The organism is Streptomyces sp. NPDC091416, from assembly GCF_044756845.1.
Lineage (GTDB): Bacteria > Actinomycetota > Actinomycetes > Streptomycetales > Streptomycetaceae > Streptomyces.
On sequence record NZ_JBIVTU010000015.1, the window covers coordinates 57,672 to 114,037 of the forward strand.

The 56,366-nt window shown below is 71.2% G+C and carries 47 protein-coding genes, 1 tRNA gene, 3 pseudogenes and 1 riboswitch (1 of these 52 only partly in view); of the genes and pseudogenes, 26 read left to right on the forward strand and 25 right to left on the reverse strand.

Going from position 1 to position 56,366, the window contains the following annotated elements; genetic code table 11:
- Nucleotides 1–235: 235 nt before the first annotated feature.
- On the reverse strand, nt 236–571 hold the full coding sequence (locus ACIQMX_RS34285; protein WP_402484000.1) for a MerR family transcriptional regulator: 336 nt from the start codon (nt 569–571) through the stop codon (nt 236–238).
- A gap of 857 nt (nt 572–1,428) precedes the next feature.
- Between ACIQMX_RS34285 and ACIQMX_RS34290 the strand changes: the two genes are divergently transcribed.
- Together ACIQMX_RS34290 and ACIQMX_RS34295 are read left to right on the forward strand one after the other, a co-directional pair.
- Complete coding sequence (locus ACIQMX_RS34290; RefSeq protein WP_402484002.1) at nt 1,429–2,067, forward strand: hypothetical protein; 639 nt, start codon at nt 1,429–1,431, stop codon at nt 2,065–2,067.
- A 201-nt stretch (nt 2,068–2,268) separates the two neighbouring features.
- A riboswitch (TPP riboswitch) is annotated at nt 2,269–2,365 on the forward strand.
- The gene (locus ACIQMX_RS34295; RefSeq protein ID WP_402484004.1) at nt 2,357–3,766 is read left to right on the forward strand and encodes a purine-cytosine permease family protein; all 1,410 of its coding nucleotides are present in this window, start codon (nt 2,357–2,359) and stop codon (nt 3,764–3,766) included. Its footprint overlaps the riboswitch before it by 9 nt.
- Before the next feature lie 618 nt (nt 3,767–4,384).
- Here ACIQMX_RS34295 and ACIQMX_RS34300 read toward each other — a convergent pair.
- Together ACIQMX_RS34300 and ACIQMX_RS34305 are read right to left on the reverse strand one after the other, a co-directional pair.
- Nucleotides 4,385–4,846, reverse strand: a complete 462-nt coding sequence (locus ACIQMX_RS34300) for a hypothetical protein (protein ID WP_402484006.1) — start codon at nt 4,844–4,846, stop codon at nt 4,385–4,387.
- 107 nt (nt 4,847–4,953) lie between these two features.
- The gene (locus ACIQMX_RS34305) at nt 4,954–5,124 is read right to left on the reverse strand and encodes a hydrophobic protein (RefSeq protein ID WP_363070007.1); all 171 of its coding nucleotides are present in this window, start codon (nt 5,122–5,124) and stop codon (nt 4,954–4,956) included.
- A 302-nt stretch (nt 5,125–5,426) separates the two neighbouring features.
- On the opposite strand from ACIQMX_RS34305, the gene ACIQMX_RS34310 reads away from it, so the two are divergent.
- The 3 genes from ACIQMX_RS34310 (at nt 5,427) to ACIQMX_RS34320 (ending at nt 7,614) form a co-directional block, all read left to right on the forward strand.
- Nucleotides 5,427–5,780, forward strand: a complete 354-nt coding sequence (locus tag ACIQMX_RS34310) for a PRC-barrel domain-containing protein (RefSeq protein ID WP_363070009.1) — start codon at nt 5,427–5,429, stop codon at nt 5,778–5,780.
- 154 nt (nt 5,781–5,934) lie between these two features.
- A complete protein-coding gene (locus tag ACIQMX_RS34315) occupies nt 5,935–6,600 on the forward strand; it encodes a HEAT repeat domain-containing protein (RefSeq protein ID WP_402484009.1) in 666 nt (221 codons plus the stop codon).
- Between the two features lie 9 nt (nt 6,601–6,609).
- The gene (locus ACIQMX_RS34320) at nt 6,610–7,614 is read left to right on the forward strand and encodes a MerR family transcriptional regulator (RefSeq protein ID WP_402484011.1); all 1,005 of its coding nucleotides are present in this window, start codon (nt 6,610–6,612) and stop codon (nt 7,612–7,614) included.
- Nucleotides 7,615–7,796: 182 nt separating this feature from the next.
- On the opposite strand, the gene rph is transcribed toward ACIQMX_RS34320, so the two are convergent.
- Complete coding sequence (rph, locus tag ACIQMX_RS34325; RefSeq protein WP_402484013.1) at nt 7,797–10,403, reverse strand: rifamycin-inactivating phosphotransferase; 2,607 nt, start codon at nt 10,401–10,403, stop codon at nt 7,797–7,799.
- Nucleotides 10,404–11,479: 1,076 nt separating this feature from the next.
- Here rph and ACIQMX_RS34330 point away from each other — a divergent pair.
- The 3 genes from ACIQMX_RS34330 (at nt 11,480) to ACIQMX_RS34340 (ending at nt 15,492) form a co-directional block, all read left to right on the forward strand.
- Nucleotides 11,480–13,096: a phosphodiester glycosidase family protein gene (locus ACIQMX_RS34330; protein ID WP_402484015.1), complete on the forward strand. Its 1,617-nt coding sequence runs from the start codon at nt 11,480–11,482 to the stop codon at nt 13,094–13,096.
- 59 nt (nt 13,097–13,155) lie between these two features.
- The gene (locus tag ACIQMX_RS34335) at nt 13,156–14,160 is read left to right on the forward strand and encodes an alpha/beta hydrolase (RefSeq protein WP_402484017.1); all 1,005 of its coding nucleotides are present in this window, start codon (nt 13,156–13,158) and stop codon (nt 14,158–14,160) included.
- A gap of 126 nt (nt 14,161–14,286) precedes the next feature.
- Nucleotides 14,287–15,492: an MFS transporter gene (locus ACIQMX_RS34340; protein WP_402484174.1), complete on the forward strand. Its 1,206-nt coding sequence runs from the start codon at nt 14,287–14,289 to the stop codon at nt 15,490–15,492.
- A 130-nt stretch (nt 15,493–15,622) separates the two neighbouring features.
- Here ACIQMX_RS34340 and ACIQMX_RS34345 read toward each other — a convergent pair whose 3' ends face one another.
- Nucleotides 15,623–17,164 carry an MFS transporter gene (locus ACIQMX_RS34345; RefSeq protein ID WP_402484019.1) on the reverse strand — a complete coding sequence of 514 codons (1,542 nt, stop codon included), beginning with the start codon at nt 17,162–17,164 and terminating at the stop codon, nt 15,623–15,625.
- Nucleotides 17,165–17,293: 129 nt separating this feature from the next.
- A complete protein-coding gene (locus ACIQMX_RS34350; protein WP_402484021.1) occupies nt 17,294–17,479 on the reverse strand; it encodes a hypothetical protein in 186 nt (61 codons plus the stop codon).
- Nucleotides 17,480–17,594: 115 nt separating this feature from the next.
- Here ACIQMX_RS34350 and ACIQMX_RS34355 point away from each other — a divergent pair, with 115 nt between their 5' ends.
- A complete protein-coding gene (locus ACIQMX_RS34355) occupies nt 17,595–18,209 on the forward strand; it encodes a TetR/AcrR family transcriptional regulator (protein WP_402484023.1) in 615 nt (204 codons plus the stop codon).
- A 34-nt stretch (nt 18,210–18,243) separates the two neighbouring features.
- Nucleotides 18,244–18,909, forward strand: coding sequence for an RNA 2',3'-cyclic phosphodiesterase (thpR, locus tag ACIQMX_RS34360; RefSeq protein WP_402484025.1), 666 nt, complete (start codon nt 18,244–18,246; stop codon nt 18,907–18,909).
- Between the two features lie 36 nt (nt 18,910–18,945).
- On the opposite strand, the gene ACIQMX_RS34365 is transcribed toward thpR, so the two are convergent.
- Complete coding sequence (locus ACIQMX_RS34365) at nt 18,946–19,317, reverse strand: hypothetical protein (protein ID WP_402484027.1); 372 nt, start codon at nt 19,315–19,317, stop codon at nt 18,946–18,948.
- 371 nt (nt 19,318–19,688) lie between these two features.
- Between ACIQMX_RS34365 and ACIQMX_RS34370 the strand changes: the two genes are divergently transcribed.
- Nucleotides 19,689–20,855 (forward strand): alanine--tRNA ligase-related protein, encoded by a 1,167-nt coding sequence (locus ACIQMX_RS34370; protein WP_402484029.1) that lies wholly within the window; start codon nt 19,689–19,691, stop codon nt 20,853–20,855.
- 435 nt (nt 20,856–21,290) lie between these two features.
- Nucleotides 21,291–22,667: a VWA domain-containing protein gene (locus ACIQMX_RS34375; RefSeq protein ID WP_402484031.1), complete on the forward strand. Its 1,377-nt coding sequence runs from the start codon at nt 21,291–21,293 to the stop codon at nt 22,665–22,667.
- 73 nt (nt 22,668–22,740) lie between these two features.
- On the opposite strand, the gene ACIQMX_RS34380 is transcribed toward ACIQMX_RS34375, so the two are convergent.
- Entirely contained in the window at nt 22,741–24,018 is a 1,278-nt protein-coding gene (locus tag ACIQMX_RS34380) for a right-handed parallel beta-helix repeat-containing protein (protein ID WP_402484033.1), read from the reverse strand.
- A gap of 593 nt (nt 24,019–24,611) precedes the next feature.
- Between ACIQMX_RS34380 and ACIQMX_RS34385 the strand changes: the two genes are divergently transcribed.
- Nucleotides 24,612–25,322, forward strand: coding sequence for a hypothetical protein (locus ACIQMX_RS34385; RefSeq protein ID WP_363070035.1), 711 nt, complete (start codon nt 24,612–24,614; stop codon nt 25,320–25,322).
- 171 nt (nt 25,323–25,493) lie between these two features.
- Here ACIQMX_RS34385 and ACIQMX_RS34390 read toward each other — a convergent pair whose 3' ends face one another.
- The 4 genes from ACIQMX_RS34390 to ACIQMX_RS34405 all read right to left on the reverse strand — a co-directional run bounded on the left by ACIQMX_RS34390 (nt 25,494) and on the right by ACIQMX_RS34405 (nt 28,391).
- Complete coding sequence (locus ACIQMX_RS34390; protein WP_363070037.1) at nt 25,494–26,027, reverse strand: hypothetical protein; 534 nt, start codon at nt 26,025–26,027, stop codon at nt 25,494–25,496.
- 164 nt (nt 26,028–26,191) lie between these two features.
- Nucleotides 26,192–26,560 carry a metalloregulator ArsR/SmtB family transcription factor gene (locus ACIQMX_RS34395; protein WP_363070039.1) on the reverse strand — a complete coding sequence of 123 codons (369 nt, stop codon included), beginning with the start codon at nt 26,558–26,560 and terminating at the stop codon, nt 26,192–26,194.
- On the reverse strand, nt 26,557–27,003 hold the full coding sequence (locus ACIQMX_RS34400) for an SRPBCC domain-containing protein (RefSeq protein ID WP_363070041.1): 447 nt from the start codon (nt 27,001–27,003) through the stop codon (nt 26,557–26,559). The genes ACIQMX_RS34395 and ACIQMX_RS34400 overlap by 4 nt, the downstream gene beginning before the upstream one ends.
- A 770-nt stretch (nt 27,004–27,773) precedes the next feature.
- Nucleotides 27,774–28,391, reverse strand: a complete 618-nt coding sequence (locus tag ACIQMX_RS34405) for a TOPRIM nucleotidyl transferase/hydrolase domain-containing protein (RefSeq protein WP_402484036.1) — start codon at nt 28,389–28,391, stop codon at nt 27,774–27,776.
- Nucleotides 28,392–28,540: 149 nt separating this feature from the next.
- On the opposite strand from ACIQMX_RS34405, the gene ACIQMX_RS34410 reads away from it, so the two are divergent.
- Complete coding sequence (locus ACIQMX_RS34410) at nt 28,541–29,101, forward strand: GNAT family N-acetyltransferase (RefSeq protein WP_402484038.1); 561 nt, start codon at nt 28,541–28,543, stop codon at nt 29,099–29,101.
- 119 nt (nt 29,102–29,220) lie between these two features.
- On the opposite strand, the gene ACIQMX_RS34415 is transcribed toward ACIQMX_RS34410, so the two are convergent.
- Nucleotides 29,221–29,865 (reverse strand): chorismate mutase, encoded by a 645-nt coding sequence (locus tag ACIQMX_RS34415; protein ID WP_402484040.1) that lies wholly within the window; start codon nt 29,863–29,865, stop codon nt 29,221–29,223.
- 756 nt (nt 29,866–30,621) lie between these two features.
- Here ACIQMX_RS34415 and ACIQMX_RS34420 point away from each other — a divergent pair.
- Nucleotides 30,622–33,996: a pyruvate carboxylase gene (locus tag ACIQMX_RS34420; protein WP_402484042.1), complete on the forward strand. Its 3,375-nt coding sequence runs from the start codon at nt 30,622–30,624 to the stop codon at nt 33,994–33,996.
- A 47-nt stretch (nt 33,997–34,043) separates the two neighbouring features.
- Here ACIQMX_RS34420 and ACIQMX_RS34425 read toward each other — a convergent pair whose 3' ends face one another.
- The 3 genes from ACIQMX_RS34425 to ACIQMX_RS34435 form a co-directional block, all read right to left on the reverse strand.
- Complete coding sequence (locus tag ACIQMX_RS34425; protein WP_363070049.1) at nt 34,044–35,885, reverse strand: DUF2201 family putative metallopeptidase; 1,842 nt, start codon at nt 35,883–35,885, stop codon at nt 34,044–34,046.
- Complete coding sequence (locus tag ACIQMX_RS34430; protein ID WP_363070051.1) at nt 35,882–36,943, reverse strand: MoxR family ATPase; 1,062 nt, start codon at nt 36,941–36,943, stop codon at nt 35,882–35,884. Before ACIQMX_RS34430 ends, ACIQMX_RS34425 begins: the two co-directional genes overlap by 4 nt.
- Nucleotides 36,944–37,092: 149 nt before the next feature.
- The gene (locus ACIQMX_RS34435; RefSeq protein WP_402484045.1) at nt 37,093–37,533 is read right to left on the reverse strand and encodes a GNAT family N-acetyltransferase; all 441 of its coding nucleotides are present in this window, start codon (nt 37,531–37,533) and stop codon (nt 37,093–37,095) included.
- A gap of 103 nt (nt 37,534–37,636) precedes the next feature.
- On the opposite strand from ACIQMX_RS34435, the pseudogene ACIQMX_RS34440 reads away from it, so the two are divergent.
- A pseudogene (locus ACIQMX_RS34440) lies at nt 37,637–37,997 on the forward strand (transposase); the annotation flags it as partial.
- Here ACIQMX_RS34440 and ACIQMX_RS34445 read toward each other — a convergent pair.
- Nucleotides 37,996–38,931, reverse strand: coding sequence for an oxidoreductase (locus tag ACIQMX_RS34445; RefSeq protein WP_363070055.1), 936 nt, complete (start codon nt 38,929–38,931; stop codon nt 37,996–37,998). The pseudogene ACIQMX_RS34440 and the gene ACIQMX_RS34445 overlap by 2 nt on opposite strands.
- Before the next feature lie 104 nt (nt 38,932–39,035).
- Between ACIQMX_RS34445 and ACIQMX_RS34450 the strand changes: the two genes are divergently transcribed.
- Together ACIQMX_RS34450 and ACIQMX_RS34455 are read left to right on the forward strand one after the other, a co-directional pair.
- Nucleotides 39,036–39,620: a TetR family transcriptional regulator gene (locus ACIQMX_RS34450; protein WP_363070257.1), complete on the forward strand. Its 585-nt coding sequence runs from the start codon at nt 39,036–39,038 to the stop codon at nt 39,618–39,620.
- A gap of 121 nt (nt 39,621–39,741) precedes the next feature.
- The gene (locus ACIQMX_RS34455; protein WP_402484047.1) at nt 39,742–40,314 is read left to right on the forward strand and encodes a GNAT family N-acetyltransferase; all 573 of its coding nucleotides are present in this window, start codon (nt 39,742–39,744) and stop codon (nt 40,312–40,314) included.
- A 30-nt stretch (nt 40,315–40,344) separates the two neighbouring features.
- On the opposite strand, the gene ACIQMX_RS34460 is transcribed toward ACIQMX_RS34455, so the two are convergent.
- Nucleotides 40,345–41,661, reverse strand: a complete 1,317-nt coding sequence (locus ACIQMX_RS34460) for a lipase (RefSeq protein WP_402484049.1) — start codon at nt 41,659–41,661, stop codon at nt 40,345–40,347.
- Between the two features lie 181 nt (nt 41,662–41,842).
- Between ACIQMX_RS34460 and ACIQMX_RS34465 the strand changes: the two are divergent.
- The 3 genes and pseudogenes from ACIQMX_RS34465 to ACIQMX_RS34475 all read left to right on the forward strand — a co-directional run bounded on the left by ACIQMX_RS34465 (nt 41,843) and on the right by ACIQMX_RS34475 (nt 45,225).
- A pseudogene (locus ACIQMX_RS34465) lies at nt 41,843–43,359 on the forward strand (hypothetical protein).
- A gap of 100 nt (nt 43,360–43,459) precedes the next feature.
- The gene (locus tag ACIQMX_RS34470) at nt 43,460–44,581 is read left to right on the forward strand and encodes an NADAR family protein (RefSeq protein WP_402484051.1); all 1,122 of its coding nucleotides are present in this window, start codon (nt 43,460–43,462) and stop codon (nt 44,579–44,581) included.
- 170 nt (nt 44,582–44,751) lie between these two features.
- Nucleotides 44,752–45,225, forward strand: coding sequence for a carboxymuconolactone decarboxylase family protein (locus ACIQMX_RS34475; protein ID WP_402484053.1), 474 nt, complete (start codon nt 44,752–44,754; stop codon nt 45,223–45,225).
- 156 nt (nt 45,226–45,381) lie between these two features.
- Here ACIQMX_RS34475 and ACIQMX_RS34480 read toward each other — a convergent pair whose 3' ends face one another.
- On the reverse strand, nt 45,382–46,056 hold the full coding sequence (locus ACIQMX_RS34480; RefSeq protein WP_402484055.1) for a DNA-binding response regulator: 675 nt from the start codon (nt 46,054–46,056) through the stop codon (nt 45,382–45,384).
- A 68-nt stretch (nt 46,057–46,124) separates the two neighbouring features.
- Here ACIQMX_RS34480 and ACIQMX_RS34485 point away from each other — a divergent pair, with 68 nt between their 5' ends.
- Complete coding sequence (locus ACIQMX_RS34485) at nt 46,125–46,967, forward strand: oxidoreductase (protein ID WP_402484057.1); 843 nt, start codon at nt 46,125–46,127, stop codon at nt 46,965–46,967.
- Between the two features lie 101 nt (nt 46,968–47,068).
- A complete protein-coding gene (locus tag ACIQMX_RS34490; RefSeq protein ID WP_402484059.1) occupies nt 47,069–47,785 on the forward strand; it encodes a class I SAM-dependent methyltransferase in 717 nt (238 codons plus the stop codon).
- 46 nt (nt 47,786–47,831) lie between these two features.
- Here the strand turns inward: ACIQMX_RS34490 and ACIQMX_RS34495 are convergent.
- Nucleotides 47,832–47,905, reverse strand: a tRNA-Met gene (locus ACIQMX_RS34495).
- A gap of 177 nt (nt 47,906–48,082) precedes the next feature.
- Between ACIQMX_RS34495 and ACIQMX_RS34500 the strand changes: the two genes are divergently transcribed.
- Entirely contained in the window at nt 48,083–49,012 is a 930-nt protein-coding gene (locus tag ACIQMX_RS34500; protein WP_402484061.1) for an LLM class F420-dependent oxidoreductase, read from the forward strand.
- Nucleotides 49,013–49,116: 104 nt separating this feature from the next.
- Nucleotides 49,117–49,995, forward strand: coding sequence for a sigma-70 family RNA polymerase sigma factor (locus ACIQMX_RS34505; RefSeq protein ID WP_402484063.1), 879 nt, complete (start codon nt 49,117–49,119; stop codon nt 49,993–49,995).
- Nucleotides 49,996–50,163: 168 nt separating this feature from the next.
- Here the strand turns inward: ACIQMX_RS34505 and ACIQMX_RS34510 are convergent, their stop codons facing one another.
- Nucleotides 50,164–50,451, reverse strand: coding sequence for a DUF2087 domain-containing protein (locus ACIQMX_RS34510; protein ID WP_363070075.1), 288 nt, complete (start codon nt 50,449–50,451; stop codon nt 50,164–50,166).
- 165 nt (nt 50,452–50,616) lie between these two features.
- Here ACIQMX_RS34510 and ACIQMX_RS34515 point away from each other — a divergent pair.
- Nucleotides 50,617–51,060, forward strand: a pseudogene (locus tag ACIQMX_RS34515) (GNAT family N-acetyltransferase); the annotation flags it as partial.
- Nucleotides 51,061–51,244: 184 nt separating this feature from the next.
- Here the strand turns inward: ACIQMX_RS34515 and ACIQMX_RS34520 are convergent.
- From ACIQMX_RS34520 to mmsB, 4 genes are all read right to left on the reverse strand, one after another.
- Nucleotides 51,245–52,411 (reverse strand): S1 family peptidase, encoded by a 1,167-nt coding sequence (locus ACIQMX_RS34520; RefSeq protein WP_363070077.1) that lies wholly within the window; start codon nt 52,409–52,411, stop codon nt 51,245–51,247.
- 243 nt (nt 52,412–52,654) lie between these two features.
- The gene (locus ACIQMX_RS34525) at nt 52,655–54,160 is read right to left on the reverse strand and encodes a carboxylesterase/lipase family protein (protein ID WP_402484176.1); all 1,506 of its coding nucleotides are present in this window, start codon (nt 54,158–54,160) and stop codon (nt 52,655–52,657) included.
- 130 nt (nt 54,161–54,290) lie between these two features.
- Entirely contained in the window at nt 54,291–55,448 is a 1,158-nt protein-coding gene (locus ACIQMX_RS34530; RefSeq protein ID WP_402484065.1) for an aldose epimerase family protein, read from the reverse strand.
- A gap of 25 nt (nt 55,449–55,473) precedes the next feature.
- Nucleotides 55,474–56,366, reverse strand: the 3' portion of a protein-coding gene (gene mmsB, locus ACIQMX_RS34535) for a multiple monosaccharide ABC transporter permease (protein ID WP_363070081.1). The gene runs 343 nt beyond the window's last position; only the last 893 of its 1,236 coding nucleotides appear in the window; the start codon falls outside the window, past its right edge; its stop codon occupies nt 55,474–55,476.

The following is a 56,366-nucleotide window of genomic DNA, read 5'->3' on the forward strand; positions in this document are numbered from 1 at the left end:
GACGACGAACGTGTCGCACTCGCCGTCCGTCGCCCCACCGAGGCCAGCGGGGCCGCCCACGCGATGACCAGCCGGTTCATGGGCTCCGGCGATCACAGTGCCGGGGCCTTCGTGCGCGCCTGCGTCAAGCGATCGGGCCATCGGCGTGCCTCCTCTCCTGCCTGCAGGAAACGCGGCAGGAAGCGCGGCAGTGGACGCCGGGCGCAGACGTGCCGATTGGCAGGCAGGTCGCCGATCAGGTCTCCGCCGCGCCGGACTGCCTGACGCCCTCGCGGTATTCGGCGTTGATGCGCTGTGCCTCTTCGAGCTGGTCCTCAAGGATGACGATGCGGCAGGCGGCCTCGATGGGGGTGCCCTGGTCGACGAGTTCCCGGGCGCGCGCGGCGATGCGCAGCTGGTAGCGGGAGTAGCGACGGTGGCCGCCGGCGGAGCGGAGCGGGGTGATCAGGCGAGCTTCGCCGATGGCACGGAGGAAGCCCTGGGTGGTACCGAGCATCTCCGCGGCCCGGCCCATGGTGTACGCGGGGTAGTCGTCGTCATCGAGACGGCCGAACGTGTCATCTGCTGTCATTTGCACCTCTCTGCGGAACGCGTGGAGGGGCCCTGGTGCCGTACGGCACCAGGGCCCCGAAGGAACTGCTACACCATCTGCCGGCCCTTAATGCTCTGCCGGCCTTCTGTTTCCGCATGTCCCGACGTGATGCTGCCGGGTCTGCGGGGATCGCGGTTGCTTGACCGGAGACCACCTCACTATCGATGTCCTGCGGTACCCGGGCTCTGTCATTCCACCCGGGCGATCCCGATGGCGCCTGGCTCCTCCGTTCTTCCCTCTGAGACCGATCACTTACTGACGCTGTACTGCTCGGTGGCCTGTGACAGCGCCTCGCCTCGCCCGCCGGCTCCGTCGCCCGTCCTGCTCCGGCTTGGAACCCACTGACGAACCCGGTGCGCGCGTCCGCAGCCGACGCCTTCACCGAGGTTGCTGCTCACTGACTTGACCGCTGGTTCTGCGCACGCTCTTACGGGTACCGCTGCAGGGCCGCCCCTGATCACTGCGGGCCACCCGGTCCGGTCGCCAGCCCCGTCGCCGTCCTGCAACCACCCTGGCTTCGGAACTCCGCCACCGAACCGTCCTGCGAACTGCAACCACCCGCACCGCACGTACTGCTGCCCGGCAGTTCATCTCTGCCAGGCCCCCGCGGCCTTTCCGGCTACGAGAGAAACCATAATCACGCCGCCATCCAATGTCTACTGTCGCCGACATAGATTTTCGCGTGGCGACTTGTGAGGTAATCCCCCTCGGACGCCGAGCCCGCGTGGCCGGTGGGGGTCCCGGAGTGCCACACCCCGGGCGGCCGGTGCGCCGCCGCGTTCGTGTCCGGGGCGACGGTCCCGGTGTGTCCGGGCGGGGCGGGCCAGACTGTCGCCATGGCACAGGAACGGTTGCACTTCGACGGATGGATCGGGGCCGTCGGCACGGTCTCGGGGACGCGGCTCGTGTGGGGGCATTGGCCACGGTCCCCGTTCGGGGCGTTCAGCGATGTCATGATCGAGCACCCGGACGGCGAGCGCGGTCTGCTCGCCCCCTCCCGCCGGATCGCCGAATTCGTCGCGGACACCTACGTGTTCGAGCGCGTGGAGGTGGTGCCGGTGGAGGTCAGGCGTGACGGGAACCGCTGGCACGTCGGTGCGGGGCCGCTGGTGCTGGACCTCGTCACCGGTTCCCGGACCGCCCTGGGCAGGCTGCTGCGCGTGGTGCCCGCGCCCCTGGCCCGCAGCCGCACCTGGGCCGCCGTCTGCGACATTCCGGCCCGCCTGCTGCCGGGTGTCCGCACGTTGGGCCGCGCGGGTCCGGACCGTCGTGAGTGGTACGGAGCGCGGGACCTGCACCGCGTCCGTGCGGCAACAGCGATGCTGGACGGGCGGGATCTCGGCGGGCTCGCTCCCGTCGACCCCCCGGTCACCTTCGGGTTCGGTTCGGCGCCCCGGTCCCCGTCGGTCGTCCGGGTCACCTCCACCGTGGAGATCGCCGGGGCCCCGCGCCACCGGCCCACCTCCACGGGCTGACAGTCCGTGCCCGCGGGACGGCGCGCCGCCGGAGCCGCTTGCGGGCTCCTCTCCGGCGGCCTCCCCCTGTCACCGGGGATGCCTCCGCAAAGATCGCGCCCCGCTCAACGAGGCGCATGAGCAAGCCGGGACGCGGGCTCTCGGCCGAGCGGCCGGAGCCCTGTCATCGGGGCCCGAACACGTGGGTTAGCCTTGCCGACGCAATCCGACACGGGGTGCCCCGACCAGCGGGGCTGAGATCACACCCGTCGAACCTGAACCAGTTAGCACTGGCGGAGGGATGTCATCCATGTCATTTCCCCATGCTCCGAGCGGTCCGGCGGACGCCGGCTGCCGGCCCGTTCCCGACGGGCGGACGTCCTCCGCCGGCGGTGATCTGCGCATCGAGACCCGCGGGATCGCCCCGGTCCCCGAGTCGCACCGCTACGGCGCTCCCGGGCGGCTGTTCACCGTGTGGTTCGCCCCCAACCTCACCATGACAGGCGTCTTCACCGGCACGATCGGCATCGTCCTCGGGCTGGACTTCACCACCGCGCTGGTGGCTGTGGTGCTCGGCACGCTCGTCGGTGCCGTGCCCACCGCGTACCTCGGGACCTGGGGCAGCCTCACAGGGACAGGTCAACTGCCGCTCGCGCGGCTCGCATTCGGCCGGGCCGTTGCCGTTCCCGGCGTACTGCAGTGGCTGTCGTCGGTCGCGTGGGACGCGCTCATCGGCCTGTTCGGCGGGGACGCGCTGGCCCGGCTGTGCGGATGGCCGTTCTGGCTGGGCGTACTCGTCATGATGGTGGGGCAGGGCCTCCTCGGTGTCTTCGGCTACGAGGCGATCCACCGGCTCCAGAAGATCATGACCTTCGTACTGGCCGCGGCCTTCGTCGCGCTGGCCGTCAAGCTCCTCGACGGCGTCCACCCCACCACCACCGGGTCGGTGCACGGCGCCGACCGCGCCGGCGCATTCGTGCTCACCAGCACCATCGCACTCAGCCTCGCGCTCTCCTGGGCCCCGTACGCCAGCGACTTCAGCCGGTATCTGCCGCGGTCCGCCTCCCGCCCCCGCATGTTCTGGTACACGCTTCTCGGGATCTCGGTCTCCTTCGTAGCCGTGCAGGCGCTCGGCCTGTGGGGAGCCTCCGCCTTCACCGACCAGACCGCGAGGGGCGTCGATGAACTGCTGGGAGGCGGCGCGCTCGGCGCGTTCGGGCTGCTGGCCGTCGCGCTGGCGGCCCTGTGCAGCAACGCGATGAACGACTACAGCGGCTCTCTGGCCCTTCAGACCGTCGGAGTACCCATCCCGCGGCCGCTGGCGGCGGCCCTCGCTGCCGTACTCGGCTTCCCGCTGGTGCTGTGGATGCACGCCGCGGACACCACGGCCCGCTTCCAGAACGTGTTGCTGTTCGTCGGCTACTGGATCCCCGGATTCGTGGCGGTCGTAGCCGTCGACTGGTTCGCGCGCGCCGGGGAGAGGGGCGGAGCTCCCTTCGAGCCGGCTGCCGAGAGCGACCGCCCGCAGCCGTGGTGGCCCGCTCTCGCGGCGTTCGTCGTCGCCTTCGGCGCGGCGGTTCCGTTCATGGACACGAGCCTGTACGTAGGACCGGTGGCCGCGGCACTCCACGGTGCGGACCTTGCCTACTACGTCGCGTTCGTCGCGGCGCTCGCCGTTTACGCACCCCTGCGGCTGCGCCGCCGGGCGGCCGGCCGCTGACCTGCTGGCGTCGCGGGGCGGTATGCACCGCCGCTTCCGGGCCTCCGCCGCCACCGCTGCCACCGCGGCGACCGGCAGATCCGAGCCCTGCGGGAGGGCCCCCGGGCCCGCCGCCCGCCGCCCGCCGCCCGCCGCCCGGCAGATCCGAGGCGGGCGGGCCCGGATGCGTGGGCGGCGTGGCGCAGCACCGGGGGACGGAGGCCGCGGTCCCCGGACACGGTCCATGCCTGTTCGGGCTCCGTGAGCTGGGTGACCTCCGGCGGTTCGCACCCCTCGGGCTCACCGAAGGGCTCCGGCGGCACCTCGTCCGGGGCCGCCGCGGGCCGGACCGGCAGCGTGAGGGAGCTGCCGGCCTCATGAACGCTCGGCCGCGCAGGCGAGGGCGCCGGCCGGACGAGCGGCCAGTACGAGGTGGAGAGCCCGGGAGTCGCACGCGATGTACGGCGGGGACCACCTGGGGCGACCCCGTTGAGCGGGATCCGGATGTGAGAGATCCGGCCCGGTTCAGGGGGCTCGAGAGCGCCATCACCCGATCCGTGCGCAAGGTTGAGCGCCCCGTAGGCCACCCGGGCCGCACGGCCGTCGGGCGCGACGGAACTTCGTCATGTCCGATACGGCTTAGGCGATTTCCGAGGAATGGGCGAGTGCGGGCTTGAGCCACATGAGAAAGGCCACGCCGTCGCGTCCGGGGGGGGCCGCGCATTGCAGGCCCACCCGCCCGAAGTTCGGGTATGCATCGATAACCTTCCGCTGTTCCATCCCGCTCAAGTACTTGTGCGCGCATTTGACGACGGATTCCAGGCTGGTGGTGCGTGTGCTGTACTCCCGGCCCAGCATCGGAATGAGTGTGCTGACCGGGAAGTCGCCGTGGACGACGATCGCGTCGATGCTGCCGTCATGCGCGTCGGAGACCGCACGGGCCCGGCTCATCGGATCGGAGGCCGAGACCTCGCCCTCCGGTAACTCCTGGATGCCGAGCAGCGGATGGAACCTGTACGTGCCGGCATCCGGTACGGCGTTCAGCGTCGGCAGGTCGGCTTCGTCGAGGCCGAGCACGAGGATGTTCCGCTGGTGGGACACGGCTTGTCCTTTCGTGAGGTCCACGACGCGTACCCGTCCCACGCGCTCCGACCGGCGCCCCGGATCTGACCGGCCCGAGTCCCGCACCTTCTTGCCGTCGCCGAGGACTACCAGCGGTACCAGCGGCCACGGTGGCCGCCCGCTCCGACGGAACGCATGACAAAGCCGAGCAGCCAGACGGCCAGCACGATCACTGCCACGATCCACAAAGCCTTCAACGCGAATCCGGCACCGAAGAGAACGAGGGCGAGCAGAAGAACGAGAATCAGGGGAACCATAGTTATCAACCTCCAGGACCTCGAATGCCCCGACCACCCTCTCCCATGCATTCGAAACCGCAGGTTTGTTCGACGTGACCAGGGGAAAGAGATGCCGCTCGGCCCTGGGTGGCCACCTCTCTCCGTCACCCGTTTCCGCCCTCCCCACAAACTCTCAGAGATACATCCGAGGCACAGACGCATAGGGGCGGAGAGGAAGGGCAGGCGGCTCTCCGAGAGGGCGTCACCGCTTTCACAGGGACGCCGGCACCTTCCGCTGTCGCACCGCGGAAGGTGAAGAATCTCTATCAAGGAGTCAATTCATGAGTGACAACATCTGGGGCTACCAGCCGGCCGCCAACCACACCGCGGGCACCGACCTGATCGGATACAAGGTCGAAGCCACCGACGGAAGCATCGGCAAGGTCGACAAGCACTCGGACGAAGTCAACTCCTCGTACCTCGTGGTGGACACCGGTCTCTGGATCTTCGGGAAGCACGTCCTGCTCCCGGCCGGCACGGTCATCAACGTCGACCCGGACGATCAGCGGATCTTCGTCGACCTGACGAAGGACCAGATCAAGCACTCCCCCGAGTTCGACAAGGACAAGCACGTCGGAGACGCCGGATATCACGGGCAGGTCGGCGACTACTACCGCAGTCACCGCCGCACCTGATTCCCGCGCGACGGCAGTGGGCAGGGGCCCGACCGGCATCTCCGGTCGGGCCCCTGCCGGCATCTCGGCCATCACGCCGGCGACCGCGCAGCAGCTGCTGTTTGACCTTGACACGGTGACAGGCCTTTCACTGCTTGCCGAGGAGGTGGTCGAGATGACGGCCATGAGACAGGACACGGATGCGTCGCGGGCGCTCCAGGGGCTGGAGGACGGTCGTTCCTCCGTTCGGCTGCGGGCGGCTCTGGCGATCGGCTCGGCGCCCGACCCGGGCTTCGTCGACAAGCTGGTCCGTCAGTGCGGGATCGAACCCGATTTCTTCGTCCGCGACATGCTGACCTGGGCGCTCACCCGCCACCCGGTGTCCACGACACTCCCCCGGCTGGTCCGTGAGCTCCGTTCGGAGCGTGCGCAGGCCCGGAGCCAGGCACTGCACACCCTGTCCAAGATCGGGGACCCGCGCGCCTGGCCGGCCCTCACACGGGCGCTGCTGTCCGACGCCGACCCCGAGGTAGCACGGGCCGCATGGAGAACCGCGGTCGTGCTCGTACCGGAGGACGAAAAGTCCGCCCTGGCCGTGGTGCTCGCGACGCAGCTCGGGCATGGGAACCGGGAGACACGGCTGAGCCTGAGCCGTGCTCTGGTTGCGCTGGGTGAGGTCATCGTGCCGGCTCTGCACGGACCGGCGAGGGCTGCCGACCCGCAGGTCCGCGTACACGCACTCGCGACGCGGCGGCTGCTGCACGACCCGGAATCCGGATTCGAGTACGCACTCGAGGAGGCGAAGCGCGTCGTGGCCCTCGGCGGATACGTCCAAGGGTGACAATAGGACGTGTTGATCGGTGAGGTGGCGCAACGGTCCGGGGTCAGTGCCCGGATGCTCCGGCATTACGAATCGCTCGGCCTTGTACGGCCTTCCGGTCGTACGGGTTCCGGCTACCGGGAGTACTCCGGGGAGGACATCCGGCGCATCTTCCACATCGAGAGCCTGCGGTCGCTGGGGCTGTCGCTGCGTGAGGTCAAACGTGCGCTCGACGATCCCGGCTTCACGCCCACGGAGCTCGTCGGCGATCTCATCCGTCAGACGCGCGAACGCATCGCGGCCGAGAGCGACCTGCTCACGCGGCTGCGCCGGATCGATGCGGCCGACCCCGCCGGCTGGGAAGGCGTCCTCCACGTCGTCGCGCTTCTCCAGGCCCTGGGGTCGAACAGCCCCGACGCGCGCCAACGCGCGGCCCTCGCCTCGGGCGACGAGGTTCCGGTACCGGTGGAGGCCCTGGTCGAGGCGGCGTTGAGCGAGGCGGACACGAACGTGGCCGGGGCCCTGCGATGGGCCCTGGCCCGTTCGGGCGCCGACGCTCCCGCGCTGCTGGCTCGGGGCCTCGGCTCGCCGGCGGCCGCGGTACGCGAGCGCGCTGTCCGGTCACTCGCGGAGATGCCGGGTGAGGAGGCGACCGCGGAGCTTCGGCACGCCCTTTCGAACGCCGACCTCGTGGTCCGTGGCTACGCGGCGCTGGCCCTCGGCACACGTGGCGAGGCAGATGCGGTCCCGGTCCTCATCGGCATGATCGTGGACGGACGGAACGACACCGATGCGGCCGACGCCCTGAGCGTGCTGGCGAGCGACGCCGCGAGGGCGGACCGGATCGCGACCGGACTCGTCGGCCGCCTGGCTCACGACGCCACCGGAGCGCCTGCCCGGGGACGGCTGACGCAGGCGCTGGCCGCCGTTCCTGGGCCGGCTGCGTCATCCGCCCTCGTGGAGCTGTCGCGTGACGGGGACCGTGCCGTCGCGCTGACCGCGACCTACCTTCTGCGGCTGCGCGACACCTCTTGACCTCCGGTTGAACCGCCCGGCACCGCGGCCCCGTTCGTACGGGCCCGGGCGCGCCCCGGCCGGCCGCCCGCAGACCGTCGGCCGCCGGGAAGGCCGGCGGACGGGAGCCCGCCTGCTCAACCGTCCCGACGTCGTCACGGCGGAGACCGGTTCCCGGGCCGCCCGCGGGTCCTCGGGGCCGGTCAGGGCAGGATCTCGACGTACCCGTCCGTTCCGTGCACACGGATCCGCTGCCCGTCCCGGATCAGCCGGGTGGCCCGCTCCACGCCCACGACAGCGGGCAGGCCGTACTCCCGCGCGATCACCGCGCCATGGGTCATCACGCCGCCCACCTCCGTCACCAGGCCCGCGATCCCGACGAACAGCGGCGACCAGCTGGGGTCCGTGAAGGACGTGACCAGGATGTCGCCCGCTTCGAGGTCTGCCTCCGACATGTCAAGGATGACGCGGGCCCGTCCCTCGACGGTCCCGGCGGAGACGGGGACACCGACAAGAGCACCGGCCGGCACGTCGTCGCGTCGGTACGCCCCCGTGAGGGCCTCTCCGTCCGACGTGAGAACGCGGGGCGGTGTCAGCGCGTGGTACGACTTGAACGCGTCCTTGCGCCGCTGGATCAGCCCGTCGTCCAGCCGGTTCGAGCGCACGACGTCGTGGAACTCCTCGAACGTGAGGTAGAAGACGTCCTCCTTCTCGCGGAGCACATCGTCCTCGACGAGGCGCTCGGCCTCCCGCAGCAGGGCCTGCTTGTAGACGAAGGTGCGGCTGACGATGCCGTACTTCGGGTACTCCCGGTAGCCGATGAACGTCCTGACCCGGTCGATCATCCGCTTGGTCTCGTCGGCCTTCCGATCCCCGTCGGGCAGAACCCGCAGGCGTGACAGCACGTCCTGTTCCTTCTTCTGCGCCCGCTGCCGCCCTTCCTCGAAACGCCGCCCGGCAGCGCCTCGCTCGAAGTTCCTGACGTTGTCGAGGATCACGGGCACCAGCGTGGTGGGGCGTTCGCGCCAGCGGGGCCTCGTGATGTCGATCTCGCCGACGCAGCGCATGCCGTACAGGTCGAGGTAGGCCTCAATGGCGTCGCGCGCTTCGGGCCCGCCCTCGACTTTCGCCAGTTCGTCCAGGAAGGCGTCGTCCTGGACGTGTTCGACGCCCCGGAGGAAGTCGACGACCTCAGGCCTCGGGCGGATCACGTCCGCGACATCGAGGAGTGCCAGTCCCATCTCCGACGTGACGTTGTCAGGAGCGGACAGCGTGAGCGTGTCGGCCGCGTTCTTCTCGCCCAGCCACTCCTCCAGTCTGTCGTTGAGCCACCATGTGGCCTCCATCCCGGCCATGATCACCTGCATGCTCGTCCGGTCGCCGAGGACTCGTTTGTGCTCCTCGAAGGCCTCCAGCAGGAAGTCGAACAGCTCCGTTCCGGTCTTCGTCCGGATGTCGCGCTCCAGGGCGGCGACGGATGCCCGGCTGACCTCGATCAGCTCGGTGACGACGGCCGGATCGGTCTCGACCGGGGCGGGCGCACCGCCGGCCGGCGGCTTCCCGGGGTCCGGGTCCGGGAGCGAAGGGACGAAGTCATCGCGGGCGAGGACGGTCTCCAGAGCGTCCCTGACCAGCGGATCGCCCTTCCCCATGACCTCCAGGAGCGCGGCGCGGCTCGCGGGCGAGGCCAGGCGCCGGGTGACGTCGACGAACAGCCTTCCGCCGGCCTCGTGCATCGCGACCATGGCCGTCCGCTGCCACATGGAGAACCCCAGCGGCTTCATGGGGTCGGTCATCATCTGCTGATGTCCGACGGAGACGTAGAGGTGGTTGTCCTGGTCGTCGGTCTCGGGGACGGGGAACAGTGTGGTGACCGGCCGGCTCTGAACGATCTGGAAGCCGTCGTCGGCCAGGCACCATTCGATGTCCTGCGGGCGGCCGAAATGGGCTTCGATCTTCCGCCCGAGCCGCACGAGCCGCAGCACCTGCTCGTCCGTCAGCGCCGGCTGCTCCTGGTGCTGCGCGTCGATCGCCACTTCCTGGGTGCCGCCGTCCGGCAGGGCGTGCACGGCACGCTCCTTGGCAGCGATGGTCCTGGCGACGACTTCGCCGTCCCGCACCTTGAAGACGTCGGGGTTCACCAGACCGGAGACAAGCGCCTCGCCGAGGCCGAAGCCGGCGTCCACGGTGGCGACCTTGCGGTTGCCCGTGACGGGATCGGCCGTGAACAGGATGCCGGACGCCTTCGGGAAGGCCATCTGCTGCACGACCACGGCCATGTGGACCGTACGGTGATCGATGCCGTTCCGCTGACGGTAGGTCACTGCCCGTTCGGTGAACAGCGAGGCCCAGCACCTGCTGATGTGCCGGAGGACCGCCGTCGGCCCCAGAACGTTCAGGTACGTGTCCTGCTGGCCGGCGAACGAGGCCGTCGGCAGGTCTTCCGCCGTCGCGCTCGACCGGACCGCGTAGGCGGTCCGGTCGCCGAGCCGGGTGAGCGCGCGGGTGATCGCCGCTGCGACATCGCCCGGGACGGCGATTCCTTCGATGGTCCGGCGGATCTGCGCACTGAGCGTACGGATCGCCTCACGGTCGCCGGGGTCCGCACGGCACAGCTGGTCGAGGCTGTCGTCGATCGACGTCGCTTCCGCCATGACGCGCCGGAAGGCGTCCGTCGTCACACAGAAGCCGGGCGGCACCCGGACCCCGTCGATCCGCGACAGTGCGCCCAGGTGCGCGCCCTTGCCGCCGACGACCTCGGCCTGCGTCTCGTCAGCCTCCCGGAGATCCCACACGTACTGCTCGATCATCGCGACACCTCCGAGGCAGTCGTGTCCCATTGCCCTGCACCGGCCGATCGAATCACAGGCGCCTCCCCATACGTCGTACCTCTTGCCCGCCATGTCGTGGTCATCGGCCGTCCTCGATCCGGCGACCGGGGCGGCTCGCATACCCGCACCACCGTCCCGGGCAACCCCGCCCCCGCACTGCTCGCCCCCACCGCTTCCCCGACGTCACCGCGTCCCCCGTACATCGACACCTCACACACGTCGTGCTCCCATTTCCGCAGGCTGTGGCCTCGGCCGACGATTCTGCGGCACCACCCGGGCCTTGCCGCAAGCCCCCCGGTGCGCTATACGTTGGGAGTGGCAAGGAGAGCGATCTCCTTGCCTTTGCTGTTGTGGCGTCGTCCGCGCAATCTGCACCTCCCCGAATCTCGCGGCACACCGACGGACCACTTCCGAGGGATCCTCGGCGAGCTTCGTGCCTTCACGGGACAGCCCTTGGGCTCCGGCCATGTCCGCTTCGGCGTCCGGTCCTCGCTTCCAGTCCCTGCTCCGCACGCTTGGCCGGGGAGCCGGGCGAGGATGACCACGAAGTCGGCCGCATCCTGCGGCACGAAGCCCGGTCCCGTGAGGACTGTGCGCGCGGAAGGGTGCGACGGAGCAGATGTGCTGGTGCTCGTACGTCAGCACCACCCCGGTGCCCCGTTGGCCGACTTCGACCGCTTCCGAAGGGTGCTCGACGGGGTCCCGCGTCAGGGTCGGCTTCTGCACGGGTTTCGTCCGCATTCCCGAGCCTCCGAGACGCGGGAAGGCCGCGTCACGGTGTCCTTGAAGGCCTTGATGCCGGACCCTCGTGCGGCGTTCGCCGAGAAGGAGGGGCGGGTCCTCTCCGGGACGGTCACGAAGTCCGTCCCGTTAGGCCTGTTGCCCTTCGAGCGGCGTGAATCGCCCGGCCGGTCCGGGCCGGAGCCGTCGCTCCGGTTCGCTGTGCGTTCGACGGGCGTTGCGCCAATGGACCACGAGAGTTGACGTGCACACGCCTTGACTGGTGGCTGCCCGCACACGCACCGTTGCTGGGCGGATCTTTCCCAGGGGGGTACATGAACAGCAAGGTCCTCGGCACGGCTACGGTCCTGGCACTGATTGCCCTGGTCGGCGCCTCGCCCGCGCCCGCTTCCTCCGAACCGCGCCCCGGGCCGGCGCGTGCCCTGCCACTGGGTGCGGTGGGTCTGACGGAGACGCGGAGCACGCGGACGCTCCAGCCCGGTGTCACCCTCACGCGGATCGTGCGCGGTGCCGACGCTCCGGCGCTTGCGTGGACCGTCGAGGTGTCCATCCCGGGCGGCGCCACCTCGCCCGATCCCGACGCGCCACCGACGGCGCTCAAGGACCGGGCCAGTGCCGATGAACTGACGGCGGACATCGCGGGGGATGGTTTCGACGCCCGGGCCGAGCAGGTCACGACGCCGTCCGTCGCCGACTTCGCCGGCGGACCGCTCGGATGGCGGGTCCGGGTCGGGCGGTTCGACACGCAGCCCGCAGCGGCGGCCGAGCTCACCCGCCTGAGACAGGCCGGCTACGCCGGGTCCGCCGTGTACACCGGCTGGGACGGCGACCCGACGGACCGCGGTCCGTGGCGGATCGACGTGCTCACCATCGACCCGGACCGGTTCCGCGGCGGGCTCGACGCGTCGTACGGCCCCGATCTGGAGAACCGTGAGACGACCAGTGAGCTGGCGGCCGCGGCGGGTGCGACTGCGGGGATCAATGCCGGGTTCTTCGTACTCGATCCGAAGGCCGGCGCACCGGGTGATCCGGCCGGTGTCGGTGTCTACGACGGCCGGGTACTGAGCGAGCCGGTCAACGGAAGGCCCGGCCTGGTGATCCACGACAACGGCCGGCACAGCGCGGTGGCCCGGCTGACCTGGGAGGGGCGCGTTGTCGGCCGCGGTGCGTCGCAGTCCCTGGACGGAATCGACCGTGTTCCCGGCCTGATCCGGAACTGCGGCGGCACCGCGGACGACACGCCGACCTCGCTGCCCCTGCACGACGTCACCTGCTCCGACGCCGACGAGCTCGTCGCCTTCACGCCGGACTACGGACGGCAGACGCCGGTCGGCGAGGGCGTCGAGGCCGTACTGGACTCCCGCGGCCGCGTCCTGGAGCTGCGGTCGCCGCGCGGCGGGCCGCTGCCGGAAGGCGGCAGCTCCGTTCAGGCGACCGGCACCCGCGCCGCCCGGCTGACCGCCCTCGCTCAGGTCGGCCGGCCCCTGCGCGTCGAGAAGACGCTGCGGGACGGTGACGGCCGCAAGGTGTCGCCGTCACGGACGACCAGCATCCTCAACGGAGGTCCCGAACTGGTCCGTGACGGGCGCCTGCACGTCACGCCCGCCGCCGACGGGATGGTGCAGTCCGGCAATCCGAGCTTCTACTACGGCTGGATGCACAAGCGCAATCCGCGCACGCTGGCCGGTGTGGACGCCGCGGGACGGACCGTACTGGTCACGGCCGACGGGCGCAGCACCGGCGCACTCGGGCTGAGCATCCCCGAGAGCGCCGCCGTCGCCCGGGCGCTCGGCCTGCGCGACGCGGTCAATCTCGACGGCGGCGGATCGACCACGATGGTGGCCGACGGAGTCATGATCAACGATCCGTCCGACGCGGCGGGTGAACGCCCCGTCGGCGACGCACTGCTGATACTGCCCGCCCGGAGCTGACCGGCCCGGGCAGGGAGACCCGGCTCGCGACCGCCCACAGTCCATCGACAGGAGTAGCCATGACCGCCGTTCCGATCCGAAGAGCCCGCCTTCTGCTCATCGTTGGGGCACTGCTGTTCACGCTGATGTCGAACACGCCCGTGTCGGCCGCCGCGGAGCCGAGCGGGACCGCCTCGTCCCGGGGCGCCGAGGTCGTCGCCGTCACCCAGGTCGCCGACCGGCAGGTCGACCTGTCGGTTCGCTCACCCGCGCTCGGCGGCCGGACCGTGAACGTGCGCCTGCTCACGCCGGAAGGCTGGGATCCGGGCGACCGGAGCCGGCACTGGCCGACCCTCTGGCTGCTGCACGGCTGCTGCGGGGACTACACGTCGTGGACCAGCAAGACCGATGTCGCGCAGACCGAGAGCCTGCGCGACGTCCTCGTGGTCATGCCGGAGGCCGGCTGGAACGGCTGGTACAGCGACTGGTGGAACTACGGCCAGGGCAGTGACCCGGCGTGGGAGACCTTCCACACCAAGGAGCTGCGGATCCTGCTCGAACACGGCTGGGGTGCGAGCGGCAACCGGGTCGTGGCGGGACTGTCGATGGGCGGTCAGGGCGCCCTGATGTACGCGGCCCGGCACCCCGGCATGTTCAAGGCGGCCGCCTCGTACTCCGGCTCCGCGCATCCGCTGCTCGACGACGAGTCGGTGAACCGCATCATGGGGTACTTCGCCGGTCAGGGCGACGACCCGCTGAAGGTCTGGGGCGACCCGGTCGCGCAACGCGATGTCTGGGCGGCCCACGACCCGTTCCACCTCGCCAAGCGCCTCAGGTCGATCCCGGTCTTCCTGTCCTGCGGTGACGGCACCGCAGGCCCGCTGGACCCGCCCGGCGCCACGAACGCCCTGGAGGCGGACTTCAACCGGCAGAACCACGCCCTGGCGAGCGAGCTCGAACGCGTCGGCGCACGGCACGTGGTCACCCGTTTCTACGGGCCGGGCACTCATCGCTGGGCCTACTGGGAGCGCGAGTTGCACGCCTCGCTGCCGATGCTGCTCCAGGCCCTGCGGACCGGCCGCTGAGCCTGTGCGGACGCCGGCGGCCGCCCTCGTGGCCGCCGGCGCCTCGCCGCGGGCCACGACTCGCCCGGACGTGCCTCGCGCCCTGCACGGTCCGGGCGGGTGCCCGATCGTAGGGTGACGCGGGTGATCGTTCGCGAGGGTGCGGTGAGAACGGGCGGTGGCCGGCGTCCCGGTTACGTGGCTGCGGCTGTGGTGTTCGCCATCGGAATGGCCGGGACCACGCTGCCCACTCCCCTGTACGGGCTCTATCAGCGGGAGATCGGCTTCTCCGAGCTGATCGTGACGGTCGTGTTCGCCGTGTACGCGCTGTCGGTGATCGCCGTGCTGATGCTGGTGGGCAACTACTCCGACAAGGCCGGCCGCAGACCCGTGCTGCTGTGCGCCATGGCGCTGTCGGCAGCGAGCGCGGGATGCTTCCTGCTGGAGAGCGGGCTGCCGCTGCTTTTCGCGGGACGTCTGCTGTCCGGCGGCGCGGCCGGCCTGCTGAGCGGCGCGGCGACCGCGGCGATTCTGGAACTTGCCTGCCCGGGACAGAAGGCGCGGGCCGGATTCGCCGCCACCGCCGCGAACATGGGAGGGCTGGGTTGCGGGCCGCTGCTGTCCGGCGTGCTCGCCGAGTACACACCGTGGCCGTTGACGCTGCCGTTCTGGGTTCACCTGGGTCTGGTGGTCCTCGCGTGCGGAATCATCCGGCGTCTGCCGGAGACCGTGGCGCATCCCCGGCGGTGGCCGCGGCCGGCGCCTCAGGGCGTGGCGGTTCCGCCGGAGGTGAAGGGGGTGTTCGCCCGCGCCTCGATGGCGGCGTTCGCCGGATTCGCCCTGCTCGGGCTGTTCACCGCGGTCGCGCCGAGCTTCGCCACGCAGACGCTGGGCGTGGACAACCTGGCGGTCACCGGGGCCATCGTGTTCTCCGTGTTCCTGGCTTCGACCGCCGGACAGTCGCTGAGCGGTCGCATCGGCGCGCGCCTCGCGTTGCCGCTCGGTTGCGGGGCGCTCGTCGTCGGCCTGCTGCTGGTGGCGTCCTCGCTGATCGCGGAGTCATTGCCGCTGCTCGTCCTCGGAGCCCTGTGCGGCGGAACCGGCCAGGGCCTGTCCTTTCGGGCGGCGCTCACGCTCGTCAGCGACGCCGCTCCGGCGACGCACCGGGGCGGCACCATCTCGGCGTTCTTCGTCGTCGCGTACACCGGTATCTCGGTGCCGGTGGTCGGTGTCGGTGCGCTGGCCACGTGGCTGGGTCTGCGCGAGGCCGGGCTGATCTTCACGGGCTGCGTGATGCTGCTGGCGGCAGGCGCGGGGGCCTACTCGGCCCTCAGGCCGCCGGCACGCTCTTGAGGGATCCGGTTCGCAGGAGGTGCGCAGCGGTGTCCGGGGCGGTCAAAAGGGGTGGCCGGAAGGGCGGAGCGGGTGGAAGGGGGCGGTCGGCGTCGTGACCGCCCCCTTCCGTCCGTGGGGGCGGCGGCGGTCAGTGCGCGACGGCGGGAATCCTCGCCTCCTCCTGAGCTCCCTCCGCGGCGCGCGAGGTGGCCGTGGGGCCGCCCTGGTGACCGGCCGTGATCATGGTCAGGGCGATGCCCGCGGCCACAACCAGGATCCCGACCGCCCACCAGGTGGCGCTGGAGTATCCGTGCACCATGGCCTGTGCCTCAACCAGCTTCTGCGCGGCCGGAGTCGTCGCGCCTGCCGCGTGCGCGGCGAGGTACGCGGTCGTGGCCGAGGCCGCGATGGTGTTGAGGAGCGCGGTGCCGATGGCGCCGCCCACCTGCTGCGAGGTGTTGACCATCGCGGAGGCGACCCCGGCGTCACGCGGCTCGACGCCGTGGGTGGCGAGCGACATCGCGGGCATGAACGCCGTGCCCATGCCGAGTCCGAGCAGCAGCAGGCCGGGCAGCACCAGTCCGGCGTACGAGCTGCCGATGTCCATCCGGGTCAGGAACAGCATTCCGGTCGCGGCGACCAGGAAGCCCGGGCCCATGAGCAGTCGCGGGGGAACCCTCGTCATCAGCCGGGCACCGATCTGGGTGGAGCCCGTGATCATGCCGGCGACCATCGGCAGGAACGCCAGACCGGTCCTGATCGGCGAGTAGCCCTGGACGATCTGCAGGTAGTAGGTCAGGAACAGGAAGGTGCCGAACATCGCGATGACCGCGAGGCCGAGCGAGAGGTAGACACCGCCGCGGTTGCGGTCGGCCGGCACGCGCAGCGGAAGCAGCGGCGCCTTGACCCTGGCCTCGGTGACCAGGAACGCGCCGAGCAGCACGGCGGAGGCCACGAGCATGCCGATCGTCAGGGCGTCGGACCATCCCGCGGACTCCGCTCGCGTGAATCCGTACACCAGGGAGACCAGTCCCAGGCTGGAGAGGACGACGCCGGGGATGTCGAGCGGCGAGCGGTTACGGCCTCCGGCCGGCTCACGGATCACGAGGTACGCGCCCAGGGCCGCGACGATCGCGAAGGGTACGTTGACGAAGAAGGTCCAGCGCCAGTTCAGGTACTCGGTGAGGGTGCCTCCGAGGATGAAGCCCACGGCTCCGCCCCCACCGGCGATCGCGCCGTAGATACCGAACGCCTTGGCGCGTTCCCTGGCTTCGGTGAACGTCACCGCGAGCAGCGAGAGCGCCGCAGGCGCGAGCAGCGCGCCGAAGACACCCTGCAGCGCACGGGCGCCGAGCATCATCGCCTCGCCCTGGGCGGCGCCGCCGAGCACGGAGGCGGTGGCGAAGCCGGTCAGGCCGACGAGAAAGGCCCGCTTGCGGCCCCAGAGGTCGGCGATGCGGCCGCCGAAGAGCAGCAGACCGCCGAAGGCCAGGGCGTAGGCGGTGATGACCCACTGCCGGTTGCCGTCCGAGATCCCCAGGTCCTGCTGGGCGGAGGGCAGCGCGATGTTCACGATGGTCGCGTCGAGCACGACCATCAGCTGCGCCAGGGCTATGAAGATGAGCGCCTTCCAGCGCCTCGGGTCGGGGCCGGTGTCGGCTTTTCCGGCGGACGGAGTTGTTTCGGACATGGGGGTACCCACTTCGGGACTCAATTCGGGACTCGGTTTCGGGACTGCGGGGTCAGGAAGGAAGAAGGCTTGGGGGTGAGGGCGGGGACGCGCCGAGCCGGGTTCGGGTGCGCTCGTCGGTCGCGTCGGTCAGGCCGCGTCGCGGGTGATCGTGGGCCGGCGGTGCCGGGTGGTGTCGGCGCCCGCTTCCGGCGCCGCGTGGATGGCGGAGGCACAGCCGTCACGGTCCGGGCTGCCGTGGGCGCCGGACATCATGGCGCCCGGGCGGCAGGGGCCGGCTTCGATGCCGGTCCCGCCCGGTGTGCGGTACCGCATGCGTCCCCTCCCTCCCCTGGGCTGCCGGTCACGCGTCCGGATAGAATGAAACCGGAACACCGTTCAGCAATCACAATACGGAACATCGTTCCGGAGCGCAAAGGGAATCCATTCCATGTCTGATCGCCCCACCGAGGAGCCGGTCGCCCGCCGTGTGCGGCCCGACGTCCAACGCAACCTGGACGCCCTGCTGACCGCAGCTGCCGCCGTGTTCGCGTCGGACGGCGTGGACGCCCCCGTGCGGCGGATCACCGCCCGCGCCGGAGTGGGTGCGGGCACGCTCTACCGCCATTTCCCGCAGCGCTCCGACCTCATCACCGCCGTCTTCCGCCATGAGGTCGACGCCTGTGCCGAGGCTGCCCCCGTCCTCGCGGAGCAGCACGAGCCGGTCGAGGCCCTCACGCTGTGGCTGCAGCGCTTCGCGCAGTTCGTCGCGGCCAAACGCGGTCTCAAGACGGCTCTGCACTCGGGCGACCCCGCCTACGAAAGCCTGCCCGCCTACTTTCAGCAGCGCTTCCTCCCCGTGGTGACGGAGCTGCTGGACAGCGCCGCCGCATCCGGCGGGCTCCGCGCCGACATTCCCCCCTACGACCTGCTGCGTGCCGTCAGCGATCTCGTCTCGCCGGACGACCAGGGCTACACGGAGCGCATGATCACGCTGCTCGTCAACGGCCTCCGTTACGGCACGGACGGCAGCGTTGCCCCGGCCACGGACGGCGAGCGCGGCTGACGGGCCGGACGACCGGATACGGACCGCGTCCGACGTGAAGGAACAGCCGCAGCCCGCGACCATCCGCGTGTTCATCGCCCTCGCCCCGCCCGACCCCGCGAAGGAAGAACTGGTGCGGGAACTTCGGCCCGCCTACGGCTCGCATCCGCGGATGCGGTGGAATCGGGTCGAGGACTGGCACATCACCCTGGCGTTTCTCGGAGAGCTGCCGGTCGAAACGGTCCCGCTCCTGCGTCCGCCGCTCGCCGGCGTCGCAGCGGCCCATCCCTCACCGCGCCTTGCGCTGCGGGGCGGCGGGGACTTCGACGACCGGGTGGTGTGGACCGGAGTCGACGGAGACCTGGACGCGTTGCACGAGCTGGCCGCCGGCGTGCGTACGGCGGTCGGGGACTGCGGAGTCGTACCGGCGGACCGGCCCCTGCGACCGCATCTGACGCTGGCCCGCGCACGCCGGGGCGACCGGTCCTCGGCAGCGGAGATCGCGGCCGGGCTCGCCGGATTCACCGGCCGCCCATGGGCGGCCGAACGGTTGCATCTGGTCGGCAGCAACGTCGCACGGAGCAGCGGGCCGATCCACTATCGCGACATCACCGCGTGGCGTCTCGGCTCCGGGGACCGTGGTGACGGCTCCTCGGCGTCTGCGCCGGCTGCGATCCGGCAGGACTCGGCCCAAACGGCCGCGGACTCCGCCGACGGTTGACGGATGAACGGGCAGGAGGAGCCGGGCCGCCTTCCCTCAAGGGGACTCGTCGCCCCGGCGGAACTCGTGGACCACCTGGATCTCCCCGACGATGTGGGAGTTGAAGTCGTCCAGCTCCTCGGCCGGAACCCAGAGTTCGAGGATCGTCCGCCCGCCGGCCTGCTGCACGGGATACCGGCGCAGGAACTCCGACTCGACCTCGAACCGGGTCACGAAGCCTGCGCCGTCGTGCTTCACGTTCCAGTCGCGGGCGATCCTCACCGCGTAGTCCTCGTTGAGAACCGGGTAGAAGATCGGCTGCTCGGGCAGCCTGGGCGGCCAGGCCCGCCAGTTCAGCTCCCGGACCAGATCCAGCTCCACGGGTCCGGTCGGGCGCCAGAGGGTCGTCGTCGCTTGCCGCCCGGTCATCCGCATCGCTCTCCGCACAGGGGCCCCACTCGGTGTGCCGGGCCGAAAGCCGGACCCTACCGTCTGCACGGACTCACCGGCCACGTGCGCGCCCCGGCCCTCTCCGCGACGGACCGTCGAGCCGGCGGCCGGAAAATCCGTGTGCCCGGTTGAGCGGGCCGCGATAAAGTCGTTCCCATGAACGTCACCGGCTCACACACCACCGCGACCGCGCGAGCGACCAGCTCGCCGGTTGCCGCCGTCTGACATTCCCTCCCCCGGCGACCGGAAACGGTCCGTCGGCAGTGCCGTGGAGCCTCTCGCCCCGGCCGGGTGACTGAACGGTCCCGTTCTCCGGTGCCTCCCCCGCTGTGACGCGAAGGAGCCATCCCATGCATACGGACCAGCTGGTCAGCACGTTCGTCGAGTACTTCCGGGAGCGCGGTCATCACCGGATCGTCGGCTCGACGCTGCTGCCCCCGCCCGGCGACCCCGTCCTGTTCACCACCTCCGGCATGCACCCCCTCACTCCGTACCTGGAGGGCCGCCCCCATCCGCTGGGCAGGCGGCTGGTCAACGTACAGCGCTGTCTGCGCACCACGGACCTGGAGGAGATCGGCGACGCCACTCACCTGACCGTCTTCGAGATGCTCGGCACCTGGTCACTCGGCGACTACGAAGGCCCGCTCAGCCTCGGCTGGGGGTACGGGCTGCTCACCGAAGCCCTGGGCGTCGATCCCGGCCTGCTGCACGCCACCGTCCACGCCGGCGACAGCCAGTGCGAACGGGACACCCCGTCCCTTCAGCTGTGGCAGGACCTCGGGGTCCCCGTCGAGCTCACGGTGGAGGACAACTGGTGGTCCAACGGGACCGTCGGACCGTGCGGCCCCGACTCGGAGATCTTCCTGTGGAACGGTGACGGCCCGCCCCGGTCGACGCCCACCCGGGACGACCGATGGGTGGAGGTGTGGAATCACGTGATGATGAGGCACCGCCGGCTCGACGACGGGTCCCTCGTACCCCTTCCCCAGCGGAACATCGACACCGGGCTCGGCCTGGAACGGCTGGCTGCCCTGCTCCAGGGCAAGTCGTCCGTGTTCGAGTCCGACCTGTTCGAGCCGTGGCGTCGCCTCGTCCCGCCGCTGTGGCAGCTGGACGAACCCTCGCTGCGCCTGGTCCTCGACCATCTGCGCTCGGCCGTCGTGGTGCTGGGCGACGGTGTACGTCCGGCCAACACCGGGCGGGGGTACGTGCTGCGCCGCCTGGTACGACGGGTCCTCACCGCTCTGTGGCGGAAGGATCCGTCGTACGGTCTCGCCGACCTGCCGGACGACCTGGTCCGGCACACCCTGGACCACTTCCGGCAGGAACTGCCGCCGTCCGACGTACGTCAGGTGCTGCTCGACGAGGAGCGCAGGTTCAGGCTGCTCATGGACCGGGGCCGGCAGGTCCTCGCCCGGCCGCGCTTCCGGGGCCGGCTCACCGAGGACGACCTGCACTACCTCCATGACACCCATGGCCTGCCTCGTGACCTGGTCACGAGCCTGCGCCAGGGCTGAGGCGCCACGCACCGGCGGGGGACGGCATCCAGGCCGCCGTCCCCCGCCCGCGGGCCGCGGCAGACGTTGGGAGCGGCCCTGAGGCGGCGTGGCGCACGGACGGTCCGTTCCCGTCCCGCCTGCGCCACCCGCTGTTCCCGACGGGCCCCGGGTTCCCCGAGCCGCGCCCGCGCCGCTGCACCGGCCGGACGTCGAGCGGTGAGACGGGGACGCCACGGACCGAAACCCCGGCCGGGCACTGGCCGCCGGCACGATGAACTCCGGTCCGCACGACCTGCACCGGTGGGCCAGGACCGTCGCCGCCGGAAGCTGCTGCCCCGCCGGGCGGGCGCAGCGGCCCAGGACACGTCCTACGGACATCCCCGGCTTCAGTTCGTCGTACGTGCCTCGCACCTCGGGGGTCACGTCCTTGGGGCCGGCAGGCAGACTGTCCTGGTGACGACAGTGAGCAAGGGCGCCAACATGCCGGTGACGGCCTCCACCGTGAAAGCCGTCCTGGGCTGGTCGCCGGGGTCCGGCGTGCCGGATGTGGATGCCTCCGCGCTGCTTCTGACCAGCGGCGGACGGGTCCGGTCCGACGACGACTTCGTCTTCTACAACCAGCCGCGGCACGCGTCCGGAGCCGTACGCCACCTCGGCAAGCAGCCAGGGGCCGACTCGCTCGAGATCGACCTCCACGGGCTGGGACCGGACATCGAGCGGGTGGCTCTGTGCGCTTCGGCCGACGGGGGGACCTTCGGGCAGGTGCCCGGTCTTCATCTGCGTCTGTTCGATGCCGCGTCCGGTGCCGAGTTGGCCCGCTTCGACATGGACGCGGGCGCCGAGACCGCGTATGTGAGCGGCGAGCTCTACCGGCGCGCCGGCGGCTGGAAGTTCCGCGCCGCCGGCCAGGGATACACCAACGGGCTGGCCGGGCTGGCGACCGACTTCGGAATCAGCGTCGACGAGGAACGGCCCTCCCGCGCCCCGGCGCCACCGCTCCCCGCTCATGCGCCGCCCCCGTCCCCCGCACCGTCCCCGGCCGGACGCCAGGAGTCTTCGATCCGGCTCACCAAGGGCGAGGAGAATCTGCCGGTCGACATGCGCAAGCGCCTGTCGCTGCGCAAACAGCAGATCGCCGTCAGCCTGACCAAGCACGGCCTGCCCCGACTGACAGCACGCGTCATCCTCGTCCTCGACGCGTCCGGATCGATGGGCGGCCTGTACTCACGCGGCACCATGGCCGGTGTCACCGAGCGGATGGCGGCTGTCGCGGCCCAGCTCGACGACGACGGGGAGATGCAGGCGTGGACGTTCGCCAGCAATCCCGCGCGCCTTCCCGATCTCGTGGTCGGTGAACTGCCGGACTGGCTCGCTCTGCACGTGCGCGTCGGCCAGGTCAGCCTCTTCGGCCGCAGGAAGCCGCCGAAGGGTCTGCGGCCGGGGCAGGTCGACATGCGCGCGGTCGGGATCCAGAACGAGGAGCAGAAGGTCATCGCCGAGGTGCGCGCCTTCGTGCGTGACCATCCGGTGCCCGACCCGACCCTGGTCCTGTTCTTCTCGGACGGGGGCGTGTACCGCAACGACGAGATCGAGCGGGAGTTGCGTGCGGCGGTGGAGGAGCCGGTCTTCTGGCAGTTCATCGGCCTCGGCCGGTCGCAGTACGGGGTGCTGGAACGCTTCGACACGTTGCCCGGCCGACGGGTCGACAACGTCGGCTTCTTCGCCGCGGACGACATCGAGACGGTCCCCGACGCGGAGCTGTACGACCGGCTCCTGTCAGAGTTCCCGTCCTGGCTGAGGGCGGTCCGTCAGCTCGGCATCCTGCGCTGACCGTCCGCTGGAGTCCGCTCGCGCCCGGTGAAGGGCGGGGCCGCGGCCCCGCCCTTCACCGGGCACCGGACGCCTACGGCGTGACGACGGTGCCGCCGAAGGTCACGACGAGGCGGCCGTCCGCGGCGAACGACCAGTCCATGGCCCCGTCGTACGAGGAGCAGCGGGAACCGTTCGAGCCGGTCCAGAACTGGTTCGAACTGTCGGCGTCGCCGACCGTCTTGTCGTTGGAGCCGCTGCCGCTCCGGCAGGAGGTGTTGTCGCGGTAGACGGAAGTGCCCTTGTCGAAGGAGAAGTTGCGCTCCTCGTTGTCGATGGCGACGTTGTCGGACACCGTCATCGAACCGGGGTTGCTGTTGTACGTGAATCCGTGATGGCCGTTGTCGTAGGCGATGTTGCGTCGCACGACGTGGTCGACCTCGATGCCGTCGCCGCCGAGCTTGAAGCCGTTGCGGTCACCGTCGGCGTTCACTGTCCCGTCCGACAGGGTGCCGTTGCTGTACGAGAGGGAGTCCTCGATGGTCACCGGGCCGATGGGGCCGGTCTCGTTCTTCGTGTAGAGGTCCCAGCCGTCGTCGATGTTGTTGTGGGACACCGTGTAGCGGAAGACGTTCCCGGGCCCGGACGTGAGCTTGGAGGCGAAGCCGTCGGCATCCTCACCGTCGGAGTCGGCGTTGTCGTGCGACTCCGAGCTCAGGATGAGGTTGTTGGCGGGCCACTCGTCGTCCGGCGTGGTCGAGGCGATCCGTGAGATCTGCAGACCCGAGTCGTGGTTGAACCGTGTCACGACGCGTTCGACGATGTTGTTGCTGCCTCCGACGAAGATCCCGTTGTCACCGGCGTGCTCGACGACGATGCCGTTGATGTGCCAGAAGTCCCCGTTCACGGCGAGCCCGCGGTTGGCCGGGTCCTCACTCATCTCCGCGAAGTTCAGCACCGGGCTCTCGCCCGGGTAGGCGGCCAGGGTGGTGCGGGCGCTGGACGAACCGTCGTTGCCCGGCGGAATGGTGACCGTCTGTCCGTAGTGGTACGTGCCGCCGCGCAGGTAGATCGTGCCGCCGGAGTCGACGCGGCTGATGGCCGAGGCCAGAGTCGTCGGGTCGGCTTCCGTTCCGGCCGCGTCGTCGGTGCCGTCCGGCGCCACGTAGAGGGCGGTGGCGGCCAGCGGCACGGAGGCTGCCGACGCGTCGCCGCCGAGCCCGGGCAGGCAGCCCGCGCCGGGGCCGGCGCAGACCGCGGCCGACTCTCCGGCCCGGAGCGGAGCGGGCGCTGCCTGAGCGGTCGCGCCGCTCACGGCGGCCAGCGAGCCGGCCAGCAGGCTGACGCATGCGATGACGGGTTTGATCTGCATCGTTCGACTCCAGGTGGGGTTGGTTCGTTCGACGAGTTGGTGTGGCGGGTTCGTGCCGTCGCGGGGTCCGCCTCTGGGTGGGGCGGCGGACCGGGCAACCGCGCTGCCGGCATGGCGATGTCTGTCGGTACGGGCGCGACCGCACCCACGCCAGGAGGAGAAGCGTGAGCGCCCCTTCTGCCGAGGCTTCAGTCATGGCACCGTGATTGCATGTTCGAGTCCGTGAACGGGGTCTCACGGAGAGGAACGTTCATCGCGGTGTGCAAGCGCTTTCCATGGACCCTAAGTGTCAATCATGTTCACGTCAATGGACATGTATCTGAAACATAATCATGCTCGTGAACCGATGGTGTATCACCCGTCGCCGGTGGAGCGCGACAGCCGCACCGGCCGGTCACGTCGGCGGCCGCGCGTCATGAGCCCTCAGCCGCTTCACGTTCACCGCCACCCGGCGATGCCGCTTGCCCCCGCCGTACCGCCCGGCCGCACACGAGGTCACCGGCCTTCTCCGCATTCCCTCGCGCGCCGAGTCCCATCTGCCGTATTCCTATGGGTGATCCATCAAGTACCCAGTCTTCAGACCGGAGTGAGGCGTGCCGACAATGAACCGGAACCGGATCCCCCTGACCGCAGCGGGGGTCGCAGCCGCGACGCTCGTGCTGGCCGGATGCGGCACCGACGTGCCGACGCTGGAGTTCGGATCGGCGAAGCCGTCCGGCGCCCGGCTCGACGCGCAGCCGCCTCAGGGAAGTTCGCTTCCTGTGGCGCAGTGGCCGGACGCGTGCGAGGCCCTGAGCGATGAGGAGATCCGCGCGATCCTGCCCCAGGCGGAGGACTTCGAGCGCGAGCCCATCAAGGTCACCGTCCTCAACTTCAACCCGCTCGCGGAGTCGGACCCGGGGACCACGGGGGACGTCCCGAAGGGGGGCTGCAAGACCGAGTTCGGCCTGCCCGCCGAGTACGAGAGCGAGCACAACAGCAATGTGCGCCTCGTGTTCCAGACCGTCGCCGATCCCGCGCTCGTGGCGAAGGGGTACGCGAAGGACCAGGCGTACGAGATGAAGAACGGCGGCCGGGACCCCGAGAAGTACCGGGACCTGGGCGCCTCGCTCGGTCCGACGGGGTGCTTCCAGAAGGACGACGCCCAACTGGTCTGCCATCAGGGGCCGTACGAGTTCGAAGTGAGCGGGTCCTCGACCGCGGACGGCGTCGGGGAGTACCCGGAGGCCGACAAGAACTGGCGGGAGAAGGTCCTGACCGAGGTGGTACGGACTCTGAGTGCCCGTATGGCCGGACGGGCATGACGACGGACGGACGGGCGCCCCGCTCCCGCCTGGCACACGGCCTGGCCGGACCGGCATGACGACGGACAGGCGTCCCGCTCCCGCCGGCGGGGCGCCCGTCCGTCGCGCCTGTCCCGGGCAGGGCGCGCCGACGGCGGACAGCAGGGCCGCTCCAGGCGGCCGCGCCCTCCGTCAGGGAGCCTCCACGGTCTTCACCCGGGTGCAGGTGACCACCCGGATCCGGCCGTCCGCGCGTTCATCGGGAAACGTCAGCACCACCTTCCCCTTCGTCCGGCTGACCCTCATCCGGCGATAGCCCGCGTCCTGCCCGTCGGTCAGTCCGCCCGAAACGGTGTAGGCGCCGGCCAGCGCCTGCTCGACGTCGTCGGGCACGTCCTGGACGACATGCGGCCGGCGCGAACGCATCGTCACCGAGAGGCGGCCGGAGTCCAGCGCCCACGCGCCTTCCTCCGACCAAGGGCTGTCCGCGCCGCCGCCCGTCATGAGCCAGTCCCCCTCCTTCGACACCGCGATGCGGGCGCCGGCCCCGTTCTCCGCCTCGAACTCCCAGCTGCCCTTGAGGAACGCCCCCAACGTCCGGAACCGGACGTCGGTCGAACCGCCGTCACGCGAGCAGGCGGAGACCGCGGCGGCCACGAGTCCCGCCATCGTGTACCGCAGTACGGCCCGGCGCCCCATCAGGCGCATGATGTCCCCGGTCTCCACAGACTCGTCCCCTCCCCTGCCCGACGCCGTGCCACCCGACGCGACGTGTACGAGTCACACCATCGCGGCAGCGCGAGCGCCGGGCCAGGAGAACGGCACGCCATGGCCGGATCCCGCCCGCCGGGCCGGAGGGAACGGCCACCGGGCCGGGCCCGTATTCCACTTCACCCGGGCCGCCGGGTCCCCGCGTCCCGCTCCGCCGCCTCGGCGACGCGTTTGATGCGTGCCAGCCGACGGTCCCAGTCCGCTGCCAGCGACGACATCCACCGCGCCGTCGCGTCGAGCGCCGCGGGCCGTACCGCGTACCGCACCTCGCGTCCGACCCGGGTACCGGACACCAGTTCCGCGGCATCCAGGACCGCGAGGTGCTTGACCACGGCCTGCCGCGAGACGGGAAGCCGTTCGGCCAGTGCCGTCGCGCTGGCCTCGCCCTGCGCCGCGAGCAGATCGAGCAACTGACGACGCGTCGGGTCGGCGAGCGCGCCGAGGACCTGGCCGACGGCCTCGGCTTCGCCGGTGCGTTCTTCGGTCATGCGGCGGGCTGTTCGGCGCGCACCCTGAGCGCGTCGAGCTCCAGCGGCCAGCCCCCGGTGTGGTCCTTCAGATTCTGACTGCGCAGCTCCTCGGACCCCGCCAGCGCCGCGAACCCGCTCTCGACGACGCGCAGCCGCGTCCGGTCGCCCTCCTGGGTCAGGGTGAACTCCACGAGGGTGCTGTTGTCCTCGCGCAGTTCCTCTCCCGGGAACGCACTGGTCCAGCGGTACGCCAGGTACGCAGGCGGCCGGACCTTCTCCACACGTACCGGGAAGTCTCCGTGCTCGGGGTGCTTCGCCACCATCAAATCCCCTTCCTTCGCGACGGTGCCCGGCAGGCTCGCCTTGTCGGCCACCCAGAAGCCGGGCTGGGCCACCAGCGACCAGACCCGCTCCAGGGATGCCTCGATCAGGGTTTCGCGTTCGATCCGGTCCTCGCTCATGAGCTGACTCCGCTTCTTGTCGCCATTGGACTTGCAACTTCAGGGTTGCACATCACGACATCACGCGCAACCTGAAGGTTGCGCGATGGCGCGCCGCGATCCGATCGGAAACCCCCGCGTGCGGATCCGCGAGGCAGAGGTGCTGTCCTGCGACCGGTACGTCCTGCGCAGAACGGCCCTTGGCTACGAGCACACCGGCGGACACGTCAGCCGGGAGCGGCGGGAGACGTACGACCACGGTGACGGGGTGACGTCCCTGCTCCACAGCACCGGCCATGGGACCGTGCTGCCGACCCGTCGGTTCCGTCTGCCCGCCTACGTCAACGGACACCCCGACGGCATGCTCCTGGAAGCCGCGGCGGCACTCCGCGACGGCGACGGCCCGCACACGACGATCCGCCGCGAGGCCGCCGAGGAGACCGGAGACGTCATCGGCGCTCCTGAGCACGTCTTCGCCGTCTGCACGAGCCCGGGATCCGTCGCCGGACGCCTGCTTTCCACGCCGCCCGGTACGACCCGGTGGGCGATCCGGCCGGGCCGACGGGGGGCGCGGCCGAGGGCGAGGTCATCACCACCGTCGAGCTCAGGTTCGCCGAGGCGCAGGCCGTGGCACGCGCCGGTCCGATCGTCGGCGCGACCACCGTCACGCTGCTCCAACGGGCCTGCGTGGAAGGCCTGTTCCACCACCCGGCCCCCATCCCCACACCGTCTGACGGTGTGCGCCGCCGCGGCGTCGGCCTCATGCCGCCGGCAGCCGACGCACCCGGCTGTCAGAGGCCCGCGAGCAGCCCTTCGAGCGGGGCGGGTACGCGCCCGGGGTCGAGTGCCTCGACCAGGACGCGGCCGTAGTGGATCTTGCGCCCCTTCTTCGTGCCGAGGAAGCGCCGCACACGCTGCTGCGGGGTACGGCTGCGCTGGGCGGGCTGGTGCAGGAAGGTACGGAAGGCGCGTCCGTCGCCCTCGGCCTGGATGAGTTCCTCCACGCGCGGCACACCGAGGGCGCGGATGAGTTCGTCCTCCAGATCCGCGGCGCAGACGAAGAACTCGTCCTGCGCGGCTTCCGCCCGCTCCAGACCGCGCGTGTAGTAGGGCCGTTCGGCCTCGTCGCACAGTCCCGTGAGCCGAAGCCCCAGTCCTGGCGGCCCGAGCAGGCGGGCGAAGCGTCCGACACTCATGGCACCGCCCATCGGCAGGACGCAGATCCCTTCGGCCGCCAGGTTCCGGCCGCGGCTCGCGGCCAGGGCGTTCACCGCCGCGGAGTCGCTCGGCCCCTCCAGCAGGACGGCCGCGCGGACGGGCAGCCGCGCGGCGATTTCGCGCGCGGGCTCACCGGGGCCGCCGGCCGCCCACGCGATGACGGTCTCCCGGAACAGTTGCATGTCGGCCACGGAACAAGTCTCCGCCCTCCTCCGCTCCCGCGGTAGTGAATTACTGCCGGCCTCTGCTCGAAGCCGGCTCCCCCGGGCTCCGCGACCGCCACGGATTCGGGTGCCGAACCACAGCAACGGGGGGGGCCGCTGGTGAAAGATGGGCGACCATGACCCACGTGATCGGAGTTCCGGCCCCCGACGACGCCCCGGCGCTGGGCTCCTTGCAGTTGACGGTCTGGCTGGAGACCTATCCCAACGCGGAGGCGGGCATCGATGAGGCCTGGATACGCGAGCACCGCGGCTCCTGCGCGACCACGGAGGGCATAGCCCGGTGGCGGGATTTCATCGAAGCGGCCGGACAACGGCCGGACCTGCTCTTCTGCCGCGTGGTCCGCTCCGGGACGGAGATCGTCGGCTTCCTGTGCGGTCGGCGGGAGGAGGTGGTGACGCTCGGCCCGATGTACCTGCTGGAGCGGGTCCGGGGCCGCGGCGCCGGGGACCTGCTGATGGGCGAGTTCCTCGCCTGGGCCGAGGACGAGCCCGTCTTCCTGTGGGTCACCGAGTACAACGACCGGGCGGTCCGGTTCTACGAGAGGTACGGCTTCGAGGCCACCGGCGAGCGCGAGCTCTGGCGGGGCCGCCTGCCGAACGCACGCATGGCCCGCTCCGGCGCGCCGAGCGCCGGACTGGACCGCACCCCCGGTCACGGCGGATCATCCGCTACCTGACCGTGCCGCTCCGGACTGCGGCCCGGCAGGCGCCGCCACCGGCCGTCGCACATCCGGACGCGGGTCGGCACGCTCGCGGAAGATCCGCTCGGTGCCGGAGGGCGGCCTCGTCCGCCTGCTCACCCCCCGCTCTCCATCGCATCACCCTCGCCGGGCGTGCAGACAGTGCGCAGAGCGTACGTCAACGCCGTCGCGTGGAGGCGATCGAGGTGTCGACGGTGACGTACGTCCGCCTCGGCGGCAGTCAGTGTGCCCGCGCAGGAAGGAGCCGCTCGTACGGCGGCCGAGGCGGCGATCGCGCGCACCGTCTCGGCGTTGATGCGATTGATCTCCTCGCGCACCCGGGCGAGATCCGTTCGGGATGCCGGCGCCTCGGCGGGATCGGCGTTCCAGCGCAGGTGCATCGCGCGCTGAACCTGCTTGTTCGCCTCGATCTGGTCCTGGAAGATCCGTACGGTCTCCCGCGGGTCGGCCCCTTCTTCGCGCGCCAGCCGGGTCACGGTGTCGAGGACCTGCTGCTCGCGGGCCGGATCGTCGACAGGAGCACCGGTCCCCCACTTGGCGGAGGCGACGAGGTCCGCCGTGGCCAGGCGGCGGGCCGCCGGATCGACGAGCCGGTGGAGCCGGTCGTATCCGCTGCGGCCCGCTCCGGCAGCGGGCGGCGGCTGCGAGGGCGCGGCCGTCGCGTTCGGCCCCGGGAGGAGCAGGACGGCGGCGACGGCGCCGGCGGTGAGCAGGCGCTGGGGGCGAACGGGCGGTTGCATGGAGTGATCGTACGGTCACTCGCCGAGCCGCGCGGTGCACGTGCCGCACGTCATCCGGCTGAACGCCTCTGCCCCTCAGTGTCTGCCGTCGGCGGACCGACGCTCGCTCAGGACCGTGCTCGGGGTGGCCGGTTCGCGGCCGATCAGACCTGCCGGAGTCGGGCCAACAGCTGCTGACTCGCCCGCTCGAGCGGCCCCGGACATGCCCAGGACCCGGTCGGCAGCCTCGGCGGGCGCTCCGTCGCCCCGCAGCCGTCCGGGGCACGGGTCACCCGATGCTGCGGCCCTCGTGACGGTGCGGCCCGTGGCAGCGGTGGCGACGCCGGGGTGCCCCGGACGTCTCCTTCCGCCGGGCGTCCGCACTGCCCGCGCGGACGCCTCGTCCTCCTCGTCCGCACCAGACCGAAAGGCACCCGGCCGCTCCGGCCGACAGGCCGCCCGACGCGTGTTTCCGCCCGGGTGCGCAGGCCTTCTGATGCCGGGTCGGGAGCCGACGTCCACCGCGGCTGTGCGCTGCCGCGGCGCTTGGATCCGCTGCTCGTGGGGGCCGGCGGGCCGGAATCGCGGCACGTGACGCACGCCATCCTTTGCGCCCGCGATCTCTGGGAAGGTCTCCGGTACGGTGTCGAACGCTCCGGGCCCGAGAACCACGGAGCGCTTCGCCACCGCCACGTGACCACCGGATGCCGATTGGCGTATCCCGTGCGTCATCGCCTGCCCTGAGGCCACGCGCCCGTGACACGAATGGGGAGTTTGATGTTCGACAAGGTATTGGTCGCCAACCGCGGGGAGATCGCGATCCGGGCGTTCCGCGCGGCGTTCGAGCTCGGGATCTCCACCGTGGCCGTGTACCCGCACGAGGACCGCAATTCCCTCCACCGTGCCAAGGCCGACGAGGCCTACCGGATCGGCGAGCCGGGACATCCCGTACGGGCCTACCTCTCGGTGGAAGAGGTGATCAGAGCAGCCCGGAAGGCGGGCGCGGACGCGATCTACCCGGGCTACGGATTCCTGTCGGAGAATCCGGACCTCGCGGCTGCCTGCGCCGACGCCGGGATCACGTTCGTCGGACCGCCGGCAGCGGTGCTGAATCTGACGGGAAACAAGTCCCGGGCGGTCGCGGCCGCCCGCGAGGCCGGCGTCCCGGTGCTGAAGTCTTCCGAGCCGTCACAGGACGTGGACGAGCTCGTCGCGGCCTCCGAGGACATCGGCTTCCCCGTCTTCGTGAAGGCCGTCGCGGGTGGCGGCGGGCGCGGAATGCGCCGGGTGGCGGAGCCGGGTGAACTGCGCGAGGCGATCGACGCGGCCATGCGTGAGGCCGGGTCCGCGTTCGGCGACGCGACGGTCTTCCTGGAGCAGGCCGTGATCAACCCCCGGCACATCGAGGTGCAGATCCTCGCCGACGCCGAGGGCAATGTCGTCCATCTCTACGAGCGTGACTGCTCGTTGCAGCGCCGCCACCAGAAGGTCGTCGAGATCGCGCCCGCCCCCAATCTGGACCCGGCCCTGCGGGACCGGATCTGTGCCGACGCGGTCGCCTTCGCGCGTCACATCGGATACGTGAACGCGGGCACCGTCGAGTTCCTCGTCGACGAGCGCGGCAACCATGTGTTCATCGAGATGAACCCCCGGATCCAGGTCGAGCACACCGTCACCGAACAGGTCACCGGACGCGACCTGGTGATCGCGCAGCTGCGCATCGCCTCCGGCATGACGCTGCCCGGTCTCCATCTCACGCAGGACGACATCACCCTCAACGGCACGGCGCTGCAGTGCCGCATCACGACGGAGGACCCGGCCAACGGGTTCCGGCCGGACACCGGCACCATCTCCGCGTACCGCTCGCCGGGCGGACCCGGCGTACGGCTGGACGGCGGCACCGTGCACACCGGCGCCGAGGTGTCGGCCCACTTCGACTCGATGCTGGTCAAACTGACGTGTCACGGGCACGACTTCACCAACGCGGCCCGTCGTGCACGCCGGGCGATCGCGGAGTTCCGCATCCGCGGTGTGGCCACGAACCTGCCGTTCCTGGGGGCCGTGCTGGATCAGCCCGACTTCCGGGCGGGGCGCGTCACGACCAGCTTCATCGAGGAGCATCCGGAGCTGATCCGGGCCCGCCCGTCGGCCGACCGGGGCAGCCGCATGCTCGGCTACCTCGCCGAGACCACCGTCAACCGGCCGTACGGCCCCAGGCCCTCCGTCATCGAGCCCGCCGACAAGCTGCCCGCACTGCCGGCCGGCACGCCGCCGGCCGGGTCCCGGCAGCGCCTCGCGGCCATCGGTCCCGAGGCCTTCGCCGCGGAGCTGCGCGCCCAGGCGGCCGTCGCCGTCACCGACACCACGTTCCGGGACGCCCACCAGTCGCTGCTGGCCACCCGGGTCCGTACCCGTGATCTGCTCGCCGTCGCCCCGCACGTCGCGCGGACCGTGCCGCAGCTGCTGAGCATCGAGTGCTGGGGCGGCGCCACCTACGACGTGGCGCTGCGCTTCCTGGCGGAGGACCCGTGGGAGCGGCTGGCCAAGCTCCGGGAGGCCGTGCCGAACATCTGTACGCAGATGCTGCTGCGCGGGCGCAACACGGTGGGCTACACGCCCTACCCCACGGAAGTCACCGAGGCGTTCGTCGCCGAGGCCGCGGCCACCGGGATGGACATCTTCCGCATCTTCGACGCCCTCAACGACGTGTCCCAGATGCGTCCGGCGATCGACGCCGTCCGCGCCACCGGCACTTCGGTCGCCGAAGTGGCGCTCTGCTACACGGCGGACCTCTCCGACCCGGGCGAGACCCTGTACACGCTGGACTACTACCTGCGTCTCGCCGAGCAGATCGTGAAAGCCGGCGCCCATGTGCTCGCCATCAAGGACATGGCCGGGCTGCTGCGTCCGCCCGCGGCCCGCACCCTCGTCACGGCGCTGCGCGAACGGTTCGACCTGCCGGTCCATCTGCACACCCATGACACCGCCGGTGGGCAGCTGGGCACGCTGATCGCCGCGATCGACGCCGGCGTGGACGCGGTGGACGCGGCGGTCGCCTCCATGGCGGGAACGACCAGCCAGCCCCCCATGTCGGCGCTGGTGGCCGCCACGGACCACACGGAGCGCGCGACGGGCCTTTCCCTCCAGGCGGTCGGTGACCTGGAGCCCTACTGGGAGGCGACCCGCAAGGTGTACGCCCCGTTCGAGTCCGGGCTGGCCTCGCCGACCGGCCGGATCTACCACCACGAGATCCCCGGCGGGCAGCTGTCCAACCTGCGCCAGCAGGCCATCGCCCTCGGGCTGGGCGACCGCTTCGAGCTCATCGAGGACTGCTACGCCGCGGCCGACCGCATGCTCGGCCGGCTGGTGAAGGTGACGCCCTCGTCGAAGGTGGTCGGCGACCTGGCGCTGCATCTGGTGGGTGCGGGGGTCGAGGCGTCGGACTTCGAGTCCGACCCCGGCAAGTTCGACGTGCCGGACTCCGTGATCGGGTTCCTGCGGGGCGAGCTGGGCGACCCGCCCGGTGGCTGGCCGGAGCCGTTCCGTACCCGCGCGCTGCAGGGCCGTCCGGCGAAGGAGCAGACACCGCAGCTGTCGGACGAAGACCTCGAAGCGCTGCGCGAGTCACCGCGCGCGACGCTGAACCGGCTGCTGTTCCCCGGCCCGACCAAGGAGTTCAACGCGCACCGCGAGGCGTACGGGGACACCTCCGTACTGCCGACGCAGGACTTCCTGTACGGCCTGGAGACGGAGACCGAGCACACGGTCACCCTCGACCCCGGTGTCACCCTGCTGATCGAGCTGGAGGCGATCTCCGAGGCGGACGAGCGTGGTTTCCGGAGCGTACTGGCCACTCTCAACGGGCAGTTGCGGCCCGTCTCGGTGCGGGACAAGTCCGTCGCGACCGATGTGAAGGCGGCGGAGAAGGCGGACCGGGGCAACGAGGGCCATGTCGCCGCGCCGTTCGCCGGCGTCGTGACGCTGCAGGTCGAGGAGGGCGCTTCGGTGTCGGCCGGCCAGACGGTCGCCACCATCGAGGCGATGAAGATGGAGGCCTCGATCACGGCACAGGCCGCGGGTGTGGTGCGCCGCCTGGCGATCGGCAGGGTCCAGCAGGTCGAGGCCGGTGATCTCCTCATCGAGGTCGGCTGACGTTCCCGGCCCGTCCGGATACCGGCGGACGGACCCGCCGCGCGGTCTCAGCTCAGACGGAACACCGGGCCGCGCGGTGTGAACGGCAACGAGGCGCCCTGCGGGATCAGGAAGGCGTGTTCGCGCCGGATCCGCAGGGTGTCACACCATCCGTCCGTGATGACGAGCACCGGGGCCGTCGGCGGGAAGTCGTCGGCCCGCCGCAGCAGTTCGATGCCGGGCTGGAGTTCGGTCCCGCCGCGGCCGCGCACCCGCACCCGCCCGGCGATCTCGGCCGGTGGCAGGTAGCCGGCGTCGTACGCTGCCGCGTCGCAGAAGACCACGCGCGCCGCGGGTACGTCACGTGCCTCCGCGTACGACGCGATGGCACCGAGCGCCTTGCCCAGGAGGCCTCTGTCCATCGAGCCGGAGGTGTCCAGGACGACGCCGAAGGTGCAGCGCGCCGTCTCCTGCGGAGGGAAGCGGCGGCCCGCGCGCGGGATGTCCGGGGTCGACGCCTGTCTGCGTGCCGGGCGCGCGTAGGACCGTACGGCCTCGGGCCGCGGGACGTACTCGTCGAACCAGCGGGCGAGCCTCGCGTCCCACGGCACGGGCGGGTGGGCCAGCGCCCGGATCTCCTCGACGAGTCCGGAGGGCAGAAGGCCGCGCTCCCCGTGCCGGTGCAGGTCGAAGCCCTGGACCAGCCCGCGCCGGTAGAACTCGTCCAGGTCGGTGCAGGCGCGGGCCTCGGCGTGCGGCAGCGCCTCGCCGAGGATGTCACCTGCGCCTCTGCCCCGCAGCGTGGCGAGGCGCCGCTGCCGGCGCAGGCCGGTCGCGATCCGGTCGTACACCTCCTCGGCGGACAGCCCGCGCAGGCCGGGGTCGTACAGCAGCCCTTCGGGCATGTCGCCGACACGCATCTGGACGAGCCAGTCGTTGACGACGTAGTCCGCGGCGACGTTGAACAGGAACGGGTCGCGCCCACCGCCGCGTTCACCGTGGCGCAGAGCGGCGTGCAGCATCTCGTGGGCGAGGACGAACCGCCACTCCTCTTCGCTCAGCGCCCGCAGCGGGTTGACGTAGATCTCGCCCGCCACGGAACTCACCGCGGCGATGGAGATGCCCTGCGACCGGGCGAGTTCGGCGTCGGCGACGACCGTGAGACCGGCGGCGAGCCCGCCCAGCAACGGATAGGAGGAGACGAACCAGTTCAGGGCCCGGTCCCAGGGGCGCAGCGGTGCGCGTACGCCGGTGACGCTGTCCCGGCGGCCACCCGCCACGTCCATCGCGGCGGAGACGCTGCGGGTGAGGGCGCGCGCGAAGGACGTCTCCCAGTCGGGGACGGCGGAGTTGTTCCAGGTCCTCCAGGTGGTGAGGACCTGGTCGGGTTGTCCGCCCGCGGTTCCGCAGGCCTCGTACAGGGCGGGAATGCCGTCCCGGCGCCAACGGGCGGCAAGCTGCTCCTCGTCACCGCCGGGATAGGAATCCGGCAGGTCGACGGGGGGACGGCCGGTCGGATGGGTGAGCAGGAAGCGGTTGACGACCACGCAGCGTGCCGCGAGGTCGAACCGGTCGGGCTGCTCGCGCCGGTCGTCCGCGGCGGCCGGCACATGGCCGAAACCCAGATGCAGCAGGCAGTGGGCCAGGGTCCAGGCCCACTCGGCCGGATCGGCCCGCTTCGTGGGGTGGACATGGACGGTGCCGTTGGAAGTGACGACGGCCAGTCCGCCGGCCGGAGTCAGGACGCAGTCGGGCGCTCTGCACACGGACGCCTCGACGGCGGCGAAAGCCGGGTTCCGCCTGGCCATCGCGAGCCCGGCGGCGAACGCCTCGGCGGCCGGGTCGGACACCGCGCCCTTGCCTGCCTTCCGGCCCCTGGCACCGGCCCGGTGGCCGGCGGTCGCCTTCATCGCCGGGCCTCGACCAGCCTGGGCATGTCGCGTGCGGCTTCGACGAGGAACCAGGCGGGCAGCACCGGCTGACCGTCGGTGTCGTCCGCGATGACGGTCTGGGCGACCTCGACGGAGATCTCGGCGAGGTGCACGAGCAGCGACTTGGCCCGGTGGGCGGTCTGCCGCATCGATGCCGAGACGTGCTCCCTGCGCCGGGGAAGCTCCTTCACGAGCCGTCCGCGGAACGCCTCGGCCAGGTAGTACAGCAGGTCGCGGTCCTCGATCCGGGCGGGCCAGGAGGCATCGCCCTTCAGGATGGCCTCGATGCCGAAGGAGTGGCGGACGATCTTGGCGTACCCGCAGAAGGAGACGGCGTGGGCGGGGGTGAGCGTGCCGTGCACGATGACCTTGAGCGTCTCCTCGCCGATGTCCGGCCCGAAGGAGTGCAGCGCGTCGGAGAGCATGTGCCAGGACCGGGGCGTGGAGAAGGCTTCCTCGGTCTTGGGCGGCTGGGACCAGAGGTGGTCGGGGCGGTCGGCGAGGTAGTCCGTCACCCACGGATGGACCCCGTTCTCCCCCGCCCACACCAGCCAGTCCGCCGACGAGGCCCGCAGATGGACGTGGGTGAGACGGTTGACCAGCGCGGACGCGATGGGCCTCGCCAGCGCGTTGTCCGTGGCACGGTTGCCGGCGCCGATGACGACCGAACCGGCAGGCAGCTCGTACGATCCGATCCTCCGGTCCAGGATGAGTGAGTAGAACGCCTTCTGGACGTCGGGCGTGGCGGCGTTGAGCTCGTCGAGGAAGAGGCAGTAGGGCTCGTCGCGGGCGATGGCCTCCGGCGGGCAGAACACGGAGCGGCCGTCACGGATCTGCGGCACGCCGATCAGGTCCTCCGGTGCGAGCTGCGTGCCGAGAAGGCTGACGCACTCCATTCCCAGCGAGTCGGCGAACTTCCGTACGAGCGACGACTTCCCGATGCCGGGCGCTCCCCACAGGAACACGGGCCGTACGGTGGCGAGCCCCAGCAGCAGTTCGGGGATCTGGGCGGGAGTGACGGTGACGGCAGCCTGCACGCTGGTGAGTTCCTCAGGGCTCGGGAGTCGAAGCCCGCTCAGTATGCGGAGGCCGGGTGATGCGCGCAGCCGAATTTCGCCGCGCCGTCCGGTGCCGTCCCGGGTCGCGTCGTCCGATGCCGTCCCGGGTCTCGTCACCCGGTGCGGCTTCAGGAAACGTAGCGGCGGAAGCCCTGGGCCGCGGCCCTGAAGCCGCACGCTTCGTAGAAGGTGTGGACGTACGCGTCATCGGCGGCCAGCAGCTGCACTTTGTAGCAGCCCTCCGTCGCGGCGAGGTGGAAGGCCGCGTCCATCAGCAGGCGGCCGACGCCGCGCCGCTGAGCGGCGCCCGCCACCACGACGTTCTCCACGAACAGGATGGCCCGGCCGCCCCGGGTGAGGTTCGGCATGACCAGGCAGTCGGCCGTGCCGACGAGGGTGCCGGCGGCGTCGGCCACCAGGACGGTGCGTCCGCGCTGCCGCGAGATCCGCTCCCACACGTCGTGCGCGGACGCCTGGGGCAGCGGGGCATCGTCCGGGTTCAGTTCGCCGTAGAGGGCCAGCAGCGCCGGCAGGTCGCTCTCGTCCGCCTGCCGCACGGTGATCTTCATGGGCCGAGCTTAGAGGTCGCGCGGATAGGCGCGGTGGTGGTACCTGGCAGCAGGACAGGTACAGATCCTGGTGATCATGGAGTTGCGACGCTCTGTGATCACCGGGGAAGAGGGTCTGAAACGCTCGGGCATGACGGACGGGTAGGGCATTCCACTGGGCCGCGTCCTGGCTGGGCCGACCGACACGACTCCCCACTGCTCGCGCCGGCCCTGGACCGCTGGACGACCTCCGACCGCTGCCCGACGACATCACCGTCCGCCTGGACGCCGGCTACGACTCCGACAGGACTCGCGCCCTGCTCGACGAGCGTGGCCTGCGGGGCCGGATCGCGCACAAGGGCGAGAAGGCGCCCCTCCAGGCAAGCCAGAGGTGGCAGGTGGAGCGCACCCATGCCTGGCAGAACGCCTTCCATCGCCTCGCCCGCTGCTACGAGCGCCGGGCCATCGTCATCGACGCCTTCTTCAGGAAGTTGCCGGAGACAGGAACCGCACGTCGGTGAGTTGTTCCGACAGTTCCCACAGGCGGCGGCCGGTCCGGGCATCGGCTGCCGCGGTGGACAACTCCACCTGCGTCGGGCCGCCTCGCAGCTCGGCGAAGCCGTCCGGCCCGATGAACTCACCGCCCTTCACGACCGGGGCGGTGGCCGCGTACAGCTGGGGCAGTACACCCTGCTCCGAGGGCTGGGCGAGCGGGGCGAGGATGCGGCCGTACAGCACCTTCACCATGCCGACCGGCGCGCTGGTTTGGAGGTTGGTGGAGGTGAAGCCGGGGTGGGCGAGCAGGCTGCGGACCGAGCTGTCTGCCGCGGTCAGCCTCCGGTGGAGTTCCCGTCCGAAGACGGCGTTGGCGAACTTCGACTGGTTGTAGAACCCCATGGGCGAGTACTTGCGCTCGCCGGAAAGGTCGTCGAAGTAGAGGTGCCCCTGCCGGTGGTTGATCGAACTCACCGTGACCACGCGGGGGTCGTTGCCGACGGTCAGCAGGTCGAGCAGCAGACCAGTGAGCGCGAAGTGGCCGAGGTGGTTGCAGGCGAACTGCAACTCGTGGCCCTGAGCGCTCAGTGAGCGGGGCGGCGCCATCACGCCGGCGTTGTTGACGAGCACGTCCAGCCGCGGATGATCGGCGCGCAACCGATCGGCGAACGCCCGGACCGAATCGAGATCGGCCAGGTCGAGGCGGCGCACCTCAAGGTCGGCGCCAGGCTGCTCAGCTGTGATCTCCGCGGCGGCCCGGTGGCCTCTGGCCTCGTCGCGTACCGCGAGGATCACGTGCCCGCCCTTGCGGGCGAGTGCCCGGGTGGTCGCCAGGCCGAGGCCGCTGTTGGCTCCGGTCACGACAAACACTCGCTCGGCCTGGTCCGGGATCTGATCGGCGGTCCAGCGCTGATTCTTCGTCATGCGACACACGCTGCCTTCGCTGGCACTTGGTGTCAAGCAGTTACCGAGTGCCATGTATGGCATGGCGGTAGGATTGCCCGGTGAACTCCCGACCTGAAGTCACCATGGCCCAGCGCAAACGCCAGCTCGTCTCCAACGAGCTGAGCGAAGCGGCGCTGCAGCTACTGGCACTGAAGGGGTTCGACGCGGTCACCATCGACGAGATCGCGGCCACCGCCGGCGTGTCCAAGCGGACATTCTTCCGGTACTTCGCCTCCAAGGAGGACGTGGTCGTCCAGTTCCTGGCCGACATGGGCATCGGCATGCGCGCGGCGCTGGCGTCTCGCCCCATCGAGGAGCAGCCCTCCGCGTCCCTGCAGCACACCGTCTGGGTCTCCATGGCTGCCTGCGCCGACCATTCCGACAGGGCACTGCGCGTGGTTCAGCTGATTCTGCGCACTCCCGCCCTGCGCGCACGTTTTCTGGAACGCCAGGACCAGTGGCGCGACGACCTGGCAGCAGAGTTGGCGCAGCGCCTGCGCCTCGACCCCGACACCGATCTGTACCCGCAGCTAGCCGCCGGGATGGCGCTCACCGCCTTCGACGCCGTGCTGCAACGGTGGAGCGGTAGCGAAGGTGGTGAGGACCCCGCCGAACTGACCGGCCGGGCCTTCGCCACCATTGCCCCGGCGTTGGACTCTGTCGAGTGAGCTGACTTGCAGCCGGCGAGAGATGTGCGCTCAGGAGTTGCAGGAGCTTGTCGAAGATGATCAGGTCGCTGATCAGGCGTGGGTCCCGCCCGCCGCCCCGGCGTCATGTCAGTGTGGGGCCATGGCCTTGGACGTTCGCCCGGCATCGGACTTCGAGGACGTCCGCGCGCTCCTCGGCCCGAAGTCGTCCGGCGCCAACGTGTGCTGGTGCCTGAGCCACCGGATCCCGTCCGCGCTCAACAGCGAGCTGCGCGGCCCGGCGCGCGGTGAGTTCGTCGCCGGGCTGTGCCGGGCGAAGCCCCCGCCCGGAGTCCTCGCCCACGACGGCGACGAGCCGGTCGGCTGGGCCGCCGTGGCGCCGCGCTCCGAGACCTCGTTCGCACGCAGCCGCCGGATTCCGCACGTCGACGACCTGCCCGTCTGGTCGCTGTGGTGCATCCGGGTGCGCCCCGGGCACCGGAAGCAGGGGATCTCGCACGCCCTCATCGCCGGTGCCGTCGAGTTCGCCCGCGCCAACGGTGCGCCGGCGATCGAGGCCTACCCGGTCGACAACGGTGACGCCAAGGTCGACCTGACGATGGCGTACGCCGGGATCCGGAAGAACTTCGAGCGCGCCGGGTTCATCCATGCCGCCGACACCACGTCCGTACTGGCCGGGCATCCCCGGGTCCTGATGCGCCTCGACCTGCGCTGAGGCACGGCCCGGCCGGCACGAAACGTGCGGTCACCGCCGGCGCAGCTCGCCGAACCACTTCACGATCGCCGTCGTGGCCGCGACGTTGGATCCCAGGTGGCGCGACTCCTTGTGGTCGACCTCCCCGAGATCGACGACCGGGACATCCGGCCCCCTGCGGGCCAGAGCGGCCCGGCAGTGCTCCGTGTTCTCCGTGGTGGCCTGCTCGTCCCCCGTCGCCATGTAGAGCCGGACCGGAGCGCGGGGCGTCCAGTCGGTGCACACGGCGTCCGTGGTGCGCAGGGCCGCCGCCAGCGCTCCGGTCGGATGCGTGAGCAGGGCGAGGCCGTGATCCGTCAGCAGCGCGTCCAGGGAGTCCGGGATCCCCTGCATCAGTTCCAGCCCCGTGTGTGCCCCGTCGAAGAGCTCCTCGACCGTCTGCGCGTACGTGCCCCGGAAGACCTCGGCGGGCCGCTCGTAGATGGGGTGCAGCCGGTTGAACGCCACCAGCGTGTACGCCGCGTACACCGCGCTGGACTTGGGATCGAGCCTGCCCGCGACCAGTGCGGGCAGCTCCGCGCCGCCGAAGTCGTACGCCCCGCTGACCGGGGCCAGCGCGCCCAGCCGGAACCAGCGGTCCTGGCCCGCCTCCAGAGCCCTGCCCAGCCCGAGGGCGGCCGAGGCCCCCTGCGAGAAGCCGGTGACCAGGACCTCACGGTCCAGGATGTGTCCGGTTCGGGGCGCGAAGGCGCGGGCGGCCCGCAGCATGTCCAGCGAGGCCGTGGTCTCGGAGGCGATGTCCATCCACGGGTGCAGCCCGGGGCCCTTGCCCAGCCCCAGGTAGTCGGGCGCGACCGCCGCGGCGCCGGCCGCCGCGTGTGCGATCACGGGCGCCGAGTGGAACACGGCTCGCCTCATGGACGGGGAGTCGTCCTTGTGTGAGCCGGTGCCGTGCGCGAAGGAGACTGCCCGCAGGCGGGTCCCGGTGCCGAGCGGCACCGCGAACAGACCGCTGGCCGTGGTGGGGTGTCCCTTCGCGTCGACCGTACGGTAGATCAGCCGGTACGCGACCACTCCGTGGCGGACGGTGTCGTCCCCGAACCCGGCGGTGCGCAGTTCGGCCGCCGCGGCTTCCGGGCCGGCGAGCGTGTACAGCTTCTCGGCGGAGACCAGCGTCCCGCGGCCGGACTCCTCGTGCTGCGTACCCTCCTGGGCTGCGGCGGGCACTGCGGCGACCGCCGGAGCGACTGCGCCGGCCAGGACCGGACCGGCCAGCAGCACGCCGCAGCAGACCGCCGCCACAGGTGCTCTCAGGCGGACTCGGTGACGGGTCGCGCCGAGCGGCGCGGTGGCGGGCGAGTTGACCATGGATTCCTCCAAGTGCGTTGCCGATGCGGTCACTTCACCCTCACGTGTCTCGCACGTGAGCACACTGGTGCGGTCCCCCGGGCATCTCCTGACGCCATCCCCCGTTCGCCTCGGGCGTGCGGCGCGTCCGCAGGCCGGAATCCGCAGGTCCTGGGCGGAGGGTCCGGGCAGGATGACGGTCGTGAATCATGTGCTCTGCGGCCTCGCCCGCAATACCGCCCTGCCGGCGGAACTGGTCGATCGGCTGGTCTCGGTCGCGGACGAGGATGTTGCCGCGAGTCTCGCCGGTCGTGCCGACCTCAGCCGTGCGCAGGCGGCGGCTCTGTCGGCGCGCGTTGCGCAGAGCACGGTCCAACTGGTCCGTGAAGGCCGGCTGACCGCCCTGGACGTCGATCCGCGGGCCCGGCCGGATGCCGCCCTCGCCCTGCTCGACGAGGGTTCGGGCAAGCCGGAATGGGCGCGCAGGTTCGCGACGGATCCGGTCGTCGAACACCGGGAGGAACGTGCGGCCTGCCCCGGCCTCCCCCTGGACGTGGTGCGGTTGCCGGCCGGGGACGCGGACGTGCGCGTGGTCGCCGAGCTCGCGCTGTGGGCCACGCCGGAGGTCGCTGCCGGACTCGCGGGGCATCCGCGCGCCGAGGTGCGCCGCGCGTTGGCGCACAACGAGGACACGCCACCGGCCGTGCTGGCCGCGCTGGTCACCGGTGAGGGGTTGCCGCCCGCCCGGCGGTGCCTGGTCTGCGACAGGGAGGAGACACCGTTCGTCCATGACCGGCAGTGCGAGCAGCCCGGCTGCGATCTGCTGCCGGGCGCCTCGTGCGACGGTTCCCACGAGTCCACCGTGTTCGACATGCGCCTGGCGGCACTCCACAACCCGGCCACGCCCACCGATGTCGTCACCGGCTTTGCCCGGCATCCTTCGACGCTGCTGCGCTGGGCCCTCGCCGCCCGCCCCGGACTGCCGCCGGAGGTGAGCAGACGGCTTGCGGAGGATCCGGTTCCGGGGGTACGGGCGGACCTTGCCGAGAACGCCGCGATCGACGACTCCGTGATGCGCACCCTGGCGGGCGACCCCGACGACAGCGTACGCCGCAGCCTCGCCCGCAACCCGAACGTGCCTCTCGACATGCTCATCGGCCTGGCGCGCACCACCCGGATCGGCCCCGCCCTGCTGCCGCGGATCGCCTGCGCTTCCCTACCGAAGTCGCCGAAATGGCCACGTCACCGGTCCCTGCCGCAAGGATGCTCCTGGCCCTGCGCCGCGATCTGCCTGCGGGGATCCGCGACGCGCTCGCTGCCGACCCCGATGCGAAGGTGGTCAAGGCCATCGCGCCCCACCCCGGCCTCTCCGACGCACAGCTGCGGGACATGACCCGGCGTCACGCGACCCGGATCGCGGCCGGGGTGGCGGCCAACCCGGAGGCGACACCGGAGCTGCTGGACGGTCAGGCCCGGCACGGTCCACCGGCGCGCAAGGCCCTCCGCACCATCGCACGGCACCCGCACGCGCCCGCTGCGGCGCTCCTCGTCTGCCTGTCCGACGACAGGGCGCGGGAGGCGGCCGCCGCGCATCCGGCTCTGCCGGAGCACGTCGTGGTCGCGCTGCTCGCCGGCCCGGACCCGCACGTGGCGGAAGCCGCGGCCACCAACCCGTCGCTGCCGTCCGCCGTGATGTGGGATCTGGTGTCCCGCCTGTGAACCGGCGAGGAGGCACACGTCACGGCGCTGTCTCCCCGCGGGACTTCGACCGTGCGGAAATTCCCCGACCGCTCAAGGGCGGCTGCGACACAATCGCCGGATGATCGGCAACAAGACCACTCATCGCACTGCGGACGGTGTTCGGATACCCGGCACCTGGCGCCACGCCTTCATCCGCAACGGCGGCACGCACTACCTCACCGACCTGTTCATCTACGCCGACGGGCTCATCGACTGCTGGGAACTGGTCACCCTCGAGGAGTTCCAGGACAAGCTCCGCAGCGGCTGGGTTGCCACCACCCTGCCGGAGGGCGCTGAGGCATCCGCGTTCCAGCTGGCCGGCTGGACCTTCAGCGAGCCCCGCAGCTACCTCACTCCGGACCTGTTGGTCGCCGAGATCCGGGACACCATCGACCAGCTCAACGGGCGCCCGGATTCGACGGGCCGATGCCTCGCCGCCGTCGACACATTCCTCTCCGACCGGACCGAGGAGAACCGCGCCGCAGCCCGCAACGCCTTCCTGGCCATCCCGGTCTCGCAGCGCCGCTACGCGCTGGGCGACATGGACAGCGAAGACTGGCCGCTGCGGGTGCTGGTGGCGGGACCCGGCGGCGAAACCTACGTCCCGGTCGATGGGCCGATCACGCAGGAGGCCTACGACAGGGCCGTCGCCTACTTCGAGGAACGGGCGCGATGGGCCGCTGAACGGGCCGCACGCGTCCCGGCGGACGGACCGGTGACCTCCTTCGCCCCGGCGATCAAACTGGACCACACGTATCCGAGCAAACCGGTCGATGCCCCGGGATTCCGGGGCTTGCGCAATGACTACCCGGCCCCGATCGTCGTCGGCGAGGTCAGCTACCCCTCTGCCGCCCACGCCTACTGGGCGCTGTCAGTGGCTGCTCCCGAGGCCCGAACCGCGATCGCCACGGCAGAGACCCATGCCGCCGCACGCGAGTCCGCGACCGCGGCAGCCCAGCGTGAGGGCTGGCAGCATGCACGCACCGCGGTGATGACGGCCCTGCTGCGCGCGAAGTACGACCAGCACCCCGACCTGGCCGAGATCCTGCTGGCCACGGACGACGCCACCGTGATCTACGACGACGCCGACTCGGACTTCTGGGGTGACAACGCCGGCCGCGGCCGCAACTGGGCAGGCCGCCTCCTGGAACTCGTCCGCTCGGAGCTGCAGGCGCAGCGGGCCGGTTTCGCAGGGCTGTAGAGGGCCGCCCGCTGCCGGGAGCCAGCGGCCGCCCCGCCGAGGTCGGTAGCCGGGACGTCGAACCAGGTGACCGGAATGCGGAGGACAGGGCCGTCACGAGTGGCCCTGTCACATTCTCCCGCGCAGGCCCGTCACAGAGGTGTACCCGTCATCACCTCTAGGAGTTCACCATGGAAGCGCGCCTGAACCTGTTCGCCAACCCGCTGGCGGCCAAGTCCCTGAAGCACCTGGTCGCCGCGGGCAGGGCCTTCGCGGAGTCGACGCTGCCGGCCTCGACGGCGGAGCTGGTGAAGCTCCGCGCAAGTCAGATCAACGGCTGCGGTGTCTGCACCGACATGCACACGAAGGACGCCGCCGCAGCCGGCGAGACCGCGACCCGCCTGCATCTCGTGGCCGCCTGGCGGGAGGCGACGGTGTTCACCGACGCCGAGCGCGCCGCGCTGGAGCTGGCGGAGCAGGGCACCCGCATCGCGGACGCGGCGGGAGGCGTCACGGACGAGGCCTGGTCGAACGCTGCCAAGCACTTCGACGAGGACCAGCTCGTCGCGCTCGTGGCGGTCATCGCGTTCATCAACACCTTCAACCGGCTGAACCTCATCGTCCGGCAGCCAGCGGGCGACTACCGGCCCGGCCAGTTCGCATAGCCCGGGCCTTCGGGACAACGAAACCCGTCCCGGGGCGTCCCGTGTCATCGGGTGGCCCCGGGGAGCCGGCTCGTGCGCGTGGTCCGCAGGCGTGACCGCCGGTCGTCCCGCGGGCCCACACCACCTGGGCTCCCGGGACGACCGGGGCGCGGGCGGTCACTCCGTCCGCCGGGGCAGCCCCAGCTCGCCCGCTCTCAGCCCGGCCTGGAAACGTGAGCCGGCGTCGAGCGTCGTCATGAGCTGCGCCACGCGTCGCCGATAGGTGCGCAGCGAGACGCCGAGCCGTCTGGCCGCCGAGGTGTCGGTGAGCCCCGAACCCAGCGCGTCGATGATCGTGCGGTCGTCCGCGTCGAGATGCGGTACGTCCTGCCTCAGGTAGGCGTCGAGCTCGACGGAGTTGTCCCAGATGGCGGAGAACAGCGCGTGCACGCCGTCGACGACGGTGGTGGAGGTCGTCACGGTGTACTGGCGGCCGGCGGGCGTCTCCCGGCCCGCGAGGATCGTCACCCGCCGGTCGATGATGATCGTCTCGTGCGGAAGCGGAGAGCCGCTGATCCGGACGAGGGCGCCCTGACTCTGTACCAGTCGCAGGTGCCTGCGCGTCGCCTCGTCGGCGAGCGCCATCGGGCTGAGCAGTTTGCGGGCGGTCGGGCCAGGAGAATCCGTGGCCCGCATGCGGTTGCGGATCGATGCCCTGGCCGACGGCTGTGACCAGGTGTCGAGATCCCGTGCCGCGCACAGGAACTCGGTGCGCACGGACTCGAAGAGATGACCGGCGCGCGCGATCAGTTCCGCGTCGCCCTGGACCGAGAACATCTGTTCCTTTCGCACTCCTCCAGTCTGGCAGCAAGCTGCCACGAGCTCGCCCTGCCGCACCCACGGCGCTGACCATGGGTCCCATGACGATCAAGACGTTCTCCCTCGGCGGGGACCTGACCATCCGGCGGCTCGGATTCGGCGCCATGCGCCTGGCGATGGGCACGTTCGACGGCCCCGCACGCGATCCTGGCACCGGCATCGCGGTGCTCCGTCGCGCCGTGGCGCTCGGCGTGAACCACATCGACACGGCGGGCTTCTACGGGAGGGGTGCCGGACGGGCCAACGAGCTGATCCGTACGGCTCTGGCTCCCTACCCGGACGGCCTGGTGATCGCGACGAAGGTCGGACCGCTGCCCGGACCCGGCGGTGTGCCGAGCGGCCAGGCGACGCCCGGTCAGCTGCGCTCACTGGTCGAGGCGGATCTGCGCGCCCTCGGTCTCGACCGGCTCGACCTGGTCTATCTGCGGGTGGGCGGTGTGACGGGGCCGGGCGGCGAATCGATCGCGGAACGGTTCGCGGTACTGGCCGAACTCCGGGAGGAGGGGCTGATCCGGCACCTGGGCGTCAGCAACGTCGACGCCGTCCAGTTCGCCGAAGCCCGGACGATCGCGCCCGTCACGGCGGTACAGAACGCGCACGGCGACGACCTGGGGATGCTGGCTGATTGCGAGGAGTCGGGTATCGCGTACGTGCCGTACTTCCCGCTCGGCGGTGGCCGGACCCCGCTCGACACCGAACGGCTCGCCAAGGCCGCGGCCCGGCTGGGAGCGACCGCCGCACAGGTACGGATCGCCTCGCTGCTGGCCACGTCGCCGTCGGTGCTGGCGATTCCGGGCACCGGTTCCCTCGATCACCTGGAGGAGAACCTCGCGGCGGACGACCTCGTGCTCGACGCGGAGGACCTGCGCGAGCTTCGCGGCTGACCCCCGAGGAGCCCGGGTTCGGCATGTTCCACACGCTGCGCGTGCCGGGTGCTGCCGGTCGAAAAGCCCCGCCCTTCCGGCAGTGCGGGAACAATGGCCCCATGCCTCCCGCCTCCGCCACTCCGCCATCAGCCGGGGAGGAGGAGGCCCTCCGTCTCCTCCCCGACGACGCCCTCCGGTCGTTGGCCGTGGTGGCCAACAACACGATGAACCGCGAGCGTGGCCTTCACGGCGTCAACAGCTACACCCGCGAGCTCGGGTTCGATCCGGTCACCCACTTGTCGGGCCGCTCCGCTTCACCGTCCTGGCTCGATCTGTGCAGTGGGGAAGGCCGTGCCCTGCGGGCGGCCGCGGCCCGGCTGCCCGCATCCGCCGTGCTGACCGGGGTCGACCTCGTCGGCCCGCTCGATCCCGCTGCCCGGCCGCGGGGACTCGAGCTCGTCACGGCCTCCGTCACCGACTGGGAGGCACCTCGGGCGTACGACCTGATCACCTGTGTCCACGGGCTCCACTACCTCGGCGACCAGTTGCGCATGCTCACGCGTGCCGCCTCCTGGCTTGCTCCCGACGGGCTGCTGGCCGCCCATTTCGACCCGGACTCGGTTCGCCGTACGGACGGCAGGCCGGCCTCACGTCCGGTGCTGGCCGCTCTGCGCGCCGCCGGATTCACCTACGTCCCCCGCCACCACCGGCTCACGCTCCGCGGCCCGCGCCCTGTCCGGCTGCCGTTCCGCTACGCCGGCGCCGATCCGGCGGCCGGCCCGAACTACACCGGGCAGCCCGCTGTCGCCTCGTACTACACCCAGGTGGACAACTGAAAGAGGCAGGGCCCGGAACCATGGGTTCCGGGCCCTGCCTCAGCAGTAGCGGGGACAGGATTTGAACCTGCGACCTCTGGGTTATGAGCCCAGCGAGCTACCGAGCTGCTCCACCCCGCGTCGTTGTGATCCCCAGCCTATGCCATCCGGCCGGTTTCCCCGACCAGCAGGCCGCCGCGGCAGAGGCATGCCTTCGTCACCACGGATGCGGTCCCCCGCCGGACAGCCGACCGGTCACTCAAAAGCTCGTCGGCGTACGGTAGTTGCCTCAGCACACCAAATTGAGGGAGTACTCGTATGCCGGTCACGCTCGGTCTCGGTCTGCCGCAGACGAAGCAGTACGACATCGGCCGCGACGTGACCGCCGTGGCGCGCGCCGCGGAGGCCGTCGGGTACGAGAGCCTCTGGGTGTTCGAGCGGCTCCTCTTTCCCGAACCCGCGGTCCAGGGCCTGTACGGCGTGCCCGGGCTGGCCTGGCCCGACCATTACCGAGGCGTCGCCGATCCACTGGTCACACTGACGCTGGCCGCCGCGGCCACCGAGCGGGCCCGGCTCGGCACCAGTGTTCTGGTCGCACCGTTGCACGTGCCGTTCCAGCTCGCCCGTTCGCTCGCGTCGCTCGACGCCGCCAGTGGCGGCCGGGTCGTCGCGGGGCTGGGCACGGGCTGGTCCCTGGACGAGTACGCGGCGGCTGCCGTCGCGCCGTTCGAGAAGCGGGGCGAGGTTCTGGACGAACTGCTGGACGTGTGCGCAGCCGTCTGGGGCCCGGATCCCGTCTCGTACAAGGGCCGTCTGACCACGATCGCACCGTCCGAGGTGGGCCCCAAGCCCGCGCGTCCCATCCCCGTCTATCTGGCGGCCTCCGGCCCCCGGGCCACGCGCCGTCTGGTCGACCGGGCGGACGGCTGGATGCCCGTCGCCATGGGTGCCTCGCAACTCGCCGAGCAGTGGCAGCGGGTGCGGGACACCGCCGCCGAACGTGGGCGCCGGCATCCGGTCGGGGTCTGTCTCCGTGCCAACGCGCGGTACAGCGCGACGCCTGTGCCCGGCACGGACCGGAAGCCGTTCCACGGCGACGCCGCACAGATCGTCGAGGATCTCGCCGCGCATGCCGCCACAGGCGTTCCGGAGATCATGCTCGACCTCCAGACCTCCCTGCGCGACGCCCGCGAACTCATCGACGTGGCAACCGAGGTGTACGAGCGGGCACGGGCGGCCGGCGTCTGAGCAGGGTGGTGCCGGACCGGACGGGGCGGGCGTCCGGTCGGCGCCGGCGCCCCCGTAGTTTCTGGAGGGCAGCTTCAGCCTCGACCGACGGAGGAACGTGACCCATGGACGACCGCACTGCCCTGGCCGAACGGTTCGAGGAGGACAGAAGCCATCTGAAGGCGGTCGCGTACCGCATGCTCGGTTCGGCGAGCGAAGCCGACGACGCGGTTCAGGAGTCCTGGCTGAGGGCCTCCCAGGCCGACATCAGTGAGGTACGGAACCTGACCGGCTGGCTGACCACGGTGGTGGGCCGGGTCTGTCTGAACATGCTCCGCAGCCGCCGTACGCGCCACGAGGAACCTCTCGACACGTACGACCGGGAGCCGGGCAGCGGTGAGGGGCACGATCCGGAACAGGAGGCTCTGCTCGCCGACACCGTCGGGCTGGCGCTCCTGGTGGTGCTGGACCGGCTGGCGCCGGCGGAGCGGCTCGCCTTCGTGCTGCACGACATGTTCGCCGTACCGTTCGCCGAGATCGGCCCGCTGCTGGACCGCTCCCCGGACACCGCCCGGCAGCTGGCGAGCCGTGCCCGCCGCCGGGTGAAGGGCGGCACCACATCGGGGGATGCCGACCTGCCCCGGCGCCGTCAGGTCGTCGATGCGTTCCTGTCCGCCTCCCGCGCCGGGGACTTCGAGGCACTCGTGGCGCTCCTCCACCCCGATGTGGTGCTGCACGCCGACCGTTTCGTCGTGCCCACCCCCGAGCCCGTCGTGGTCCGGGGCGCCCACACCGTGGCCAAGGGCGCGATGGCCGCCACGGGCCGTGCGCTGTTCACCGGGGTCGCGCTCGTCGACGGGCAGGCCGCGCTGGCGATGGCGCCGCACGGACGCCTGCGCCTGGTGCTCGGCTTCACCCTGGTCGACGGCCTCATCTCCGTGATCGACGTCGTCGCGGACCCGGACCGCATCGCCGGGCTCGACGTCGGCGTCCTCGACGACTGACGCGGGCCGGGCCCGGCCGACGCGTCGTCACCGTCGGCCGGGCCCCGCCCCCGTCCCACGGGCCTGCCTGAGCCGGCCGCACTCCCGAAGCGGGCGGGCTTCACCGCGTGGGCGCTGGGTTTCCGGGGGCGGGACCCAGCCCGGTGCGGGAAGGTTCCGCGCACGCCTTCACGCCACCGGGGGGACCGGGCGCCGGTAGGTGACGCCGTCCTTGGTCCGGGTCAGCTTGCCGCCGATGACCAGATAGCGGCGCAGCGCCGCACAGTCATCGTGGACGGTTCGCAGGGCGTCGTTGACTTCGCGTTCGGTGTAGGTCCGGTCGGGCCGGAACAGGGTGTGGGCGAGATGGTCCAGGAGCTGTTCGCGACGCGCCGTCTTGCGCGGGATCGCCGTCAGCCGCCCCTGGGAGAAGAGGGCGGCCACGCCGTGGCTGGAGCTTGATCGTTGGTCGGACATGCCCGGAGCCTCTCAGCCGGATCCGGCGCGCGGCAACAGATTTCTCGCGGCGCCCGGCCTTCCCGGCGCTCGTGGACGGGCCTCGGCGACGTGGTGCCGCGCGGCGCGACGCCTGCCTGGATGTGACGAGTTGACGTGCGGGTGCCGCCACGGTTTCCTGCTGCGATGAGTGAACTTCGCATCGAGCGGATCGAGCAGGCTGACGGGGACGTCCTGCTCAGGGACTGGCAGTACGTCCACAACACGATCATCCCCACGGCCGTGCTGTCGCTGGAGGAGGTCCGCGAGCGCGCCGGGCGCAACCGGCTGACCGTCGCCTATCTCGGCGAGGTTCCGATGGGCTGCTCGACCGTGCGGCCGCCCGCCGACGGCACTTCGGTGGCCACCGTGATCGCCCGGGTGCTGCCGGAGCACCGTGGCAGGGGGTTCGGCGGCCGGCTGTACGAGCACGGTCTGGCGGACGCACGCGCGCTCGGCGCCGAAGCGATCGAGACCTGCGTGCTGGAGTCCAACCCGGAAGGGCTGCGCTTCGCGCTCGGCCGCGGATTCGTCGAGACCGAGCGCTACGTACTGCCCGGCGACAGTGTGCCGTTCATCGATCTTCGGCTGGTTGCGGAACCTGCGGGCGGTGCCGGGCCCCGGTCGTCGTCACAGCCGGGGGTGCGGGCGGTCCGGGTGGGGCCGCCGGGCGACTCCGCCGGCCAGGAATAGCCGGACGGCCTTACGGGTGGGGCCTGTCGCACGGAAGCGGTGGGCTCCCCTACGACAGGCCCCGGGGGCCGCCTGTCCGGTGTCAGGCGGTGTGCAGGGTCAGTCCGTAGCGGTTCAGGATCTCGTTGATCGGCTGGTGCCAGGTCTCGCCGCCGGAGCTGCAGTTGCCCCAGCCGCCCGAGGTGACGCCCTGCGCCTGGTCCCCGCTGATGAAGGATCCACCGGAGTCGCCGGGTTCGGCGCACACGCTGGTCTTGGTCATCTGATGGACCGCGCCCGCGCTGTAGTTCACCGTCTCGTTGGTGGCGAGGACGCTTCCGCAGTGCCAGTGCGAAGTGGATCCGGAGCGGCAGATCGACGCCCCGACCGGCGCCACGGCGGAGCCGCGTACCAGTTGGTCGGAGACCGTACCCCAGCCGAGCACCACGGGGACGGTCCACCAGCCGTTGCCGACGCTGACCCAGGCGTAGTCGTTGTCCGGGAAGGAAGACCCCTGGAAGTTGCCTATCCCCGATCCGTCCCAGCCTCTGACGGACGCACCCGCCTGTCCGCAGTGTCCGGCGGTGACGAATCCGCCGTACACGGAGAAGCCGATGGAGCACCGGACGTTGCCCGTGTAGTACGGGTCGCCGCCGACGGTCCCCGCGGAGAAGGTCCGCGGGGCTTCCGCGGTCTGCTCGACGGCGACGGGGCCGGCGTCCCGGGCCCGCTCGACGAACTCCCGGACATCGTTGTCGGAACGCGCCGAGGAAACGACACTGACGACGACCTTGTTGGCCTCGGGGTCGACGTGCCAGCTGCTGACACCTGCGGGCGCCCGGAGCCGGTCGATCTTCGCCTTGGCGGCATCGAGACTGCGCGCGGTGTGCTCCACCAGGCGGACTGCAGCGCCGGTCGCCCGTACGGCAGCTGCCTGCTTCTCGCTGGTGACGGCGACCGTGAGACCGCCCGTCGACGGGTCGAACCAGGAACCGCCGTACGACGCTCCGGCGGCGCGTTGCGCGTCGGGCTGGATCGCGGTCGCCGTCTTCTCCGCGGAGAGCCGGGCCCTGGCCTGGCCTTCCGTCAGGCCGAGGTCCTTCTGCAGGGCGGCCATCAGACCGGCGGATGCCTGCCGGGTGTCGGGGGCGCTGCGGGCACCGGCGGTGGGGGCGTCGGCGGCCTGGGCGGACGGGAAGCCCGCTCCCGCCCACGCTCCGACGAGGAGCACGGCGGACAGGGCGGTGCGTAAAGCCGTGGTGCGTCTCATGGTGTTGGCCCTTCTGTTGTTCCGGCGACGTGGGGGAGGAACAGCAGGCGTCCGGGAGACGACTCCTTGAGAGCGCTCTCAGAGTGTGCCGATCCGGACTGTAGCCGAGACATCGTTAGCAGGTCCATGCCAATGACAAACTGCGGGGGGCCGATCGGCCGGGTCCGAGGCGTCCGCCGTGGCGGACGCCTCCCGCCGGGCCGCGGCGGACGGGCGCGCGCGGGCCGATCGGCCGGGTTCACGTCAGGGCTGGGCCGGGCGGTAGGTGAACGTGCTCCACAGCTCACGCAGAACCTCGCCGTCACGCCAGAAGCCGGGGCCAGCGGCAGGGTCCGCCGCTCCCCAGATCCTGATCGCGTCCCGCGACGCGTCGCCGACCGGCTGCCACCCCGGGTCACCGGTGGCCGCGAATCCGGCCCAGGCCGCGACCATCCGGGCCGAGAGGTGGTGGTCCTCCGGCGTCGGCGGGCCGCCGATCAGGAACCGGGCACTGTCGTCGGCGATGTTCCCGAAGGCGAAGGGAACGTCGGCACAGTGCCAGGCGTGGACCTCCGGCCCCGGTCCACCCCGTTGCCGGGCGAAGCGCGACAGGAAGGTGCGCCCGCCGGCCCGGGTGTGCGCGACGGCGAGCCGGTTGCTGTACTCGCCGTACATCAGGTCCCCGCAGACCGCCAGACGGATCGTGCGCGCAGTGGCGTCCGGCATGATGCGCCGGTATCCGGCCAGCACGGAGTCCGGGACTCCGAAGTCCTTGGCGAAACGGCTCAGTTCCGGTTCCGTCGTGACCTCGGCGCAGCTTCCGACCGCGTCGAACAGCCAGTACTCCTGGGTGGTGTGGCAGACGAGGAGATCCACGTCCGCGGCCACCCCGGCCGCCAGGGCAGCGAGCGGGTCGGCGCGCAGGAGACGGCCGTCGGCGACCGGGCCGAAGATGACGGGGTCCCAGGAGATGCGTCCGGAGTACGGGTCCTGCCGGTATCCCTCGGCCACCGCGTCGGACGCCCGTACCAGAGCCTGCGGGGACGCGGCCGCCAGGCCCGCCCGCGTCGCGGCCACCCCCGCCTCGGCGGCCACCTTCCGGGTGAGGTGCTCGGCGAGTTCCGGTGCGAAGACCGGTCCCACCGCGCTGTGCGCGATCGCCCTCCGGAACAGGCCCCGTGCCCCGTCCATCGTCATCAGGCAGGCCACTGATGTCGCCCCGGCGGACTGGCCGGCCACGGTGACGTTGTCCGGCGCCCCGCCGAAGGAGGCGATGTTGTCGCGCACCCACTCCAGCGCGGCGATCTGGTCGAGCAGTCCGCGGTTCGGCGGGCAGGCGTGGTCGCCGTCGGCCGGGACCTGACCGAACCCCTCGAATCCGACCCGGTAGTTGAGAGTGACCACGACGAGGCCGGCGCGGGCGAGCGCCGCGCCGTCGAAGTCCGGCTGGGCGCTCGAGCCGAAGGTGTAGGCACCGCCGTGGATCCAGACCAGCACCGGCAGCGGGCGGGTCCCGGTCTCCGGTTCGGGGGTCCATACGTTGAGGCTGAGAATGTCCTCGTCGCCGGGCGACCAGACCGGTGCGCCCGGCAGCTCCGCCGACTGCGGCGAAACCGGGCCGTACGCCACGCAGTCGCGGACGCCCGCCCAGGCGCGCCGCGGGCGCGGCGGCCCGAACCGGTCCGCGCCGAAGGGCGGTTCGGCGTACGGGATGCCGAGTACGGAAACGATGCCCCCGTCCGGGGCCCGTCCGCGTACCCGGCCGCTCATCGTGTCGAAAACACTGGTCAAGGCTGCTCCGCCGTCCTTCGCTCGCCGCCCCGGCCGGGCGGAAAGACATCAGAGTGACAGAGCGGACCGCTGTGGTGCGAGCGGATTGATCATCACCGCGGGGATTGGGTCAGCGCGTGGAGAACGCGTGGAGCGTCGTCGTCCGGTAGGTCCGGCCGGGGCGCAGCACGGTGGACGGGAAGGAGGGCTGGTTGGGTGCGTCGGGGAAGTGCTGGGCCTCCAGGCAGAAGGCGTCGCCCTGCCGGTAGAGGCGGCGGGAGGTGCCGGTGAGGGTGCCGTCGAGGAAGTTCCCGGTGTAGAGCTGCATGCCGGGTTCTGTTGTGTACATCTTCATGACCCGGCCGGATTCGGGGTGGGTGACGGTGAGCGCGTACTCGGGCCGGGGTGTGAGCCCTTTGTCCAGTACGTAGTTGTGGTCGATGCCCTGCGCGATCACGGTCTGCTCGTGCGGGGTGCGGGCCTGGGGGCCGATGCTTCTGGCGCGGCGGAAGTCGAACGGGGTGCGGGCGACGGGAGCGAGCTCGCCGGTCGGAATGAGTGTGGAGCCGACCGGGGTGTAGCGGGAGGCGGCCAGTTCCAGCAGATGGCCGTCGATCGTGCCGCTGCCCTCCCCCGCCAGGTTGAAGTAGGTGTGGCTGGTGAGGTTGACCACGGTGGCCCGGTCGGTCGTGGCCTCGTAGTCGATACGCCAGGCGCCCTGCGGGGTGAGGGTGTAGGTGACGCGGACGGCCAGGTTTCCGGGGTATCCGGCCTCGCCGTCCGGGCTGGTCCGGGTGAGGACCAGGCCCGTGCCGGCGCCTCGGGTGAAGGGCTCGACGTCCCACATCCGTTTGTCGAAGCCCCGGTCCCCGCCGTGCAGGCTGTTCGGGCCGTCGTTGACGGGGAGCTGGTAGGTGGCGCCGTCGAGGGTGAACCGTCCGTCGGCGATGCGGTTCCCGTAGCGGCCGATCAGGCCGCCGAAGTAGGGCGACCTGGCAACGTAGTCGTCGAGGTTGTCGAAGCCCAGGGCGACGTTGGCTGTCCCGCCCCGGCGGTCGGTGGTTTCCAGGGACTGGACGATGCCGCCGTACGAGAGGACCTTGAGGGTCGTCCCGCCGTTGTTCAGGGTCCAGCGGTGTACCGCCGTGCCGTCGGCGAGCCGGCCGAAGAGCTCCCTTTCGGGCGTGCGGCCACGGCGGTCCGAGGCGTGGGCGGCACCGGCCGCGGCGGTGGTGATCCCTGCGGCGGCGGCAGCCGTCAGCACAGTGCGTCTGGTGGTGCTGGGCATGGGTGACTCCTTGACGGGGAGGGAGTTACGAGCCGACCTTGCGTTTGTTGTAGACGTCGAAGCCGACGGCGGCGAGCAGCACAAGACCCTTGATGACCTGCTGGTAGTCGGTGCCGATCCCCACGAGAGACATGCCGTTGTTGAGTACGCCGAGCACGAGGCCGCCGATGATGGCGCCGAAGACCGTGCCGACTCCGCCGCTCATGGAGGCTCCGCCGATGAAGGCGGCGGCGATGGCCTCCAGTTCGAAGTTGGTTCCCGCCTGGGGTACGCCGGCGTTGAGGCGCGCGGCGTAGACGATGCCGGCGAGCGCCGCGAGTACGCCCATGTTCACGAAGACGAGGAACGTGACGCGCTGGTCCTTGACGCCGGAGAGCTTCGCGGCGGCGCGGTTGCCGCCGAGGGCGTACACATGTCGGCCGACGATGGCGTTGCGCATGACGTAGCCGAAGCCGATGAGCAGGACGGCGAGCAGCAGGAGCACGACGGGGACACCGCGGTAGCTGGCCAGGGTCATGGTGAAGGCGAGTACGGCCGCGGCCATGGCCACACACTTGGTGAGGAAGATGTTGCGGGGCAGGACGTCCAGTTCGTAGCGCTGCTGACGCCGCCGGTCGCGGACCTCCTGGAGGAGGGCGAAGGCCAGCAGCGCGCAGCCCATGAGCAGGGTGAGGTTGTGGTAGTTGGTCTCGGGCCCGATCTCGGGGAGGTATCCGGTGGAGATCTTCTGGAAGCCCTCGGGGAACGGGCCGAGCGAGCGGCTGCCCAGCAGGATCTGCGTGCCGCCGCGGAACAGCAGCATTCCGGCCAGGGTGACGATGAACGAGGGAATGCCGACGTACGCGATCCAGAAGCCCTGCCAGGCGCCCGCGACCGCTCCCACGATCAGCGAGAGCACCAGGGCCAGGACCCAGGGAA

Bases quoted from the DNA above. Each gene is read 5' to 3' on its own strand.
- ACIQMX_RS34490 (WP_402484059.1), top strand. From the start codon at position 47,069: ATGCCTCCCGCCTCCGCCACTCCGCCATCAGCCGGGGAGGAGGAGGCC.
- ACIQMX_RS34410 (WP_402484038.1), top strand. From the start codon at position 28,541: ATGACCCACGTGATCGGAGTTCCGGCCCCCGACGACGCCCCGGCGCTG.
- rph (WP_402484013.1), bottom strand. From the start codon at position 10,403: ATGATCGAGCAGTACGTGTGGGATCTCCGGGAGGCTGACGAGACGCAG.
- ACIQMX_RS34335 (WP_402484017.1), top strand. From the start codon at position 13,156: ATGACCGCCGTTCCGATCCGAAGAGCCCGCCTTCTGCTCATCGTTGGG.
- ACIQMX_RS34505 (WP_402484063.1), top strand. From the start codon at position 49,117: ATGGACGACCGCACTGCCCTGGCCGAACGGTTCGAGGAGGACAGAAGC.
- ACIQMX_RS34330 (WP_402484015.1), top strand. From the start codon at position 11,480: ATGAACAGCAAGGTCCTCGGCACGGCTACGGTCCTGGCACTGATTGCC.
- ACIQMX_RS34525 (WP_402484176.1), bottom strand. From the start codon at position 54,160: ATGAGCGGCCGGGTACGCGGACGGGCCCCGGACGGGGGCATCGTTTCC.
- ACIQMX_RS34455 (WP_402484047.1), top strand. From the start codon at position 39,742: ATGGCCTTGGACGTTCGCCCGGCATCGGACTTCGAGGACGTCCGCGCG.
- ACIQMX_RS34520 (WP_363070077.1), bottom strand. From the start codon at position 52,411: ATGAGACGCACCACGGCTTTACGCACCGCCCTGTCCGCCGTGCTCCTC.
- ACIQMX_RS34310 (WP_363070009.1), top strand. From the start codon at position 5,427: ATGAGTGACAACATCTGGGGCTACCAGCCGGCCGCCAACCACACCGCG.
- ACIQMX_RS34290 (WP_402484002.1), top strand. From the start codon at position 1,429: ATGGCACAGGAACGGTTGCACTTCGACGGATGGATCGGGGCCGTCGGC.
- ACIQMX_RS34315 (WP_402484009.1), top strand. From the start codon at position 5,935: ATGACGGCCATGAGACAGGACACGGATGCGTCGCGGGCGCTCCAGGGG.
- ACIQMX_RS34500 (WP_402484061.1), top strand. From the start codon at position 48,083: ATGCCGGTCACGCTCGGTCTCGGTCTGCCGCAGACGAAGCAGTACGAC.
- ACIQMX_RS34285 (WP_402484000.1), bottom strand. From the start codon at position 571: ATGACAGCAGATGACACGTTCGGCCGTCTCGATGACGACGACTACCCC.
- ACIQMX_RS34445 (WP_363070055.1), bottom strand. From the start codon at position 38,931: ATGACGAAGAATCAGCGCTGGACCGCCGATCAGATCCCGGACCAGGCC.
- ACIQMX_RS34295 (WP_402484004.1), top strand. From the start codon at position 2,357: ATGTCATTTCCCCATGCTCCGAGCGGTCCGGCGGACGCCGGCTGCCGG.
- ACIQMX_RS34355 (WP_402484023.1), top strand. From the start codon at position 17,595: ATGTCTGATCGCCCCACCGAGGAGCCGGTCGCCCGCCGTGTGCGGCCC.
- ACIQMX_RS34420 (WP_402484042.1), top strand. From the start codon at position 30,622: ATGTTCGACAAGGTATTGGTCGCCAACCGCGGGGAGATCGCGATCCGG.
- ACIQMX_RS34485 (WP_402484057.1), top strand. From the start codon at position 46,125: ATGACGATCAAGACGTTCTCCCTCGGCGGGGACCTGACCATCCGGCGG.
- ACIQMX_RS34510 (WP_363070075.1), bottom strand. From the start codon at position 50,451: ATGTCCGACCAACGATCAAGCTCCAGCCACGGCGTGGCCGCCCTCTTC.
- ACIQMX_RS34470 (WP_402484051.1), top strand. From the start codon at position 43,460: ATGATCGGCAACAAGACCACTCATCGCACTGCGGACGGTGTTCGGATA.
- ACIQMX_RS34370 (WP_402484029.1), top strand. From the start codon at position 19,689: ATGCATACGGACCAGCTGGTCAGCACGTTCGTCGAGTACTTCCGGGAG.
- ACIQMX_RS34415 (WP_402484040.1), bottom strand. From the start codon at position 29,865: ATGCAACCGCCCGTTCGCCCCCAGCGCCTGCTCACCGCCGGCGCCGTC.
- ACIQMX_RS34435 (WP_402484045.1), bottom strand. From the start codon at position 37,533: ATGAAGATCACCGTGCGGCAGGCGGACGAGAGCGACCTGCCGGCGCTG.
- ACIQMX_RS34425 (WP_363070049.1), bottom strand. From the start codon at position 35,885: ATGAAGGCGACCGCCGGCCACCGGGCCGGTGCCAGGGGCCGGAAGGCA.
- ACIQMX_RS34450 (WP_363070257.1), top strand. From the start codon at position 39,036: ATGGCCCAGCGCAAACGCCAGCTCGTCTCCAACGAGCTGAGCGAAGCG.
- ACIQMX_RS34395 (WP_363070039.1), bottom strand. From the start codon at position 26,560: ATGACCGAAGAACGCACCGGCGAAGCCGAGGCCGTCGGCCAGGTCCTC.
- ACIQMX_RS34530 (WP_402484065.1), bottom strand. From the start codon at position 55,448: ATGCCCAGCACCACCAGACGCACTGTGCTGACGGCTGCCGCCGCCGCA.
- ACIQMX_RS34305 (WP_363070007.1), bottom strand. From the start codon at position 5,124: ATGGTTCCCCTGATTCTCGTTCTTCTGCTCGCCCTCGTTCTCTTCGGT.
- ACIQMX_RS34460 (WP_402484049.1), bottom strand. From the start codon at position 41,661: ATGGTCAACTCGCCCGCCACCGCGCCGCTCGGCGCGACCCGTCACCGA.
- ACIQMX_RS34350 (WP_402484021.1), bottom strand. From the start codon at position 17,479: ATGCGGTACCGCACACCGGGCGGGACCGGCATCGAAGCCGGCCCCTGC.
- ACIQMX_RS34400 (WP_363070041.1), bottom strand. From the start codon at position 27,003: ATGAGCGAGGACCGGATCGAACGCGAAACCCTGATCGAGGCATCCCTG.
- ACIQMX_RS34345 (WP_402484019.1), bottom strand. From the start codon at position 17,164: ATGTCCGAAACAACTCCGTCCGCCGGAAAAGCCGACACCGGCCCCGAC.
- ACIQMX_RS34380 (WP_402484033.1), bottom strand. From the start codon at position 24,018: ATGCAGATCAAACCCGTCATCGCATGCGTCAGCCTGCTGGCCGGCTCG.
- ACIQMX_RS34475 (WP_402484053.1), top strand. From the start codon at position 44,752: ATGGAAGCGCGCCTGAACCTGTTCGCCAACCCGCTGGCGGCCAAGTCC.
- ACIQMX_RS34365 (WP_402484027.1), bottom strand. From the start codon at position 19,317: ATGACCGGGCGGCAAGCGACGACGACCCTCTGGCGCCCGACCGGACCC.